At 71.5% G+C, this 57,671-nt stretch carries 35 protein-coding genes (1 of these 35 running past the window's edge); 25 read left to right on the forward strand and 10 right to left on the reverse strand.

Annotation, left to right across the window (positions count from 1 at the left end):
* Positions 1 to 90: 90 nt before the first annotated feature.
* Both ACFYVR_RS19800 and ACFYVR_RS19805 read right to left on the reverse strand, forming a co-directional pair.
* Entirely contained in the window at positions 91 to 1,308 is a 1,218-nt protein-coding gene (locus tag ACFYVR_RS19800; protein ID WP_387476272.1) for an acetyl-CoA C-acetyltransferase, read from the reverse strand.
* Positions 1,309 to 1,405: 97 nt separating this feature from the next.
* Positions 1,406 to 2,416, reverse strand: coding sequence for an SGNH/GDSL hydrolase family protein (locus ACFYVR_RS19805; RefSeq protein ID WP_387476274.1), 1,011 nt, complete (start codon positions 2,414 to 2,416; stop codon positions 1,406 to 1,408).
* A gap of 122 nt (positions 2,417 to 2,538) precedes the next feature.
* Between ACFYVR_RS19805 and ACFYVR_RS19810 the strand changes: the two genes are divergently transcribed.
* From ACFYVR_RS19810 to ACFYVR_RS19830, 5 genes are all read left to right on the forward strand, one after another.
* Positions 2,539 to 3,924 (forward strand): cystathionine beta-synthase, encoded by a 1,386-nt coding sequence (locus tag ACFYVR_RS19810; RefSeq protein WP_387476276.1) that lies wholly within the window; start codon positions 2,539 to 2,541, stop codon positions 3,922 to 3,924.
* Between the two features lie 24 nt (positions 3,925 to 3,948).
* Positions 3,949 to 5,097, forward strand: a complete 1,149-nt coding sequence (locus tag ACFYVR_RS19815) for a cystathionine gamma-synthase (protein WP_387476278.1) — start codon at positions 3,949 to 3,951, stop codon at positions 5,095 to 5,097.
* Positions 5,098 to 5,152: 55 nt separating this feature from the next.
* Positions 5,153 to 6,373 carry a threonine ammonia-lyase gene (gene ilvA, locus ACFYVR_RS19820; RefSeq protein ID WP_387476457.1) on the forward strand — a complete coding sequence of 407 codons (1,221 nt, stop codon included), beginning with the start codon at positions 5,153 to 5,155 and terminating at the stop codon, positions 6,371 to 6,373.
* Between the two features lie 185 nt (positions 6,374 to 6,558).
* A complete protein-coding gene (locus ACFYVR_RS19825; RefSeq protein ID WP_387476280.1) occupies positions 6,559 to 7,881 on the forward strand; it encodes an NlpC/P60 family protein in 1,323 nt (440 codons plus the stop codon).
* 82 nt (positions 7,882 to 7,963) lie between these two features.
* Entirely contained in the window at positions 7,964 to 9,859 is a 1,896-nt protein-coding gene (locus tag ACFYVR_RS19830) for an SEC-C metal-binding domain-containing protein (RefSeq protein WP_387476282.1), read from the forward strand.
* A gap of 221 nt (positions 9,860 to 10,080) precedes the next feature.
* On the opposite strand, the gene greA is transcribed toward ACFYVR_RS19830, so the two are convergent.
* Together greA and ACFYVR_RS19840 are read right to left on the reverse strand one after the other, a co-directional pair.
* Entirely contained in the window at positions 10,081 to 10,575 is a 495-nt protein-coding gene (gene greA / locus ACFYVR_RS19835; protein WP_387476283.1) for a transcription elongation factor GreA, read from the reverse strand.
* Between the two features lie 315 nt (positions 10,576 to 10,890).
* Positions 10,891 to 11,316 (reverse strand): DUF4307 domain-containing protein, encoded by a 426-nt coding sequence (locus ACFYVR_RS19840; RefSeq protein WP_387476285.1) that lies wholly within the window; start codon positions 11,314 to 11,316, stop codon positions 10,891 to 10,893.
* Positions 11,317 to 11,556: 240 nt separating this feature from the next.
* On the opposite strand from ACFYVR_RS19840, the gene mca reads away from it, so the two are divergent.
* From mca to ACFYVR_RS19860, 4 genes are all read left to right on the forward strand, one after another.
* Entirely contained in the window at positions 11,557 to 12,459 is a 903-nt protein-coding gene (gene mca, locus ACFYVR_RS19845; protein WP_387476287.1) for a mycothiol conjugate amidase Mca, read from the forward strand.
* Positions 12,456 to 12,773, forward strand: coding sequence for a hypothetical protein (locus tag ACFYVR_RS19850; protein WP_387476289.1), 318 nt, complete (start codon positions 12,456 to 12,458; stop codon positions 12,771 to 12,773). Before mca ends, ACFYVR_RS19850 begins: the two co-directional genes overlap by 4 nt.
* 3 nt (positions 12,774 to 12,776) lie before the next feature.
* On the forward strand, positions 12,777 to 14,819 hold the full coding sequence (locus tag ACFYVR_RS19855; RefSeq protein WP_387476291.1) for a thioredoxin domain-containing protein: 2,043 nt from the start codon (positions 12,777 to 12,779) through the stop codon (positions 14,817 to 14,819).
* A 113-nt stretch (positions 14,820 to 14,932) separates the two neighbouring features.
* Positions 14,933 to 15,673: an ESX secretion-associated protein EspG gene (locus ACFYVR_RS19860; RefSeq protein ID WP_387476293.1), complete on the forward strand. Its 741-nt coding sequence runs from the start codon at positions 14,933 to 14,935 to the stop codon at positions 15,671 to 15,673.
* Here ACFYVR_RS19860 and ACFYVR_RS19865 read toward each other — a convergent pair.
* The gene (locus ACFYVR_RS19865) at positions 15,640 to 16,305 is read right to left on the reverse strand and encodes a hemolysin III family protein (protein WP_387476295.1); all 666 of its coding nucleotides are present in this window, start codon (positions 16,303 to 16,305) and stop codon (positions 15,640 to 15,642) included. The genes ACFYVR_RS19860 and ACFYVR_RS19865 overlap by 34 nt on opposite strands.
* 130 nt (positions 16,306 to 16,435) lie before the next feature.
* On the opposite strand from ACFYVR_RS19865, the gene ACFYVR_RS19870 reads away from it, so the two are divergent.
* Positions 16,436 to 17,203 carry an isoprenyl transferase gene (locus ACFYVR_RS19870; protein ID WP_387476297.1) on the forward strand — a complete coding sequence of 256 codons (768 nt, stop codon included), beginning with the start codon at positions 16,436 to 16,438 and terminating at the stop codon, positions 17,201 to 17,203.
* A 69-nt stretch (positions 17,204 to 17,272) separates the two neighbouring features.
* On the opposite strand, the gene coaA is transcribed toward ACFYVR_RS19870, so the two are convergent.
* On the reverse strand, positions 17,273 to 18,205 hold the full coding sequence (coaA, locus tag ACFYVR_RS19875; protein ID WP_387476299.1) for a type I pantothenate kinase: 933 nt from the start codon (positions 18,203 to 18,205) through the stop codon (positions 17,273 to 17,275).
* Positions 18,206 to 18,296: 91 nt separating this feature from the next.
* Between coaA and ACFYVR_RS19880 the strand changes: the two genes are divergently transcribed.
* From ACFYVR_RS19880 to ACFYVR_RS19890, 3 genes are all read left to right on the forward strand, one after another.
* Entirely contained in the window at positions 18,297 to 19,499 is a 1,203-nt protein-coding gene (locus ACFYVR_RS19880) for a DUF885 domain-containing protein (protein ID WP_387476301.1), read from the forward strand.
* Between the two features lie 100 nt (positions 19,500 to 19,599).
* Positions 19,600 to 20,913: a serine hydroxymethyltransferase gene (glyA, locus tag ACFYVR_RS19885; RefSeq protein ID WP_387476303.1), complete on the forward strand. Its 1,314-nt coding sequence runs from the start codon at positions 19,600 to 19,602 to the stop codon at positions 20,911 to 20,913.
* A gap of 310 nt (positions 20,914 to 21,223) precedes the next feature.
* Positions 21,224 to 22,531: a PhoH family protein gene (locus ACFYVR_RS19890; protein ID WP_387476305.1), complete on the forward strand. Its 1,308-nt coding sequence runs from the start codon at positions 21,224 to 21,226 to the stop codon at positions 22,529 to 22,531.
* A 60-nt stretch (positions 22,532 to 22,591) separates the two neighbouring features.
* Here ACFYVR_RS19890 and ACFYVR_RS19895 read toward each other — a convergent pair whose 3' ends face one another.
* The gene (locus tag ACFYVR_RS19895; protein ID WP_387476307.1) at positions 22,592 to 23,041 is read right to left on the reverse strand and encodes a limonene-1,2-epoxide hydrolase family protein; all 450 of its coding nucleotides are present in this window, start codon (positions 23,039 to 23,041) and stop codon (positions 22,592 to 22,594) included.
* 114 nt (positions 23,042 to 23,155) lie between these two features.
* Between ACFYVR_RS19895 and ACFYVR_RS19900 the strand changes: the two genes are divergently transcribed.
* On the forward strand, positions 23,156 to 23,797 hold the full coding sequence (locus ACFYVR_RS19900) for a L,D-transpeptidase family protein (protein WP_387476309.1): 642 nt from the start codon (positions 23,156 to 23,158) through the stop codon (positions 23,795 to 23,797).
* A gap of 1 nt (position 23,798) precedes the next feature.
* On the opposite strand, the gene ACFYVR_RS19905 is transcribed toward ACFYVR_RS19900, so the two are convergent.
* Positions 23,799 to 25,439, reverse strand: a complete 1,641-nt coding sequence (locus ACFYVR_RS19905; protein ID WP_387476311.1) for a (2,3-dihydroxybenzoyl)adenylate synthase — start codon at positions 25,437 to 25,439, stop codon at positions 23,799 to 23,801.
* Positions 25,440 to 25,500: 61 nt separating this feature from the next.
* Between ACFYVR_RS19905 and ACFYVR_RS19910 the strand changes: the two genes are divergently transcribed.
* Both ACFYVR_RS19910 and ACFYVR_RS19915 read left to right on the forward strand, forming a co-directional pair.
* Positions 25,501 to 26,280: an SDR family oxidoreductase gene (locus ACFYVR_RS19910; protein WP_387476313.1), complete on the forward strand. Its 780-nt coding sequence runs from the start codon at positions 25,501 to 25,503 to the stop codon at positions 26,278 to 26,280.
* A gap of 37 nt (positions 26,281 to 26,317) precedes the next feature.
* Positions 26,318 to 26,971: an isochorismatase family protein gene (locus tag ACFYVR_RS19915; protein ID WP_387476315.1), complete on the forward strand. Its 654-nt coding sequence runs from the start codon at positions 26,318 to 26,320 to the stop codon at positions 26,969 to 26,971.
* Positions 26,972 to 26,996: 25 nt separating this feature from the next.
* On the opposite strand, the gene ACFYVR_RS19920 is transcribed toward ACFYVR_RS19915, so the two are convergent.
* Positions 26,997 to 28,142: an isochorismate synthase MenF gene (locus tag ACFYVR_RS19920; protein ID WP_387476317.1), complete on the reverse strand. Its 1,146-nt coding sequence runs from the start codon at positions 28,140 to 28,142 to the stop codon at positions 26,997 to 26,999.
* 84 nt (positions 28,143 to 28,226) lie between these two features.
* Between ACFYVR_RS19920 and panD the strand changes: the two genes are divergently transcribed.
* Positions 28,227 to 28,634 carry an aspartate 1-decarboxylase gene (panD, locus tag ACFYVR_RS19925; protein WP_387476319.1) on the forward strand — a complete coding sequence of 136 codons (408 nt, stop codon included), beginning with the start codon at positions 28,227 to 28,229 and terminating at the stop codon, positions 28,632 to 28,634.
* 19 nt (positions 28,635 to 28,653) lie between these two features.
* Here panD and ACFYVR_RS19930 read toward each other — a convergent pair whose 3' ends face one another.
* Positions 28,654 to 29,517, reverse strand: a complete 864-nt coding sequence (locus tag ACFYVR_RS19930) for a siderophore-interacting protein (RefSeq protein ID WP_387476321.1) — start codon at positions 29,515 to 29,517, stop codon at positions 28,654 to 28,656.
* 111 nt (positions 29,518 to 29,628) lie between these two features.
* Between ACFYVR_RS19930 and ACFYVR_RS19935 the strand changes: the two genes are divergently transcribed.
* The 8 genes from ACFYVR_RS19935 to ACFYVR_RS19970 all read left to right on the forward strand — a co-directional run.
* On the forward strand, positions 29,629 to 40,206 hold the full coding sequence (locus tag ACFYVR_RS19935; protein WP_387476323.1) for an amino acid adenylation domain-containing protein: 10,578 nt from the start codon (positions 29,629 to 29,631) through the stop codon (positions 40,204 to 40,206).
* 72 nt (positions 40,207 to 40,278) lie between these two features.
* Entirely contained in the window at positions 40,279 to 52,389 is a 12,111-nt protein-coding gene (locus ACFYVR_RS19940) for an amino acid adenylation domain-containing protein (protein WP_387476325.1), read from the forward strand.
* The gene (locus ACFYVR_RS19945; RefSeq protein WP_387476327.1) at positions 52,386 to 53,459 is read left to right on the forward strand and encodes an ABC transporter substrate-binding protein; all 1,074 of its coding nucleotides are present in this window, start codon (positions 52,386 to 52,388) and stop codon (positions 53,457 to 53,459) included. Before ACFYVR_RS19940 ends, ACFYVR_RS19945 begins: the two co-directional genes overlap by 4 nt.
* Positions 53,460 to 53,461: 2 nt before the next feature.
* On the forward strand, positions 53,462 to 54,724 hold the full coding sequence (gene entS / locus ACFYVR_RS19950; protein ID WP_387476329.1) for an enterobactin transporter EntS: 1,263 nt from the start codon (positions 53,462 to 53,464) through the stop codon (positions 54,722 to 54,724).
* A 33-nt stretch (positions 54,725 to 54,757) separates the two neighbouring features.
* Complete coding sequence (locus ACFYVR_RS19955; protein WP_387476331.1) at positions 54,758 to 54,988, forward strand: phosphopantetheine-binding protein; 231 nt, start codon at positions 54,758 to 54,760, stop codon at positions 54,986 to 54,988.
* A 9-nt stretch (positions 54,989 to 54,997) separates the two neighbouring features.
* The gene (locus tag ACFYVR_RS19960) at positions 54,998 to 56,020 is read left to right on the forward strand and encodes an endonuclease/exonuclease/phosphatase family protein (RefSeq protein WP_387476333.1); all 1,023 of its coding nucleotides are present in this window, start codon (positions 54,998 to 55,000) and stop codon (positions 56,018 to 56,020) included.
* Positions 56,017 to 57,000, forward strand: coding sequence for a glycosyltransferase family 2 protein (locus ACFYVR_RS19965; protein WP_387476335.1), 984 nt, complete (start codon positions 56,017 to 56,019; stop codon positions 56,998 to 57,000). Before ACFYVR_RS19960 ends, ACFYVR_RS19965 begins: the two co-directional genes overlap by 4 nt.
* On the forward strand, positions 56,997 to 57,671 hold the 5' portion of the coding sequence (locus tag ACFYVR_RS19970; protein ID WP_387476337.1) for a glycosyltransferase family 2 protein. Its footprint extends 222 nt past the window's final position; 675 of the gene's 897 nt are visible here — the first part of the coding sequence; the start codon lies at positions 56,997 to 56,999; the stop codon falls past the right edge of the window. The genes ACFYVR_RS19965 and ACFYVR_RS19970 overlap by 4 nt, the downstream gene beginning before the upstream one ends.

Below are 57,671 nucleotides of genomic sequence, written 5' to 3' on the forward strand. Positions count from 1 at the left end.
CAACCCCCGCCCGTACGTCTGGGTGAAGACCGCCGACCAGATTCTCGACTCCATCGCCAGCTACTGCACCCGAATTAAAGACTCAGGACACTAGCTCAGACGCTCCAGCACCATCGCCATGCCCTGGCCGCCGCCGACGCACATGGTCTCGACGCCGAAGGTCTTGTCCTGCTCACGCAAATTGTTGAGCAGCGTGTTGGTGATGCGGGCACCGGTCATGCCGAAGGGGTGGCCGATGGCGATCGCGCCGCCGGAGATGTTGATCCTGTCCTCGTCGAGGTCCAGGGCCCGGGCGGAGCCGAGCACCTGCACGGCGAAGGCCTCGTTGATCTCGAACAGGTCGATGTCCGAGGTGGACATCTTCGCGTAGCCGAGGGCCTTCTTGACGGCCTCGATCGGGCCGAGGCCCATGATCTCCGGGGACAGGCCGGTCGCGGCGGTGGACACGATCCGGGCGAGCGGCGTCAGGCCGAGGGCCTTGGCCTTGGTGTCGGACATGATCACCAGCGCGGCGGCGCCGTCGTTGAGCGGGCAGGCGTTGCCGGCGGTGACGGTGCCGTCGGGCCGGAACACCGGCTTGAGCTGGCTGACCGCCTCGTAGGTGGTGCCGGGGCGCGGGCCGTCGTCGGTGGAGACGACGGAGCCGTCGGCGAGGGTGACCGGGGTGATCTCCTTCTCGAAGAAGCCGCGCTTGATGGCGTCCTCGGCGCGGTTCTGCGAGCGCACCCCCCAGCGGTCCTGGTCCTCCCGGGAGATGCCGGTCAGGGACGCGACGTTCTCGGCGGTCTGGCCCATCGCGATGTAGATGTCGGGGAGCTTGCCGTCCTCGCGCGGGTCGGACCACGCGACGCCGCCCTGGGCGAGGGTGGTGGTGCGGGCCTCGGCGTCGGCGTACAGCTCGTTGTGGGTGTTCGGCCAGCCGTCGGCGTTGCCGGACGGGAAGCTCGAGACGGACTCGACGCCGGCGGAGATGTAGACGTCGCCCTCACCGGCACGGATCGCGTGCATCGCCATGCGGGTGGTCTGCAGCGACGACGAACAGTAGCGGTTGACGGTCACGCCCGGCATGAAGTCGTAGCCGAGGGTGGTCGCGACGACCTTGGCGATGTTGAAGCCGGCCTTGCCGCCGGGCTGGCCGCAGCCGAGCATCAGGTCGTCGACCTCGGCGGGATCGAGCTCGGGCACCTTCGCCAGCGCGGCGGCGACCATCTGCGCGGCGAGGTCGTCCGGTCGGACGTCCTTGAGCGATCCCTTGCCGGCACGGCCGATCGGCGACCGCACGGCGGAGACGATTACTGCCTCGGGCATGAGAACTCCTTCGTTGTGTGCTGTCGTGTCGAACGCGACAGCGATGGCGTCGGGCTGACGTTACGTCGTGGTGCGGCCGTTCCTACCATGCAGTAGCTCACCCACCGGGACGTTCTGTGAGATTCGCCTGCGGGGTACCGGACCGGATCCGTGCGACGGGTTCGGCGGCGCTGGCCTGGTGGCGGCGGAAGCGATTGGCGGCGAATCGGATCCGGTGGCCGAGGTCGTTGGCGTCGGCGGCCTCGGACACGGTGGGCAGGGACGGGAGCGGGCCGCCGTCCCACTCACCGAGAGCGGTCGCGAGGACCGGCAACAACTGCCGGGCCGCCAGTTCGTACCCGGCGGCGGACGGGTGGAACCGGTCGGCGGAGAACATCGTGTCGGGCGCGGCGAGGAACTCGCGGGCCATCAGGTCCGCGAGCGGCACGGGATGTCCGCCCGCCTCCAGCACCGCCGCCCGCTGCAGGCGTGCCAGTACCCGACCCCACCGCCGGACGACGGTGCGCAGCGGCTGCGGGATCGCGGTGACCACGCCGAGATCGGGACAGGTGCCGACGACCACCACGGCGCCACTCGCCCGCAACCGTGCGACGGCGTCGCCGAGTCGTCGGGCGGATGCGGGGATGCTGTTCTTCGCGGTGACGTCGTTGGCGCCGATCAGGATCACTGCGGCGTCGGGAGGCGGGCCCGCGACGAACATCGCGTCCACCTGACTCTCGAGTCCCTTCGAGGTGGCGCCGCCGATCGCCTTGGTGCTCAACCGGATTCGCTTGCCGGTCTCCTCGGCGAGGCCCCGGGCCAGGCGGACGCCGATCACCTCGTCCGGCACCGCGCAGCCCACGCCCGCGGCGGTCGAGTCCCCGAAGACCATCAGGTGCTGGTCGTACGGGACCCCGGGGTGCCAGCGGGTCGGTGCGCCGCAGCCCGCCGTGTAGACGCCGTCGGCCTCGGGTGGTTTGGCGACGTTGCGGCCGATCACGCCGCGGGCCGCGCCGGCCTGCCCCATCAGGTAGGTGTAGACCGCCCACGACGCCGTCCCCGCCGAGGAGCCGGCGACCGCGGCCGCCGCTCCCGCCTTCGCGGCCGTCTTCCATCCGCTGGTGGGCACCGCACGCACCTTCCGGTCGTGATGGCAGCTGACACCACCCGAATCTAGTGCCAACCCGCGTCCGTTGCCGAGGTCCGTGGACCAGATGTTGCCGACACCGCGCACTCTGGGACGATGGAGGCATGCGCATCGCGGATCATGTCGTCGACCTCATCGGAAACACCCCCCTGGTCAAGCTGAACTCGGTCGTCCCGTCCGGCTCCGGCCTGGTCGCGGCGAAGATCGAGTACCTCAACCCGGGTGGCAGCTCCAAGGACCGGATCGCCGTCAAGATGGTCGACGCGGCCGAGGCGTCGGGAGCGTTGAAGCCCGGCGGCACGATCGTCGAGCCGACCTCCGGCAACACCGGAATCGGCCTGGCCCTCGTCGCGCAGCAGCGCGGCTACAAGTGTGTCTTCGTCTGCCCCGACAAGGTCAGCGAGGACAAGCGCAACGTGCTCAAGGCCTACGGTGCCGAGGTCGTGGTGTGCCCGACCGCGGTCGCGCCCGAGCACCCCGACAGCTACTACAACGTCTCCGACCGTCTCGTGCAGGAGATCCCCGGCGCCTGGAAGCCGGACCAGTACTCCAACCCCGGCGGTCCGGACAGCCACTACGAGACCACCGGCCCCGAGATCTGGCGCGACACCGAGGGCAAGATCACGCACTTCGTCGCCGGCGTCGGCACGGGCGGAACCATCACCGGCACCGGGCGCTACCTCAAGGAGGTCTCCGGCGGGAAGGTGAAGGTGATCGGCGCGGACCCGGAGGGCTCGGTCTACTCCGGCGGCACCGGCCGTCCCTACCTGGTCGAGGGCGTCGGCGAGGACTTCTGGCCCAGTGCCTACGACCCGTCGATCCCCGACGAGATCATCGCCGTCTCCGACGCCGACTCGTTCGACATGACCCGTCGCCTGGCCCGTGAGGAGGGTCTGCTCGTCGGCGGCTCCTGCGGCATGGCCGTCGTCGCGGCGATCAAGGTCGCCGAGCGCGACCCGGACGCCGTGGTCGTGGTGCTGCTTCCGGACGGTGGCCGCGGCTACCTGTCGAAGATCTTCAACGACAAGTGGATGGCGTCGTACGGCTTCCTGCGCACCGCGCTCGACGGCAGCAAGGCCGCCGAGCCGACCGTCGGGGACGTGCTGCGCGGCAAGTCCGGCGAACTGCCCGACCTCGTCCACACGCACCCGACCGAGACGCTGCGCGACGCGATCGAGATCCTCCGCGAGTACGGCGTCTCGCAGATGCCGGTGGTCGGCGCGGAACCCCCCGTCATGGCGGGCGAGGTCGCGGGCAGCGTCACCGAGCGCGAGTTGCTCTCCGCGGTCTTCGAAGGTCGCGCGCAGCTGGCGGACCCGGTCTCGAAGCACATGAGTCCGGCGTTCCCGCTGATCGGTTCCGGCGAGCCGGTGAGCGCCGCGACGAAGGCGCTCGGCGACACCGATGCGCTGATGGTCGTCGACGACGGCAAGCCGGTCGGCGTCATCACCCGCCAGGATCTGCTCGGGTTCCTCAGCGCGGGCGCGTAGTCCTCTGCTCGCTAGGCTGTCGCCATGAGCGAGCACCAGCAGGGATTCTCCACCAAGGCCATCCACGCCGGCTACGAGCCGGATCCGCAGACCGGCGCGGTCAACGTGCCGATCTATGCCAGTTCCACGTTCGCCCAGGACGGGGTCGGCGGGATGCGCGACGGATTCGAGTACGCGCGCACCGGCAACCCGACGCGGCGGCCGTTCGAGGCGAACCTCGCCGCGATCGAGGGCGGCACGTTCGGGCGTGCGTTCTCGTCGGGCATGGCCGCCACCGACTGTGTGCTGCGGTCGGTGCTGCGGCCCGGTGATCACCTGGTGATCCCGAACGACGCCTACGGCGGCACGTTCCGGCTGATCGACAAGGTGTTCGCGCAGTGGGGGATCGAGCACACTCCGGCTCCGATCAACGACGTCGACGCCGTGCGTGCGGCGATCCGTCCGAACACCAAGCTGGTGTGGGTCGAGACGCCGACCAATCCGCTGCTCAACATCGGCGACATCGAGGCACTGTCGGCGGTCGCGCACGACGCCGGGGCGAAGATCGTGGTGGACAACACCTTCGCCTCGCCGTACCTGCAGCAGCCGCTGGCGCTCGGCGCCGACATCGCCCTGCACTCGACGACCAAGTACCTCGGCGGGCACTCCGACGTCGTCGGTGGTGCGCTGATCACGAACGACGAGGAACTCGACACCGCGTTCGCGTTCCTGCAGAACGGTGCGGGTGCGGTGCCCGGACCGTTCGACGCCTACCTGACGATGCGCGGCATCAAGACGTTGGCGCTGCGGATGGAGCGGCACAGCGACAACGCGGAGAAGGTCGTGGATTTGCTGTCCGGTCACTCCGCGGTCAAGCAGGTGATCTACCCGGGCCTGGCCTCGCATCCCGGTCACGCCGTCGCGTCGCGCCAGATGCGCCGGTTCGGCGGGATGGTGTCGGTGCGTCTCGAGGGAGGCAGGCAGGCGGCTCTCGACTTCTGCTCGCGCACGCAGCTCTTCACGCTCGCCGAGTCGCTCGGTGGCGTCGAGTCCCTGATCGAGCACCCGGGTGCGATGACGCACGCCTCGACCGCGGGTTCCGAGCTCGAGGTACCCGACGATCTGGTGCGGCTGTCGGTCGGCATCGAGGACGCCGCCGACCTGCTCGCCGACATCGAGCAGGCCCTGAAGTAGGCAGCGTCGCTGCTCGTGCGCGATCGGCGCGCACGAGCAGCGCGGCCGCCTTAGGCTGACGGGTGTGGAGCTCGTGACGCCCGCCCGGATCGCGGCGGCCGAGCGTGCCCTCGCTCCCGTGATCCGCCGGACGCCGATGCTGGAGTCGAGGGTGCTCTCCGAGCGGACCGGTCACGAGGTCCGGCTCAAGTGCGAGAACCTGCAGCACACCGGCTCGTTCAAACCGCGGGGCGCCTACAACCGGATGGTGCAGCTGACCCCGGAGGAGCTCCGTGCCGGTGTGGTCGCGGCCAGTGCGGGCAATCACGCGCAGGGAGTGGCCTGGGCGGCTCGGCAACTCGGGGTGGCCGCCACGGTGTTCATGCCGGTCGGCGCGTCGCTGCCGAAGCTCGTCGCGACCCGTGCCTACGGCGCCACCGTGCACCTGCGGGGCAACACCGTCGACGAGGCGTTGTCGGCGGCGGAGGAGTTCGCGGCCGAGACGGGATCGGTCCTGATCCACCCCTTCGACCACGTCGACGTCGTGGCCGGCCAGGCCACCGTCGGACTCGAGATCCTCGACCAGTTCCCCGACGTGGGGACCGTGCTGGTCCCGACCGGCGGCGGGGGCCTGATCGCGGGTGTCGCCGCCGCGATCCGTGCCGAGCGGCCCGGCGTGCGCGTGGTCGGAGTGCAGGCGGCGCAGGCAGCGGCCTGGCCTGCGTCCCTCGCCGCGGGCGAACCGGCGGCGGCGGAGTCGATGTCGACGATGGCCGACGGTATCGCGGTCGGGTTGCCGGGCCGGGTGCCTTTCGCGCACGTCGTCGAGCAGGTCGACGACATCCTCACCGTCAGCGAGGACGCGCTCTCGCATGCACTGCTGCTGTGCATGGAACGAGCCAAGGTGATCGTCGAGCCTGCCGGGGCTGCCGCGGTGGCCGCGCTCACCGACTCGACGCCGCATCTGGACGGGCCGGTGTGCGCGATTCTGTCCGGCGGCAACATCGATCCGCTCCTGCTCACCCACGTGATCACGCACGGCTTGCGGGCCTCCGGTCGGTACCTTGCGGTGCGGGTCCGGATCCCGGATCGGCCCGGCGGTCTCGCGGGGCTGCTCACGGTGGTCGGAGCAACCGGCGCCAGCGTCGTCGATGTCGTGCACGCGCGTACCGCAGACGACCTCGGTCTCGACGAGGTCGAGGTGCTGTTGACGGTGGAGACGCGGGGCCCTCGGCACCGCGACGAGGTGCTCGGCGCCGTCGACGACGCCGGTTTTCCGGTTCGGGTCCAGCGGTAGGAGTGGGCGCATGTAACACGGCCCCCGATTTTAGCGGTACCCCGAGTACCGCGAATTCTGAAGGCTGTCTGAGAGTTCGCTTGAAACAGACCCGTTATCCCGGGAAGCGTCATACGGTAATGCGAGTCACATACAGGGGGCGGTCGGGGCGCTGAGGCGGCTCGGCCGAAAGAGGGAGGACACGCATGGCGGTTGACCCAGCGGCGGTCATCGTTGCCGTTGCGACGGCACTTGGCGGTCTCGTACAGGGGGCAGACCTACCCGCCCCGGTCAAGGACCAGGCGACACAGGCGATCGAATCCTTCCAGGCCACGGCGCCGGCGACGAACCAGCAGGTCGACGACGTGATCGGGATGCTGCCCGAGCAGCTGCAGGAGCCGGCGAAGCAGGCGGTCGAGGGCGCGTCGAACGCCGCGACGGACGCGATCGACCCCTACCTCCCGCCGCCACCACCCGAACCACCCGCTCCCGTGCCCGCCCCGGCCCCGCCGCCGGTGGTCGAGGCCCCGCCGTTTCGCGACACCTATCAGGACGCCTATGGCGACGACGGCGCCGACATTCCGTTCGGCGGCGATGCCTCCCGCGCCGTGACATCGTTCGACGCGGCGTTCCCGGGCGGCAACATCGCACCGATCGGTTCGATCGCGGTGTTCGTGCCGTGGTTCAACAAGGCAGGCGCCCTCTGCGACGGCATCACGCCGCCGATCATCGCGGCCCTGTACAACGCCGAGAACGGCTTCCGGTACGGCCCCACCGCGCCGGTGTCACGCACCGGCGCGCGCGGCCCGGGGCAGTTCATGCCGGGCACCTGGGAGAAGTACGGCAAGGACGCCGACGGCGACGGGAAGGCCGACATCCTCGGTGTCGCGGACCCGGTCATGGCGTCCGGGCACCTGCTGTGCGACATGTACGGGCAGATCGAGGAGTGGAAGAGGCAGGGTGTCGTCCAGGGCGACACCCTCGATCTGACCCTCGCCGGGTACAACGCGGGTGTCGACGCGGTGCGTCGCGCGGGCGGGATGCCCAGCGGCGCCTACGACTACGAGCACCAGACCCAGCCCTACGTGAAGAAGATCCGTGATTCGGAGGCGGTGTTCGCGGCGATCCTCGCCCCGCTGTCCGGGTCCGACGGAAGCATCGGCAGCAAGGTGGTCGAGGCGGCGCTGCGCTACCTCGGGCTGCCGTACGTCTGGGGCGGCGGCAACATCAACGGTCCGTCCGGTGGCGGCTTCGACTGTTCCGGCCTGACGTCCTACGCCGTCTACTCCGGAACGTCCGACACCCTGGCCCTGCCGAGGACCTCGGAGACGCAGTGGGACATCGGTGTCGAGATCCCGATGTCCGAAGCCCGTCCCGGCGATCTGCTCTTCGGTAACTGGCAGGCCGGCGGCCCCGGGCACGTCGCGATCTACATCGGCAACGGGCAGATGGTGCACGCCCCCCAGACCGGCGACGTCGTGAAGATCGCGCCGGTGTTCGACGGCATGAAGGTTCGTCGGATCGTCTGATGGGGCTCCGCCGCCTGTGCGCGGCGTTGGTAGCCCCCGCTACCAACGCCGCGCACACGCACGAAGTGCCTAGGATCAGGGGGTGAGTGTGAACAACCCGGATACCCATGCCCCGACGGTCGAGGCGGCGGTCGCCGTGCTGCGCGAGAGTGGGCCGTTGACGTCGGAGGACTGGGCGGAGATGCTCGCGGACGCCGGACACGGGACGGTCACGGAGCTGACCGAACTCGTCGAACTGCTCGACGACCCCAGAGTGGGTCGGCTCGTCGACGGCCGCGACGTCGCGCTCGACGTACTGCTCGAGGGGCGGGTGTTCACCCACCGCCTCACCGCAGCCGAGATCGCATCGGGACTGCTCGACGCCGAGCCGGACCTGGCGCCGCTGGTGCTGTCGGCCATGGCCGACGACGACGCGCCGGTGCGCGTGCTGTACTCGGACTTCGACGCCGACGAGTTGGCAGCGCTGGGTCTCGCCGACGAGGACTTCCCCGAGGGCGCGGCCATGCAGTTCGGAACCGAAACGCTGCAACAGTTTTCGGAGGGCGACGTCGTCGCGGTCGCGGTGCGGGGCGGTGCGATCGAACTACAGTCGGTACCAGGCGATCTCGCGGACGCACCCGACCTGACGCAGGCGCTGGACCGCATTGTCGGTGCGGACAACGCCGACAATCTCGAGACCGTGTCCTGGCAGCTGCTCGCCGACGACGCGACGCTGTGCACGGCTCCGACGGTGCCGCTCGGCGAGCTCGTCGAGGCGGCCGGTTACGTTCGCGAGGGCGGCTACGTCGCGGCCCGCGGATTCGACTTCGACGCCCACCACCTCGGTACCCACGTCGCGATGGTCGCGCGGGAGCACGACCTGCACCCCGACGAGGTCGACGGGGTGCTCGCGTTCCTGGAACTGGTCGGGTTCGCCGGTGTCGACGAACCCGACCCTGCCGCCGTCCGGGAGGTCGTCGACCGCGACCCGAGTCGCTATGCGGGACTGGAGGATCCGGCGGCCGCCGCGGCCACCCTCGACATCGTCTACGGGCTCGACGGCGACCACGTCCCGGCGCTGTACGCGGCCTCGCTCGCCGTCGCGGACCGGGGCGCGCGCCGGTCGAAGGCGTCCGCGCACTGGCTGGCGGGGATGGCCGCAGACTCTCTCGGTGACGTGCGGCAGGCCGAACTGCATTTCGGTGACGCGGCCGCGATGGACGAGGAGTGGACGCCCGCGCTGTTCGAACTCGCGCAGATCGCCTCGGACCGCGGCGACGCCGAACGCGGCCTGTCGCTGCTGAGCCGCATCGAGGGCGGCGACAGCGAACGACTCCACGCGGTGCTGCAGCGGTTCGCGCCGGCCGAACACCCCGAGCTCGGGCGGAACGACAAGTGCTGGTGCGGTTCCGGCCGCAAGTACAAGGTCTGTCACCTCGGCAAGTCGGACACCACGCTCGACGACCGTGCGCACTGGCTGTACGAGAAGGCGCGGCTCTACGCGCAGTCGACGTCCCTGTTCGACCTGGTGCTCGGGCTGGCGGAGTTGCGCGCCACGTACTGGGACGACGAGGACGCGGTCGCCCGGGCCTTCGAGGACCCGCTGGTGCTCGACGTGGCGCTCTTCGAGGGCAGGCTGTTCGAGCTGTTCGTCGCCCGCCGTGGCGTGCTGTTGCCCGCCGACGAACTCGACCTCGCCGGGCGGTGGCTGCTGGCGCGGCGATCCGTGCACGAGGTGGTCGCGGTGGACGGCGCCGCGGTGCGGCTGAAGGACCTGCGCACCGGCGAGGAGGTCGACGTCACGGTCGAGGTGCCGCTCGAGGTCGGGGAGCTGATCTGCGCGCGCGTGGTCCCCACCGGCAGCCGGCTGCAGGTCCTCGGCGGTGTCGAGCCGGTGAGCGCCGAACTCCGCGCCGAGGTGCTCGAGTTGCTCGCCGACGACGACGCCGAACCGGAGGATCTCGTCGAACTGCTCAGTGAGAGGTTCGCCGACGCCTGATCCGAGGATCCACTCGGACTCCGGTGGAACCGATCGCGGCATCGCCGCGTCTGACTTGTTGTGGGCCGAAAGTGCGCTCGACCGGGGGAGGGTCGGGTGGGCGTCGGCTCCGCGTTCCGGTGGGGCAGTCCGGCAGGGGGTGGCTGCCTCACCGGGCGAGAAACGGCGAGACCCCGGTCCGAGTTGTTCGCGACCGGGGTCTCGTTCGTCGTCGTGACGACTCAGGAGTGGTACGGCTCCGCGCTGAGCAGGGTGACCTTCATGGTCTTGCCGTTGGGCAGGATGTACTCGCGGGTGTCGCCGACCGCGGCGTTGAGCAGCGCGCCGCCGAGCGGGGAGTTCGGGGAGTAGACCTCGAGCTGGTTGTTGCGCGAGCCCTCCTCGCGGGTGGCGATGAGGAAGGTCTCGGTGTCCGTTTCGTCACCGTCGTAGTAGACCTTGACGACCGAACCGGGCAGCGCGACGCCGGACTGGGTGGGGGCCTCGCCGACCTTCGCGCTGTTGAGCAGCTCCTGGAGCTGGCGGATCCGGGCCTCCTGCTGGCCCTGCTCCTCGCGGGCGGCGTGGTAGCCGCCGTTCTCCTTCAGGTCGCCCTCTTCGCGTCGCTCGTTGATCTCGGCCGCGATGACCGGACGGTTGGCAATGAGCTGGTCGAGTTCGCTCTTGAGCCGGTCGTGTGACTCCTGGGTCAGCCAGGTCACCTGGGTCTCGGTCATGCTCGATCACTCCTCGTAGTCGGAACCCCTGGGGGTCCCCTGGACGGACCACCGATCCGGTGGTCGGCGGCGGTGGAGCACGCGTTCGTCCGGATGAATCTCATCCCCCGGTCGGCTCACCGGGTGGTGAGCACGCGCCCCGCCGCCCTCTGCAGCTGGCCGCCGATGCATCCCGGTGCGTCGGACGCGCACATCAGGATGCAAATGCAGCAATACACGGTTCCAAACCGGAACCGTGTATCGCCGTAGTTTAGCACGAGCTGGGATTTTCCATCGAGAATCGAGGTCTGCGTGGCACGACAGCGGATGGTCCGGTCAGTCGACGTCCAGATACGCGGGGATGTCGGAACCGCAACCGTAGATGTCCGCGACCGCGGGCGGTTGTGACGCGACGATCTCGGTGTCCACCTGGACGGTGCCGTTCTCCGAGGGTTGGATCACGATCTCGCGACGACCGGTTTCGGAGCCGTCCCGGGAGCGGGACCGCACGATGCACAGTGCCGGCTGGGACGGGTCGTCGCGGGTGACGGTGAAGCTGAGAGTGATCGTCGAGTCGTCGACGATCGAGTACTGCTGCATCTCGGACTCGATGTCCTTGGTCCCGAGCCGGTTGTAGGCGTAGAAGGCGAGCGCGAGCCCGAGCAGGACGACACCGATGGTGAGCACGACGGCGGTGATCCGGGACCCTCGCACGCTGCCCTTCGGCGTCGGATAGCGGTCGGAGGGGATCGTCTCGGTCATCAACTCGGCTCTCGTGCAGAGGTCCGGGCGCTGCGCGTCGCCCGGCTGGGCGCCCTCCTGCGTCCGATCCGGACAGGGTCACGGTGACGCTGGAGGTGTCGGGTGGAACTATAGGGGAAGGACATCACGGCTCCGCCCGTGCGGTCGACGTGACGGGTCGGGTGGTGTCCGGAGGCCATTCGTACCCGACGGGCGGCCACCACACGTAGGTTCCAGGCGAAGCTGAGGTGAAGGAAGACTGTGAGCGGATTGCGTCTCATGGCCGTGCACGCCCATCCCGACGACGAGTCGAGCAAGGGTGCTGCGACGATGGCCCGCTACGCCTCCGAAGGCAACGACGTGCTGGTGGTGACCCTGACGGGCGGCGAGCGCGGCGACATCCTCAACCCCGCGATGGACGTGCCGGGGATCCGGGACCGGATCAGCGACGTCCGCAAGGAGGAGATGGCGAACGCCGCCCGCATCCTGGGTGTCGACCAGATGTGGCTGGGGTTCGTCGACTCGGGCCTGCCGGAGGGCGACCCGAAGCCCCCGCTGCCCGACGGGTGCTTCGCGCTGGTTCCGCTCGAGGAGTCGACGGAGGCGCTGGTCCGCGTGGTCCGGAAGTTCCGCCCGCACGTGATGACGACGTACGACGAGAACGGCGGGTACCCGCATCCCGACCACATCCGCTGTCACGAGGTGTCGATGGCCGCGTTCGAGGCGGCGGGCGACCCCGAACGGTTTCCCGACGCGGGTCCGCCGTGGGAGGTCAAGAAGCTGTACTACTCCCACGGTTTCATCCGCAAGCGCCTGCTGCAGTTCCAGGACGAGTACAACCGCCGCGGTGAGGAGTTCCCGATGGCGGAATGGCTGAAGAAGTGGAAGACCGAGCAGGGCGACATCATGGGTCGCGTCACCACCCAGATCACCTGCGGTGACTACTTCCCGCAGCGCGACGACGCCCTGCGGGCCCACGCGACCCAGATCGACCCGAACGGCTCGTTCTTCGTGGTGCCGCTCGAGATCCAGCAGAAGATCTGGCCGACCGAGGAGTTCGAGTTGGCCAAGACCCGAGTCACGACCGCGATTCCGGAGACCGACCTGTTCGCCGGGCTCGACCACGTCGGTGTGACCCCGGGACGGCAAGAGGAGACGAAGTGATTCTGGCAAGTGCGGCAGTCGGTTGGCTGGCGCAGACCCCCGGCACCCCGACCGGTCCCGAGTTCGGCAAGGCGTCCCCGGTCGGCCTTCTCATCATCGTTGCGCTGCTGGTCGGCACCGTGCTGCTGATCCGGTCGATGAACAAGCAGCTGCGGAAACTGCCCGACACCTTCGAGCCGGAGCACCCGGAGGCGGATCAGGCGGCCGACGAGGGCACCGACCGCGGCGGCGCCGGGACCCCCCGCCCGGGCACGCGGACCGACCCGGCGCAGTCCGGGAAGACGGCCGAGCCGCCGACGCAGGCCTCGAGCTAGGGCATGTCCACGCGGTCGCGCAACACTCTGGGCGAGGCCACGAGCCCGTACCTGCGTCAGCACGCCGACAATCCGGTGTACTGGCAGCAGTGGGGGTCCGAGGCGCTGGCCTGGGCCCGGGAACGGGACGTCCCGGTACTGCTGTCCATCGGCTACGCGGCATGTCACTGGTGCCACGTGATGGCGCACGAGTCCTTCGAGGACGAGGCGACCGCCGCGCTGATGAACGAACACTTCGTCTGCATCAAAGTGGACCGTGAGGAGCGGCCGGATCTCGACGCGATCTACATGAACGCGACGGTCGCGACGACGGGGCAGGGCGGGTGGCCGATGACGTGCTTCCTGACGCCCGACGCCGAACCGTTCTACTGCGGCACCTACTACCCGCCCGCCCCGCGCGGCGGCATGCCGTCCTTCACCCAGTTGCTCACCGCGATCACCGACACCTGGCGTTCCCGCCGCGACGAGGTGACGACGGCGTCGGCGGCGATCACCGCCGAACTGCGCGCGGCGGGTGGCGGCCTGCCCTCGGGGGTGGCGCCACTGGACGCCACGCTGCTCGACCGGGCGGTCGCCGCGGCCCGCGCCGACGAGGACGTCGAACGCGGCGGTTTCGGTCGCGCCCCGAAGTTTCCGCCGTCGGCACTGCTCGAGGGAATGCTGCGCAGTCACGAACGCACCGGCTCCGCGCTCGTCCTGGAATCGGTGGTGCGGACGGCGGAGGCGATGGCCCGCGGCGGCATCTACGACCAGCTCGCCGGGGGATTCGCCCGCTACTCGGTCGATGCCGAGTGGGTGGTCCCGCACTTCGAGAAGATGCTCTACGACAACACCCAGCTGCTGCGGTTCTACGCGCACCTCGGCCGGCGGACCGGCTCCGCGCTGGCACTGCGTGTCGCGGAGCAGACCGCCGACTTCCTGCTGCGTGAACTGCGCACCGAAACAGGCTGTTTCGCGTCCGCGCTCGACGCCGACACCGACGGGGTCGAGGGCCTGACGTACGCGTGGACCCCGGAACAACTGATCGACGCCCTCGGATTCGAGGACGGTGTGTGGGCGGCAGGCCTGCTCGGGGTCAGCTCGGCAGGCACCTTCGAGGCGGGGACGTCGGTGCTGCAGTTGCCCGCGGACCCCGACGACGACGCGCGCTGGGACACGGTGCGGCGCAGTCTTTTCGACGTGCGTTCCACCCGACCGCAACCCGCCCGCGACGACAAGGTGGTCACGGCCTGGAACGGTCTGGCCGTCACCGCACTGGCCGAGGCGGGCGCCGGTCTCGGCCGCGCCGACTGGGTGGAGGCGGCCGCGGCGTGCGCGCGTGAACTGCTCGCGTTGCACGTCGTCGACGGTCGCCTGCGTCGCGCCTCGCTCGGCGGCGTCGTCGGGGCGTCCGCGGCGGTCCTCGACGACCACGGAGCGCTCGCGACCGGACTGCTGACCCTGCACCAGGTGACCGGCGACATCGAATGGCTCACGCGCGCACAGGAGACGATCGACCTCGCTCTCGACCATTTCGCCGACCCGGACGAGCCGGGTTGCTGGTTCGACACCGCCGACGACGCCGAGACGTTGATCGCGCGGCCACGCGATCCGTTCGACGGGGCGACCCCGGCGGGGGCGTCGACGATGGCCGAGGCACTGCTGCTCGCGTCGGCGCTGTCGCAGCCCGACCGGGCCGCCCGCTACGCCGAGTCCGCGGCCGCGACTCTCGACCGTGGTGTTCCGTTGCTGCAGAAGGCCGCTCGCTCGGCGGGGCACTGGCTGGCCGTGGCGGAGGCCGCGATCCGCGGGTCGGTCCAGGTCGCCGTCGCCACCGACGGCGGGGACTCCGCGCTGGTCGACACGGCCCGCAGGCACGCGCCCGGTGGGGTCGTGGTGGTCGGCGGGAGGCCGGACTCGGCGCCCCTGCTCGCCGACCGTCCCCGCGTCGACGGGCACGACGCCGCCTACGTGTGCCGCGGATTCGTCTGTGACCGGCCGGTCACCACTGCCGACGAGTTGATCGAGGCACTGGGGCGTCGGCACCCGCCCGCGACGACGGCGTAGCCGGGAGATCCGGCGGAACCGATCGGGACCGGTGTGCGTCCGACTCGGGTATGGAACGTTTTCCCGATGGGAGCGGCGGCCGGCCGGCGCCGGGTACCTGGTGCCTCACGGCCGTGGAGTTCGACGTGCTGTGGCGGTTGCTCGGGCGGGATCGGTTGCCGTACCCGCTGGTGTACCGGGGCGACGCGGCAACGGAGGACGAACATCGCGCCGCGCGCCGTACCGCCGCCCGGCGGATCGCAACGCGTCTCGACGACGCGCTGCACGGGGCGCTGTCCGCGCTGTTCGTGCCCGCGGTGCGCGTCGAGGTGTTCGGCCTCCACGACGCGGGCGTGATCGCCCCGATCCGCCTGCACGCGGGGATCCGCGCCGGTGTCGGTGTGGCGGCCCGGCAACTGCCCGGAGCCGACCCCGACCGCGGAGGGGATGTGCGGATCACGGCCGGACCGGCATCCGGTCTCGCCGCGACGATCGTGGCGGCGCTGCCCGTCGTCGCCAGGGGCGCGGGGCGCGGGGTGGTGGTGCCGCGGCCGGGGGCCGGACCGGGGTCGTTGATGCGGCGGGCGGGGCGGCTCGATCCGGACGAGGCCTCTCGGGTGTTCTTCGGCCGGCCCCGCACCGCGGTCGGGGAGATCGGCGTTCTTCCCGGTCCCGCCGCGGACTGGCGGCCGTCGGAGGGCGGCGAAGTGGTGCACTGGATGGACTTCGCCGACGGTCGGTACCTCGTCCGCGGCGGCGACCGGGTCGTGGCGCAGCCGGTGTCGGGGGAGGAGTTCGCGGCCGAACTCCGCACGCTGATCGCGGCTGTCGGCGCGGCCCGTCAGGCGAACACGACGATCCACACCGCGACGTAGTGGCACAGCGCCGCGACGACGGTGCCCGCGTGGAAGAACTCGTGATGGCCGAACGTCGCGGGCCACGGGTCCGGCCACTTCGTGGCGTAGAGGACGGCCCCGACGCTGTACAGCACACCACCGACGGCGAGCAGGATCAGTGGAGGCCAGCCCACCTGCTGCACCAGGTCGCCGGCCACGGGAACGATCGCCCACCCCAACAGCAGGTACAGCGGCACGCCCACCCAGCGAGGCGCGCTGGGCCACAACATCTTCAACGCCACACCGGCCAGCGCCCCCGCCCACACGACGGCGAGCAGGGCGCGGCCGGTGGCCTCGGGCAGTGCCAGGAGCGCGAACGGTGTGTAACTCCCCGCGATGAACAGGAAGATCATCGAGTGGTCGGCACGCTTCATCCACGTGCGGGCCCGCGCGGTCGGCCAGTGCACCCGGTGGTAGGCGGCACTGACGCCGAACACGCCGCAGACCGTCGTCGCGTAGACCGCGGTCGCGAACGCCGCGGGAACGGACGCCGTCGTGGAGCAGGCGACCAGGGTCGCGCCGGCGAACACCGCCACCGCGAACGCCCACAGGTGGATCCATCCCCGCAGGCGGGGCCGGACCGGTAGGAGCGGATCGGCCAGGACGGTCATGCGGTGCTCCCCGGAGGTCGACGGAACGTAACCTACGCAACCGTAGGTTGCGGTGCTGCGGCCACTGTACCCGGCACCCGCCGCCGCCTCGGACACCCGGCGTAATGTGACGTCCCGTGGTGATGTCCAGGTGAAGGCCTCGAACCTGCTGTACAGCATCTACGAGCGACGCCTGGCCCGGCAGCTCGACGGGATGCAGCGACCCCGGCATGTCGCGGTCATGTGCGACGGCAATCGTCGCTGGGCGCGCGAGAACGGATTCACCGACGTCGCCCACGGGCACCGGATGGGTGCCCTCAAGATCGCCGAGCTGCTGCGCTGGTGTGACGAGACCGGCATCGAGATGGCCACCATCTACCTGCTCTCGACGGAGAACCTGCGCCGCGACCCCGAGGAACTCGACACCCTGATCGAGATCATCACCGACGTCGTCGAGGAGATCTCCGGGCCCGATCAGAACTGGTCCGTCAAGATCGTCGGCACGCTGGACCTGCTGCCCGAGGATTCCGCTCGCCGCCTGCGTGAGGCCGCCGACCGCACCGCGGGTCGGACCGGCACGCACGTCAACGTCGCCGTCGGGTACGGCGGGCGCCAGGAGATCACCGACGCGGTGCGGTCGCTGGTGCGGCAGAAACTGGCCGAGGGGCGCAGCGGCGCCGACCTGGTCGACGCGATCACGATCGAGGGCATCGACGGACACCTGTACACGTCCGGGCAACCGGACCCCGACCTGGTGATCCGCACGTCCGGCGAGCAGCGGCTCTCCGGATTCCTGCTCTGGCAGAGCGCCTATTCCGAGATCTGGTTCACCGAGGCCTACTGGCCCGAGTTCCGCCGCGTCGACTTCCTCCGTGCCCTGCGCGACTACGCCGCGCGGCACCGCCGGTTCGGCACGTAGGCGCGGACGCGCTCGTGCGCGGTGTGCGGGTCCAGGGGCCCCGAACGCGCGTACGAGCGGCGGAGCGCCTCACAGCTTTCGCAGTCGCAGCCGGTTGATGGAATGGTCGGCGTCCTTGCGCAGCACCAGGGTGGCGCGGGGACGCGTCGGCAGGATGTTCTCGACCAGGTTCGGTCGGTTGATCGAGTGCCAGATCTCCTCGGCGGCGATCGTCGCGTGCTCGTCCGACAGCTTCGAGTAGTGGTGGAAGTGGGCGTTGGGATCCGCGAACGCGGTCCGACGCAGCGCCAGGAAACGCTTGATGTACCAGGCTTCGATGTCCTCGATGCGGGCGTCGACGTAGATCGAGAAGTCGAACAGATCCGAGACCATCAGCCGGGGGCCGGTCTGGAGGACGTTGAGGCCCTCGATGATCAGGATGTCGGGCTGCCGGATGAGATGGTACTGACCCGGAACGACGTCGTACGACCGGTGCGAGTAGACCGGCGCTGCAACCTCTTCCGCGCCCGACTTGACCTCCGTGACGAAGCGGAGGAGTTTGCGGCGGTCGTAGCTTTCCGGAAATCCCTTGCGGTGCATGATGCCTCGCCGGGTCAGCTCCGCCGTCGGATACAGGAATCCGTCGGTGGTCACCAGATCCACCCGCGGGTGGTGATCCCAGCGTGCCAGCAGTGCCTGCAGGACTCGGGCGGTGGTCGACTTGCCGACCGCGACGGAGCCGGCGACACCGATCACGAACGGCACCTGGCGGTCCGGGTGCTTTTCGCCGAGGAAGGTCGCGGTCGCGGCGAACAGTCGCTGCCGGGCGGCGACCTGGAGGTGGATCAGTCGGGACAGGGGGAGGTACACCTCGGCGACCTCGTCGAGGTCGATCTGCTCGCCGAGTCCCCGCATGCCCTGGAGCTCTTCCTCCGTGAGCACGAGCGGAGTCGACTTGCGCAGTGTCCGCCACTGCTTCCGGTCGAATTCGACGTACGGGCTGCTTTCGCTCACCCTCGCCATGCGCGCGCCCCGGCCTCGATCTGCATAGGGGAATTGTGCGCGTCGGCACCCTCGGGCGATTCGCCGGGTCCGGGCACTAGGGTTGTCGGGTATGGACGCCGCCACCTTCGTACGCGAGTATCTGCTGCTCGGGCTCGGTTTCGACCGGATCGAGGACGGGTTCGTCGACGCCTTCACCGGTGACCCGGCGTTGCGTCGGCAGGTGGCGGACGCCCCGCCCCCCGAGCCCCGCGAACTGGCCCGCCGAGCCGCCGGGTTGCGCGCCGAACTGCCGAACGTGGAGTTCTCCGCCGACCGCGCCGAATTCCTCGACGTGCACCTGCGCGCCCTGGAGTGCTCCGCCCGCAAGTTCGCCGGTGAGGAAATCGGTTTCGTCGACGAGGTGCACGCCTACTTCGACGTGCGGATCGAGCCGGGATCGGTCGACGACTACCGCGCCGCGCACCGGGCGATGGACGAGGTGCTCGCAGGCGACGGATCGCAGCCGCTCGCCCAACGCCTGCACGCGCACCGGGCGGCCGACGAGATCCCGCCGGAACGTCTGGCCGAATGCGTCGAGGCGTTCTCGTCGGCGCTGCGGGACCTGGTGCGGGCACGGTATCCGCTCCCCGAGACCGAACGGGTCGAGTACGAGGTCGTGGGGGACAAGCCGTGGTCCGGGTTCAACTACTACCTCGGCGACTACCGGTCCAAGGTCGCGATCAACTCGGATCTCAAGCAGCACATGGCGAATCTGCCGCACCTGATCGCGCACGAGGCGTATCCCGGGCATCACACCGAACACTGCCGCAAGGAAGCCGGTCTGGTCGACTCCGGGCAGGTCGAGCACACCCTTTTCCTGGTCAACACCCCGCAGTGCCTGATGGCGGAGGGGCTCGCCGATCTGGCGCTCGGCGCGATCGTCGGTCCGGGCTGGGGGAAGTGGGCGCAGGAGATCTACGCCGACCTCGGGCTGCGGTTCGACGGGGAACGCGCGGAGGCGCTGTCGACGGCGTCGGCGCAACTGCTCGGGGTGCGGCAGGACGCGGCGCTGCTGCTCCACGACCGCGGTCGCTCGCACGACGAGGTCGCGCAGTTCCTGCAGACGTGGACGCTCGCGACGCCGGAACGCGCGCGGCAGTCGCTGCGGTTCCTGTCCTCGCCGCTGTGGCGGGCGTACACCTCGACGTACGTGGAGGGCTACCGCCTGCTGGGGTCGTGGCTGGACCGCGCGCAGGACGCCCAGGAACGGGCCGAGCTGTTCGGCAGGCTCCTGGACGAACCGCTCGTCCCGTCGACGCTACGGGTGGCCTGAGGTCCCGCTCGTGCAGCTGGGGACACCCGTGGCCGGGGGTCGGTGACCTGGCCCTAGAATAAGAGTGCCCCTGCCCGGCCTTCCGCTTGGAGATCCCTCGATGACCGCTGTGCCCAGCACCGACGTCAACAACGCTTCGCTCGCCGAACTCGACCCCGAGGTCGCCGCGGCAATGAACGGTGAGCTGGCCCGTCAGCGCGACACCCTGGAGATGATCGCGTCGGAGAACTTCGTGCCGCGCGCGGTGCTGCAGGCCCAGGGCAGCGTCCTGACCAACAAGTACGCCGAGGGGTACCCCGGTCGCCGCTACTACGGCGGCTGCGAGCACGTCGACGTCGTCGAGAACCTCGCGCGCGAGCGCGCCAAGGCCGTCTTCGGGGCCGAGTTCGCGAACGTGCAGCCGCACGCCGGCGCGCAGGCCAACGCCGCGGTGCTGATGGCGCTGATGAATCCTGGCGAGAAGCTCCTCGGCATGGACCTCGCCCACGGCGGTCACCTCACCCACGGGATGAAGCTGAACTTCTCCGGCAAGCTCTACCAGGTCGCGTCCTACGGCGTCCGCGAGGACACCCACGTCGTCGACATGGACCAGGTGCGTGAGATCGCCCTCGCGGAGCGTCCGCAGGTCCTCATCGCCGGCTGGTCCGCGTACCCCCGCCACCTCGACTTCGCGGCGTTCCGGTCCATCGCGGACGAGGTCGGTGCCAAGCTGTGGGTCGACATGGCGCACTTCGCCGGACTCGTCGCCGCCGGGCTGCACCCGTCGCCGGTCCCGCATGCCGACGTGGTCTCCACCACCGTCCACAAGACCCTCGGCGGGCCGCGCTCCGGCATGATCCTCGCCAAGCAGGAGTGGGCGAAGAAGCTGAACTCGGCGGTGTTCCCCGGCCAGCAGGGCGGACCGCTGATGCACGCGATCGCCGCGAAGGCCGTCGCGATGAAGATCGCGGGCACCGAGGAGTTCAAGAACCGCCAGGAGCGCACCCTCGCCGGCTCCCGGATCCTCGCCGAGCGTCTCACCGGCTCCGACGTTGCGGGCAACGGCATCACGGTGCTCACGGGCGGCACGGACGTGCACCTGGTGCTGGTCGACCTGCGCAACTCCGAGCTCGACGGCCAGCAGGGTGAGGATCTGCTGCACGAGATCGGAATCACCGTGAACCGCAACGCCGTTCCGTTCGACCCGCGTCCGCCGATGAACCCGTCCGGCCTGCGTATCGGCACCCCGGCGCTGGCCACCCGCGGTTTCGGCGAGGCCGAGTTCACCGAGGTCGCCGACATCATCGCCACCGCCCTCGCCGCGGGTGCGGACGCCGACGTGCCCGCGCTGCGTGCGCGGGTGTCCCGGCTGGCGCTGGACTTCCCGCTCTACGACGGCCTCGAGGACTGGGGCCTGCTGTCCAAGAACGTCTGATTCCCAGCGAGATCGGCCCGCACCTGGTAAAGGTGCGGGCCGTTCTGCGTATTCGGGGATGCAGCGTGACGGCAGTCATGGGTTAACGCAACGTTCACCGTGTTGATCGCGCGCTCGGGTGCGTCGCGGACGTAGCGTGCAGTCAACGGGTGACAGGGGACGTCGCCCGTCCGGGAGGTTTCGAGTCGTGACTGACGCAGCTCAGGGCGAGGGGACCGGCGCCCGGTCCCTGTGGGTCGCAGACCCATCCGGACCGACCGGCCCAGCGAACCGCCACTTGCGCGGGCGCCGCGACAGTGTAGGAGCCACCGTGACCGCAACTCGCTCCGTCCGCACCTACGTTCTCGACACCTCCGTCCTGCTCTCGGATCCGTGGGCTGTCACCCGGTTCGCCGAGCACGACGTGGTGCTTCCGCTGGTCGTGATCAGTGAACTCGAGGGCAAGCGCCACCACCACGAACTGGGATGGTTTGCGCGCGAGGCGCTTCGGATGCTCGACGACCTCAGACTCGAGCACGGACGGCTGGATCAACCGGTACCGATCGGCTCCGACAACGGAACCCTGCAGATCGAACTGAACCACACCGATCCGGCGGTCCTGCCCGTGGGATTCCGCACCGACTCGAACGATTCGCGGATCCTCGTGTGCGCGTTGAATCTCGCCGCCGAGGGCCGTGACGTGGTGCTCGTCAGCAAGGACACCCCGCTGCGGGTCAAGGCGGGCGCCGTGGGTCTGCCCGCCGACGAGTACCACGCCCAGGACGTCGTCACCTCCGGGTGGACGGGCATGGCCGAACTCGACGTCGCGTCCGAGCGCATCGACGAGTTGTTCGCCGACGGTGTGATCGATCTGGACGAGGCGCGGGAGATGCCGTGCCACACCGGTATCCGCCTGCTCGGTGGCCGGTCCAGTGCACTCGGCCGGGTCACCCCCGACAAGCGGGTGCAGCTGGTGCGGGGCGAGCGGGAGGCGTTCGGTCTGCACGGCCGGTCGGCGGAACAGCGCGTCGCGCTCGACCTGCTGCTGGACGAGAGCGTCGGCATCGTCTCCCTCGGCGGCAAGGCCGGTACCGGCAAGTCGGCGCTCGCGCTGACCGCCGGTCTCGAGGCGGTCCTCGAACGCCGCACCCACCGCAAGGTCGTGGTGTTCCGGCCGCTCTACGCGGTCGGTGGGCAGGAGCTCGGCTACCTGCCCGGCAGCGAGAGCGAGAAGATGGGGCCGTGGGCGCAGGCCGTCTTCGACACCCTCGACGGCCTCGCCAGCCCGGAGGTGATGGACGAGGTGATCAGCCGCGGGATGCTGGAAGTGTTGCCTCTCACGCATATTCGTGGCCGGTCGCTGCACGACTCGTTCGTCGTCGTCGACGAGGCGCAGTCGCTCGAACGCAACGTGCTGTTGACGGTGCTGTCCCGGCTGGGCAGCGGGTCGCGGGTGGTCCTCACCCACGACGTCGCGCAGCGCGACAACCTGCGGGTGGGCAGACACGACGGTGTCGCCGCGGTGATCGAGAAGCTCAAGGGGCACCCGCTTTTCGCGCACATCACCCTGACCCGCAGCGAGCGGTCGCCGATCGCCGCCCTGGTCACCGAGATGCTCGAGGAGTTCGGCCCGGCGTAGACGGCTCCGCCGCCTGTGCGTGAGTTCGGTAGTCCTGGCTACCGAACTCGTGCACAGGCGCTAGGCGCCCGACAGGTAGCCGGCGGAGCGGCCCCCGCGGCGCCCCAGGACGGCTCGTGCGATGCCGACCGCGGTGCCGCGGAGCAGGTTGCGAATGCTGAAGTAGTCGCGCCACACCGCGATCCGGCCGTCCCGGATCTCGAAGGTGCCGCACACCCAGAACTCGAGGCTCACCGCGCCGATCCGCAGGAGGTCGGTGCGTTCGGTCAGCACCACGTCGCCGTCGGCGGCGATGTTGTGCACGATCACGTCGAACCCGAACCGGGGCGAGTCCAGGGCGCGGATGGACCGTGCCACGCGGGCCTTGCCCCGCAGTGTCGGGAATCCCACGTTGGTCCACACGATGTCGTCGGTGAGCATCGCCACCGTCGCGTCGGCGTGTCCCCGCGCGAGCGAGGCGAGGAAGGACTCGACGATCGTGGCCGAGTCGGTGTCGGCGTGCGTGGTCATGCGGCAGATCCTGTCAGTCCCGGCGTCGCAGGTTCGCCGATTCGGGAAGTCTCGGATTCCTCCAGCGTTTGACGGGGACGCCGGAGCAGGTCAGGATGCAGTGTGCGAAATGTGATGTCAGTCATATTTTCGACCATGGTCGCGACGGTGCTCGCGCTGCTCTGCGTCCCGCACGCGGCCGCGCAGGGCCCCTGGTTCGCCGGCCGCGTCGGCGTCGCCACCCAGGTGGTCGCCGTCAACGGCACCGGCGGCTCGAACGCCACACTCGAGGCCTGGCAGCGGTCACCGGTCGGGTGGCACAGGGTCTCCCCGTCACTGCCGGCCCTGGTCGGTGAGGCCGGGTTCACGGACCGGGCCCGGGACGGGTTCCCGGCGACCCCGACCGGGGTGTTCAGCCTCGACGCCGCGTTCGGCACCGCGCCGAACCCGGGTGGCGGGTTGCCCTACAGCACGGTGGGCCCCGACGACTGGTGGGACGGGGACCCGGACAGCGCCACGTACAACACCCATCAGGTCTGCGCGCCGGGCACGTGCGCGTTCGACGAGGACTCCGCCGAGCAGCTGCAGATCCCGGCCTACACGTACGCGGTGGTGATGGGGGTCAACAAGGAACGGATCCCCGGTGACGGCGGCGCGTTCTTCCTCCACGTCGCCAACGGGGAGCCCACGCTGGGGTGTGTGGCGATCGACGAGACGTCCCTGGCCTGGCTGATCCGTTGGCTGCAGCCCGGAGCTGTGATCGCGATCGAGGCGTGACTCAGCGGACGGTGAGCAGCTGACGCAGGTCCTTGCGGCTCGTCTTCCCGACGCCGGTTTCGGGGAAGGCGTCGAGCACCTGCACCTTGTCGGGGATCTTCCATGCGGCCAGCCCGCGTTCGCGCACGAACGCCCGGATCTGCGCGGTGGTCGGTGGGTTCGCCTCGTCGGCGGCGAGCACGAACGCGCAGGTGCGTTCGCCGAGGTACTCGTCGGCGATCGCGACGACGACGGCGTCCCGGACCGCGGGGTGGGCGAGCAGGTGTTCCTCGACCTCCTCCGCCGAGACCTTCTCGCCGCCCCGGTTGATCCGGTCGACGGCGCGGCCGCAGACGACGATGTTGCCGCCCTCGTCGAAGCGGACGACGTCCCCGGTGCGGTACCAGCCGTCGGCGGTGAACGAGCGGGCATTGGCCTCCGGGTTCCGGTAGTAGCCGCGAATCGTGTACGGGCCCTGGGTCAGCAGTTGTCCCTCGGCACCGGCGGGGACGTCCTCGTCGTTGTCGTCGACGACGCGGATCCGATCGTGCTCGGACATCGGCCGGCCCTGGGTCGTCGTGATCACCCGGGCGGGGTCGTCGAGGCGGGTGTAGCAGACCAGCCCCTCGGCCATGCCGAAGACCTGCTGCAGTTGTGCGCCGAGCGCCGGTTCGATGCGGGCGGCGAGTTCGTCCGGGCATCGGGCGCCGCCGACGAGGACGGTGGTCAGCGAGGAGATGTCGTGGGGGTGGCCCCGTTCGGCGGTCTCCGTCCAGAGCCTGGCCAGCGGGGGCACCAGGCCGGTCATCGTGACACCCGTCCGCTCGATCATCGGGAAAGCGGTCGACGGGGCCGGGGCGAGCGTCAGCACGACGGTGCCGCCCGCGACGACGGCGCCGAGGATGCCCGGCGAACTCATCGGGAAGTTGTGTCCGGCGGGCAGGGTGGCGAGGTAGACGGTGTCCGCGGTGACACCGCAGATCTCGTTGCTGCGGACCACGCTGTAGAGGTAGTCGTCGTGGGTGCGGGGAATGAGTTTGGGGATGCCGGTGCTGCCGCCCGACAACTGCAGGAACGCGACGGCGGCCGGGTCGGACGGGGTGAAGTCGCGTGAGTCGCCGCGGACGGCGCTGAAGTCGACGGTGCCCTCCGGGGCGGGGGAGTCGGTGTCGGGGACACAGATCACGGTCCGCAGGCTCGGTGTGCTCGACGCGACCTCGACCGCGAGTGCGGCGTGGTCGAAGCCCTCGTGGTGGTGTGCGATCACGATCGCGACGGCTTCGGAGGCGGCCGCGAGCGCGGAGAGTTCGGCGCAGCGGTGTGCGGGCAGGCAGAACACCGGCAGTGCGCCGAGGCGGAACAGTGCGAAGACGGTCGCGACGTACTCGGCCCGGTTGGGTAGCTGGACCATCACCCGATCGCGGGGCCGGACGCCGAGGTCGGCGAGTCCGGCGGCCAGTTCGTCGACGCGGGTGTGGAGTTCGGTGTAGGTCCAGGTCGTGTCGGCGTCGACGACGGCGACGGCGTCGCCTCGGGTGGTCACGGTGTCCCGTAGTACGTCGTCGAAAGTCTTTCCGGCCCAGATGCCTTCGCTGCGGTAGTACTTCGCGTCCGCCGCGGGCCAGTGGGTGAACTCGACCGGGCTGCCGGACTCGTCGGACACTGCTGCACACCCCTTCCGGCCGTGCCCGGTCGCACGAACCAATCGTCCATAAGGATAGCCTATGCTCATGAACGTGGATGGAGTGACCGGGCGGACGGTCCTGGTGACCGGCGCGGCCGGAGGTATCGGCGGCGCGGTGGCGAGCCTGTTCGACCGGACCGGGGCCACCGTGGTCCGCTGGGATCTCGACGGCAGCGCGGCGGCCGACGTGCAGGCGGGCGAGGTGCTCGCCGTCGACGTCGCCGTCGCCGACGCCGTCTCCGCCGCATTCGACGCCACCGAAGCGGCGGTCGGACCGATCTCCATTCTGGTGCACGCCGCCGGTGTCCTGCGTACCGGCTCCGGAATGGACCGCGGCGACGACTGGGCGACGTGCATGGCGGTCAACGCGACCGGAACCCGCAACGTCGCGGGCGAAGCCGCCCGCCGCCTCGTGGCGGCCCGCGCCGCAGGCGCGGATCCCGGTGTGATCGTGGGTGTTTCGTCGAACGCGGCACCGACCCCGCGCACCTCGATGGCCGCCTACGGCGCCTCCAAGGCGGCGGCGACCGCCTACCTGCGCAGCCTCGGCCTCGAACTCGCGCCGCACGGCATCCGGTGCAACGTCATCTCGCCCGGGTCCACGGACACCCCGATGCTGCGCGGGATGTGGACCGGCGACGACGAGTCCGCGGACGTGATCGCGGGCGACGCGTCCGCGTTCCGCCTCGGCATCCCGCTCGGCCGGCTGGCGCAGCCGGAGGACATCGCGCAGACCGCGCTGTTCCTGTGCTCGGACGCCGCCCGCCACGTCACGCTGCACGACCTCCGGGTCGACGGCGGCGCGACGCTCGACATGTGACCCGGCACCACCTTTCGACAACGAACAGGAGACCCGCATGGCGATTCCGCCGATCGCTCCCTACGACCTGCCCCGCCGCGACGAGGTGGCCGCCGACCGGGTGGACTGGGTTCTCGACCCGTCGCGCTGCGCGCTGCTGATCCACGACATGCAGAAGTACTTCATCGACGCCTACCAGGCGGATCGCGAACCGATCTCCACGGTGGTCGCGAACATCTCCGCGATCCGGGATGCCTGCACGCAGGCCGGGATTCCCGTCGTCTACACGATGCAGCCGGGCGACCAGCATCCGTCCCGGCGTGGCATTCTCGCCGACTTCTGGGGCGACGGGATGACGTCGGGCCGCGACACCGAGGTGATCGACGAACTGACTCCGCGGCAGTCGGACATCGAGGTCACCAAGTGGCGGTACTCGGCGTTCCAGCGCACCGACCTGCGACAGCTGCTCGGTCACTTCGGCCGTGACCAGCTCATCGTCACCGGCGTCTACGCCCACATGGGCTGCATGATCAGCGCGACGGAGGCGTTCATGAGCGACGTCGCCCCGTTCATGGTGTCGGACGCCACCGCCGACTTCACGCGCGAGGAGCACCTGATGGCCCTGGACTACGTGGCCAAGCGGTCCGGTGTGGTCCCGACGACGGCCGACGTGGTCGCCGCGCTCGGCGCCGCGGAGGCCGTGGCGGTCTGAGCGGTCCGAACCGTCGCCCCGGCGGTCAGCGTCGGACGCCGAGTGCGGCCATGATGGTGCCGAACTTGGTTGTGGTCTCGGCGAGTTCGCTGGACGGGTCCGAGGCCGCGACGATGCCGCCGCCGGCGTGGGCGGTCACGGCGAGCCCGTCGGCGCTGATCTGCGCGCACCGGATGGTCACCATCCATTCCCCGTCGCCGCTCTCGTCGCACCAGCCGACGGCGCCGGCGTAGAAGCCGCGGCTGCCCTCGATCGCGAGGATGGTGCGCATCGCCTCCGCGGTCGGGGTGCCGCACACGGCGGGGGTGGGATGCACGGCGAGAGCCAGTTCGAGGGCGGTGACGGCCGGATCGCGCAGGGTCGCGTGGATCGGGGTGCCCAGGTGCCACAGCTGCGGGGTGCTGGTGAGGATCGGCCGGGCCGGGGCGTCGACGTCGGTGCACAGCGGGTCGAGTGCGGCGCGCAGCGATTCGATGACGTAGGCGTGCTCGGTGAGGTCCTTGGCCGAGTTCGCAAGTGTCCGTCCGAGTTCGCGGTCGGTGTCGGGGTCCGCGTCGCGGGGGGCCGAACCCGCGAGCGGATGACACGTGACCTCGTTGCCGCGCCGCCGGATCAGCACCTCGGGGCTGGACCCGACGAGCCGCACCCCGCGATGGGCCGCGCCGGCGGCACCGAGGTCGACCGAGAAGCCGTTGCCCGTCGGATCGGCCGCCACCAGGCGGTCGAGGATCACCCGATGGTCGAGCGGGGCGTCGGCGTCGAGTTCCACGGCCCTCGCGAGAACGACTTTCCGCAACGAGGATTCGCGCAGCAGGGTGACCGTGTCCGCCACGCGGCGGGCGTGGTCGGCGGGGTCCGGGAGACGACGCCGGATCGCGACGGCGGGCAGTGGCGCGGGGCGGCGGGACACCGGCAGGGGAGATGCGGTGACGTCGAGCCGGTGCGGCACGGTCAGTGCCGCGGGTTCGCGGACGTCGAACGGCAGGGCGCCGACGACGGCGCGGGCCCGGCCGCTGCGCAGCAGCGCGACGGCGGCGTCCGGATCGGTGGTGGTGTCCGCGACGCCGTGGCCGCTGACCGTTCCGTGGGGTCGCGACAGGACGAAATGCGGCTCGGCGGAGCCGATTTCGCCCTGGGATGTCGCCGGATCCGGGGCTGCGACGGTTGTCATCTCTCGCTGTTCCTCGCCGGGGCGGACGGGCCTGCCGTGCCGTCCCCTGTCGCACTTTACTTCGCTTAGGCTAACCTATTGAACGTGAACCGCATCATGCTCTCGGGAAAGATTCACCGGGCCACCGTCACCCAGGCGGACCTGCACTACGTGGGGTCCGTCACCATCGACGAGGACCTGATGGAGGCGGCCGACCTGCTCGAGGGAGAGCAGGTGCACATCGTCGACATCGACAACGGTGCCCGGCTCGAGACCTACGCCATCGCCGGCGCCCGCGGCACCGGGGTGATCGGTATCAACGGTGCTGCGGCGCATCTGATCTCGCCCGGTGACCTGGTCATCATCATGGCCTACCGGCACGTCGACGACCGTGAAGCCGCGCAGTTCGTGCCGCGGGTCGTCCACGTCGACGGCGACAACGCGATCGTCGAGCTCGGGACGGACCCGGCCGAGCCGGTGCCGGGGGCGCCGGACCAGCTGGCCACTCGCTGAGCAGGTCATCTCGCGCCGGCTAGCGCCGCCGCGTCTCGAGCGACTCGACGGCCTGGTCGCGGAGCGCGCGCACGCGGGCGAGTGCTCCGACGACCGGTGCACGCCAGTAGCCGGACGCGTCGAGCTGGTGCTTCGGGATGCCGAGTTCCTTTGCCACCGAGCGCAGTTCCCGCACGATCGCGGCCTCGCCCGCGACCCACATCCAGCCGTCGCCCGACCTGGGGGCCGCGGCGCGGACCGCGTCGGCGAGCAGCGTGGCGTCGCTGACGCCGGGGCGGCGATGGACCCAGGTGACACCGGGCAGCTCGGACTGCTCCTCGGCGGGTCCGTCGACCAGCACGACGGCGTGCAGGGCGGCGGAGTCCTCGTGCGTCTCGACGTAGCGGCCGACGGCGGGCAGCGCGGTCTCGTCGCCGGCCAGGAGCCACCATTCGGCGCCGACCGGCGGAATCGTGGACGCCTTCGGTCCGGCGAGGTGCAGGACGTCGCCCGGCTTCGCGTCGCGAGCCCAGTTCCCGGCGACACCGTGACCGTGGACCACGAAGTCGAGGTCGAGCTCACCGAGATCCGCGTCGAAGCGGCGCACGGTGTAGGCCCGGGCAACCGGTGCGGGCTTGCGCGGCCAGTGCAGGTGACCGTCGTGCTGCTCCGGCAGGACGGGTTCGGATTCGCCCTCCTCGGCCAGGAACACCTTGACGTAGTCGTCGGCGGCCTCGGTGCGGAAGGCCGTGACGTCGAGGTCGCCGGAGCGGAACGCCCGCAGTTGCTCACCGCCGACGGTGATCCGGCGCATTCGCGGCGTGACCTCCGTGGTCCGCAGGACGCGCAGTTCGCGCAACACGATCGGCAGGTCGAGCCGTCGGGACGGGCTGGTCACCGGCATGTTGCTGGTCCTTTCAGGGGGCTGATACCACTTTCTGAAGGGTAGGTTACCCTAACCATTTGGTCGTCCGTCCGTTCGGGCGAACGGTGGAGCCCGAGCGAGGAGTGTCCGGTGGAGTCGACTGACCAGTGCACCCTGTCGGCCGCGCAGGCCGGTGTCTGGTACGCGCAGCAACTCGACCCGGGGAATCCGAACTTCGTCACGGGACAGTGCATCGACATCGTCGGTGAGCTGGATCCCGCACTGCTCGCGCGTGCCGTCGACCTGGTCGCCGCGCAGTCGCCGGAACTGTCCACCCGCGTCGACGTCGTCGACGGCGAGCCCGTCCAGGTCCCCGGCGGCCACCGGATCCCCCCGACGGGGATCGTCCCCGCCGCCGATCGGGAGTCCGCGCTGGCGGACATGCGGTCCCGGCTGCGGGTGCCGGTGGACCTCAGGATCGAGCCCGGCTTCGGCGCCGCCGTCTACGTCCTCGGCCCCGACCGCCACGCGCTGCTGCTGCGCACCCACCACGCGCTGCTCGACGTCTACGGCTACAGCCTGCTCGGTCGTCGGATCGCCGCGGTCCACAACGCACTGAAGGCCGGGACGGAGCCTCCCGCACCCCGATTCGACGCGATCGGTGCGGTCGTGGCGGAGGAGTCGGACTACGCGGCGTCCGCGCGGTTCGCCGCCGACCGCGAGTTCTGGATCGCCGACACCCGTGGTGCACCGGATGCGCCGACGCTCGCGCTCGCGCCGGCACCGCCCGCCGCGGCCCTCGCGCACGACCTGCGTCACGACACCGTCGCGGTGACAGCGCAGATCGCGGACCGGCTTGACGAGCTCGGCCGCGCCGCCGGGGGCGGCTGGGCCGACGCGGTGACGGCCGCCATCGCGGGCTACCTCGCCCGTACCAGCGGCGAGACCGACATCACTCTCGGATTCCCGTCGATGAACCGGATGGGCTCCGCTGCGGCGAGGGTGCTCACCGTCGCGGTGAACATCGCTCCGCTGCGGGTCACCGTCGACCCCGGCGCCGGCGTGGCGGACCTGACGCGGTCGGTGCGCGAGGCCGTCGCCCGCACCCAGCCGTACACGCGGTACCGGTCGGAGGACATGCACCGGGACCTGCGGCTGCCCGCCGCAGCGCCGGGTCCGGTCGGGCCTGCGGTGAACATCAAGCCGTTCGGCGACACACTGCGGTTCGACGGCGCCACCGCGACGGTGCACTCGCTGGCGCGCGGCCCGATCCGCGACATCTCCTTCGTGGTGCGCCGACTCGACGAGACCCGCGCACTCGAGATCCAGATCGACGCGGACGCCGACCGCTACACCGCCGCGGACCTGCAGCGGCACGCGCGGGGCCTGACGCGGTTGCTCGAGTCCGCCGTCGGCGGCGACCCCGCGCTGGCGCGCGTGGACCTGCTCGACGAGGCGCACCGCGTCGGGGCGCGGTGGTCCGGAGCGGTTGCCGTGGACGAGTGTCCCGACGTGCTCGACGCCGTCGACCGACAGGTCGCCGCCCGCCCGGACGCCACCGCGCTGGTCTGCGGCCCCGATCGCTGGACCTACGCCGACCTCGCCCGCCGGGTCGACGCGCTGGCCACGGACCTCGCCGCCCACGGCGCCGGTCCGGAATTGCTTGTCGCACTGGCACTGCCGCGAACCGTGGACGTGGTGGTGGCGCTGCTCGCCGTACTGCGGACCGGTGCGGGCTACATCCCGCTCGACCCGCAGTTCCCCGCCGCCCGGCTCGAGTACATGCTCGCCGATGCGCGGCCGGCGATCCTGCTGACCACCGGCGGCTTCACCGACCGCGTCGCGGTGCCCGCGAACACGGTGACCGGTGTCCTCTCGGACGGTCACCCGACGTGGGCCGTCGAGCCGGGGGTGCCGGTGGCCGGGACCGTCGGTCCGGGCAACACCGCCTACGTGATCTACACGTCCGGTTCCACGGGAAACCCGAAGGGGGTCGTGCTCGACCGCCGCGCCCTCGCCCGGTTCGTGTCCGCCGCCACCGACTCGACCGGGATCGACTCCGACACCCGGCTGCTCGCCGTCACCACCCTGTCGTTCGACATCGCGGTGCTCGAGCTGTTCGTGCCGCTGTGCGCCGGCGGCACCGTGATCCTCGCCGACGACGACGCGGCCCGGGACCCGGCCGCGGTCGCCGCGTTGCTCTCCGCGGAGTCCGTCACCGCCGTGCAGGCGACGCCGTCGCTGTGGGGCGCGGTGCTGGACCAGCCCGGAGCGGACCTGTCCTCGGTCGCGGTCCTGGTCGGAGGTGAGGCGCTGCCCGCACCGGTCGCGGCAGGGCTGGCCGCGCGCGCCCGGTCGGTGACGAACATGTACGGCCCCACCGAGGCGACCGTCTGGTGCACCAGCACCCCGGTCGACGCCGACCGCGCGTGGACCGGCTCGATCGGACGACCCTTTCCCGGTACCGCGGCATTCGTCCTCGACCGGTTCCTGCACCTCGTCCCGGCCGGTGTGGTCGGCGAGTTGTACGTCGCCGGAGCGCAACTCGCGCGCGGCTACCGCGGCCGAGGGGGCCTCACCGCCGCTCGATTCGTCGCGAACCCCTTCGGTCCCGGACGGCTGTACCGCACCGGTGACCTCGTCCGCTGGTCGGCCGACGGCGAGCTCGAGTACCTCGGCCGTGGCGACGACCAGGTCAAGGTGCGGGGCCACCGGATCGAACTGGGCGAGATCGAGACCGTCGCGGCCCGCTTCCCGGCGGTCGCGGCGGCGGTCGCGGTGGCGCGCCCCGATCCGGCGGGGACGGTGCACCTGGTCGGCTACGTCACCGCCGTCGACGGCGACGTCGTCGACACGGCGGCGCTGCGCGACTTCCTCGCCGCGGAGTTGCCGGCGTACATGGTGCCGTCGGCGCTGGTCGTGCTGAGCGAGTTCCCGCTCACCCCGAACCTCAAGGTCGACCGCAAGGCCTTGCCCGCGCCCGACTTCGGCGACGTCGACACCGGTCGTGGCGCCGACAGTGCCACCGAACTCGCGCTGTCCGCGATGTTCGCGGACCTGCTGGCGCTCGACGCGCCGGGAGTGGACGCCGACTTCTTCACCCTCGGCGGCACCTCGCTGTCCGCGACGCGGTTGGTGGCCCGGATCGCCGGCACCCTCGGTGCCGACCTGTCGCTGCGGGACGTCTTCGACCACCCGACGATCTCGGGTCTCGCCGTCCTGGTGGACGCGGCCGTCGATGCGCGGTCTCCGATGACCGTCGTGCCCCGTGGTGAGACGATGGCGTTGTCCGCCGCCCAACAGCGACTGTGGTTCCTGCACAACGTGAACGGGCCGTCCGCGACGTACAACGTGCCCTTCGCCCTGCGGATCCGGGGTCGCGTCGACGAGCACGCCCTGCGTCGGGCGCTCGCAGCGGTCGTCGCCCGCCACGAGGTCCTGCGCACCGTGGTCGTCGACCAGGACGGTCTCGGGGTGGCCCGGATCCTGCCGTCCGACACCGCGGTCGCGTTCCGGTGCGCCGACGTCCCCGCCGACGACCTGGACCGGGCACTCGTCGAGGCCGCCGCCGTCCCGTTCGACCTCGCCACCGAGACCCCGCTGCGAGCCCACCTGCTGCGCACCTCGGCGCTGGAATCGGTGCTGCTGCTGGTGATCCACCACCTCGCCGGCGACGAGTGGTCCGCTGGGCCGCTGCTGTCCGACCTGGCCGCCGCGTACGCGGGCGCCGACCTGCCCGACGATCCCGGGAGGCTGCAGTACGCGGACTTCGCGGCGTGGCAGCACGCGCGGCCGACTTCCCCGGATTCCCTGGACTTCTGGCGTACGGCGCTGGCAGGAGTGCCCGAGGAACTGGCGCTGCCGTACGACCGGCCGCGACCGCCGGTGCCGAGTCAGCGGGGCGCCGAGGTGTGGCTGCACACCGACGCCGCCCTCGCCGCCGGTCTGCGGGCGCTCGCGTCCGAGACGGGCACGACGGTGTTCATGGCGGTCCAGGCGGCCGTGGCGGTGCTGCTGTACCGGGTGGGCGGGGGAGCGGACATCGTCCTCGGCGCCCCCGTCGCGGGCCGTGGGGCGGCCGGGGTCGAGGACCTGGTCGGCCTGTTCGTCGACACCGTCGCCCTGCGCGTCGACCTGTCCGGGGACCCCACCCTGCGGTCGGTGCTCGACCGGGTGCGCCGCACCGACCTCGACGCGTTCGCACACCAGGACACCCAGTTCGAGGACGTCGTGGACGCCGCGGGAGTGACGCGGTCGCTGTCGCGGCACCCGCTGTTCCAGACCCTCGTCCAGCACCGGACCCCGCACGTGGCACCGGTGTTCGCCGGACTGGAGGTCGACCCGTCGTACGTGTCGACCGGGACAGCGAAGTTCGACCTCACCTTCGAGTTCGTGGAGTCGGAGGACGGCCTGAACGTCCGCCTCGAGTACGCGCTGGACCTGTTCGACCGCGGTACGGCCGAGGCGCTGGCGCAGCGGCTGCGGGCGGTGCTCGAGGCCTTCGTGACAGCCCCGGACGGGGCGGCCTCCGACGTGGACGTGCTGCTGCCGGCCGAGCGGGCCGCGTTCGCGCCGGTCGCCGAGACGGAGCCCCGGCATCTGCTACCCGCCCTCCTCGACAACGCGGACCGGGAGTTCGCCGACCGCGTCGCGGTGGTCGCGGGCCCGGACCGCCGCACCTACCGTGAGCTCGCCGACCGCGCGAACCGGTTGGCGCGCACACTGATCGACCGCGGGATCGGACCCGACTCGATCGTCGCGATCGCGGCCGAGCGCTCACTCGACCTGGTCGTCGCGTTGCGCGCGGTCATCGCCGCCGGTGCGGCCTACCTGCCGATCGACCTCGACTACCCGCAGGCGCGGATCGGCTACATGCTCGCCGACGCCGCGCCCGATCTGGTGCTCGTCGACGCCGTCGGTGCCGCGCGGATCGTGACCGAGGCACCGGTGGCGGTGCTCGCCGACCTCGCGGCGGCGTCGCTCGCACGGTCCGCCGGACCGGTCGAGGACTCCGAACGCACCGGCAGGGTCGGCGCGGCGAACCTCGCGTACCTGGTCTACACCTCCGGGTCCACCGGGCAGCCGAAGGGTGTTCCGGGAACCGTTGCCGCACTGACGAACCGGCTGTCCTGGCAGCGTGATCTGCTCGGCGGTGCCGATGCGGACGTGCGGCTGGCGAAGAGTTCGTTCAGCTTCATCGACGGTTCGACCGAACTGCTGGCCGGGCTGCTGTCCGGTGCTCGACTGGTCCTCGCCGACGACGCGGACTCCCGGGACGTCGCGGCCCTCGCCGGTCTGATCGCCGAGCACCGGGTGAACCTGGTGACGGCCGTCCCCAGCCTGGCCGCCGCGCTCGCCGAATCGGGGGCGCACGTGCCGCGCTGGTTCCTCAGCGGTGAACCCCTCGAGATCCGGGTGGTCCGCGCCCTGGGGGACGCCGCCGTCCACAACTCGTACGGCTCCTCCGAGGTCGCGGGGGATGTGAACGTCTGGGCCGCCGCCGGTTCCGGCCGCGTGCTGATCGGTGCGCCGGTGCCCGGGGTGGGCGAGTACGTCCTCGACGCGCGCCTGCGGCCGGTCCCGGACGGCGTCGTCGGCGAACTGTACGTCGGTGGTGTCCAGCTGGCCCGCGGCTATCTCGGCCGTCCCGGCCTGACCGCCGCCCGGTTCGTCGCCGACCCCGCGGGCAGCGGACGGCGCCTGTTCCGGACCGGAGACCTGGTGCGCCGTACCGGGACCGGGGAACTCGCCTTCGTCTCCCGCGCGGACAACCAGCTGAGCCTGCGCGGATTCCGGATCGAGCCGGGCGAGGTGGAGGCCGCGCTGGCCACCCGCGCCGACGTCGAGCGGGCGCTGGTGACGGTCCGGGGGGATCAGCTGGTCGGGTACGTGGTCACCGCCGCCGAGCCCACCGATGCGGATCTGCGCTCGCACCTTCGAAATCTCCTTCCGGACTACATGATTCCGTCGGTGTTCGTGGTCCTGCCGGCGCTGCCGACCCTGCCCAACGGGAAGGTCGACCGCGACGCACTGCCCGCCCCCACGCGCGCCGAGCACCGCCGCGCACCGGCCACCGAGATCGAGGAACACTTCTGTTCCGCGGTGGCCGACCTGCTCGGGCTGCCCTCGGTGGGGCCGGACGAGGACTTCTTCGCGCTCGGCGGCAACTCCCTGCTCGCGACCCGCCTCTGCTCGGCGATCCGGTCGCGGACCGGCCGCGAGGTGAGCATCCGGGAGGTCTTCGACCTGCGCACCCCCGCGCTCCTGGCCGCGGAGACCGCGGCGCTGTCCACCCGCGCGCCGCTGCTGCGGCGCGAGCACCCGGAACTCGTACCGATGTCGGCGGCGCAGCGCCGCCTGTGGTTCCTGCACCAGCTCGAGGGACCGAGCCCGACGTACAACATCCCGTTCACGATGCGGCTGCGCGGGACGGTCGACGTTCCCGCGCTGCGCGCGGCCCTGGCGCACGTGCTGGGCGTGCACGAGAGTCTGCGCACCGTGTTCACCGCGGGCGACACCGACGACGGCCACATCGGCTACCAGAAGGTGCTTCCCGCACCGGATCTCGCTGTCGACGGCGACGTACCGCTGACGGTCGCCGACGTCGATCCGGCCGCACTCGGCGACCGCCTCGTCCGCGAGACCGCGTACCCGTTCGACATCACCACCGAACTCCCGGTGCGGGCGGTGCTGCTGCGGACGTCCCCGGACGACGCGCACCTGCTGCTGCTCGTGCACCACATCGCCGCCGACGAGTGGTCGGCGCGTCCGCTGATCGCGGACCTCGCCGCCGCGTACACCCATGTCGCGACCGGCGCCGGGGAGCTGCCCGGGCCACTCGCGGTGCAGTACCGCGACTTCAGCGCCTGGCAGCCGGAGGTTCTCGGCGACGCCGCGGACCCGGCCTCGGTGGTGTCCGGGCAACTCGACCACTGGGTGTCGGTGCTCACCGGGCAGCCCGAGGAGATCGCCCTGCCCCTGGACCGGACCCGGCCCGCGGTGTCGACCTACCGTGGTTCCGCGGTCGGGTTCGAGATCGGCTCCGAGACCGCCCGGGCGCTGCGTTCGGTCGCCGCCGACTCCGGGGCCACGATGTTCATGCTGACCCACGCCGCCGTCGCGGTGCTGCTCCGCGAGCTCGGCGCCGGCGACGACGTCGTGGTCGGCTCTCCGGTCGCCGGACGGTCCGACGCCGCCCTGGACCGGCTCGTCGGGTTCTTCGTCAACACCCTCGTCCTGCGCACCGATCTGGGTGGGAACCCCACCTTCGCCGAGGTGCTCCGCCGCGTGCGCACCGCGGACCTCGACGCCTATGCGCACCAGGACGTTCCGTTCGAGCAGCTGGTCGAACGGATGGCTCCGGCGCGGTCGCTCTCCCGGCAGCCGCTGTTCCAGGTCCTGGTGCAGTACCGGGACCGCATCGACCCGGTCGTGATGGCCGGTCTGGACGTCACCCCGGTCTTCGTCGAGACGGGGACCTCGAAGTTCGACCTGACCTTCGAGCTGGCCGAGGCCGTCGCCGACCCCCGCGACCCGTCGGCCGTCGGCGGTGTCCGCGGCCGGATCGAGTACGCGAGCGACCTGTTCGACCGGGCGACCGTGGAGTCGTTCGCCGGTCGCCTGGTCCGGCTGCTCGAGCAGATCGCCGAGAACCCGGACACCCGGCTGTCCGAGCACGACCTGCTCACCGAGGGCGACCGCGCGGCGCTCGCCCTCGGCGAGTCCGGGCGGACCGTCGCCGTCGACGAGGCGACGCTGCCCGAGTTGTTCGCGCGTCAGGCGCGGACCACGCCGGGCGCGCTCGCGGTGGTCGTCGACGAGACCGGCGAGCAGCTCACGTATGCCCAACTCGACGCGGCCGTCGATGCACTGGCCGCCCACCTGACCGTCGCATCGGGATCCGTGATCGCGGTGTCCGTGCGCCGCAGCGCCGCACTCGTGGTGGCGCTGTTGGCGATTCACCGGGTGGGTGCCGCGTACCTGCCGCTCGACGACAGCTACCCGCGAGAACGTCTCGAGTACATGGTCGCCGACGCGCGGCCCGCGCTGATGCTGGTCGGTCCGGGGGTGCAGGCCGTCTCGGGAGACGCTCCGGTACTCGAGATCGACGCCGCCGGACGGGTGCCCGGCCCGGCGGCACCGCCCGTGGATCCTCCGCGCGTGCATCCCGATGCGGCCGCCTACCTGCTCTACACGTCCGGATCCACCGGCCGCCCGAAGGGAGTACTGGTCGGCCACCGCGCCATCGCGAACCGGTTGGCGTGGATGCAGGCCGAGTACGGCCTCGCAGCCGCCGACCGGGTGCTGCAGAAGACGCCGTCCGGTTTCGACGTGTCGGTGTGGGAGTTCTTCTGGCCGTTGATCACCGGCGCCGCGCTGGTGATGGCCCGCCCGGACGGGCACCGGGATCCGCAGTACCTGCGCGAGGTGATCGACCGGCGGTCGGTGACCACCGCGCACTTCGTGCCGTCGATGCTGGCCGCCTTCCTCGACGCGGTGGCCGAGACGGGCGGTCCGCGCCCCACCCTGACGCGGGTGCTGTGCAGTGGTGAGGCACTGGCGACCGAGCACCGGGACCGGTTCCACGCACTGGTGGACGCGCAGCTGCACAACCTGTACGGACCGACCGAGGCGGCGGTCGACGTCACCGCCACCCCGATCGAGCCGCACCGCGGCGACGGACCGGGGTGGGTGCCGATCGGACGGCCGGTGTGGAACACCCGCGTCCTGGTCCTCGACGAACGGTTGCGACGGGTGCCGCCCGGTGTCGCGGGCGAGTTGTACCTCGGCGGTGTGCAGTTGGCGCGCGGGTACCACGACCGGCCCGCGCTGACCGCGGACCGTTTCGTCGCCGACCCGTACACGGCGACGGGCGAGCGGCTGTACCGCACCGGCGATCTGGTCCGGCTGCGGCCGGCCACCGGCGGACCGGCGCTCGAGTACCTCGGCCGCACCGACACGCAGGTCAAACTGCGCGGGCTTCGGGTCGAGCTCGGCGAGATCGAGGCGGTGCTGCTCGCGGACGAGTCCGTCGCCCAGAGTGCCGTCGTGGCCCGCTCCGGCCGCCTGTACGGCTACGTGGTGCCCGCCGCCGGTGCGGCCGTGGATGTCCCGACGCTGATCGCCTCGGCGTCGATGTCCCTGCCGGACCACATGGTCCCGGCCGCGGTGGTGGTGCTCGATGCGCTGCCGCTGTCGGCGAACGGCAAACTGGACCGCAGGGCACTGCCGGAACCCGAGACCCCGAGCGCCGAGACCCGGCGGGCGCCCGACGGTCCCGCCGAGACGGCGATGTGCGAGCTCTTCGCGGAGGCGCTGCAACTCGACGAGGTCGGCGCCGACGACGACTTCTTCATGCTCGGCGGCGACAGCATCGTCTCGATCCAGGTCGTCAACGCCGCCGCCCGGCGCGGAGTCACGTTCGGGCCCCGCGAGATCTTCCAGTGGCGTACCCCGGCGGCGCTCGCCCGGGCGGCGGAGTTCGACACCGCCGCAGAGGATGTCGGCTCCGCGTCCGGACCTCGCGACCCGGCGCAGTGGGGTCCCGTTCCGCTGACGCCACTGGTGCACCGAGCCCGCGAGACCGGACGCGAGCCGGCCGGGCTCGGCGCCGCGGTGACGGTCGCGACGCCGGTGGGGGCGAGCGCCGAGGGCGTCCGTGCCGCGCTCGGCGCGCTGATCGACACCCACGACGCGCTGCGGTTGCGGCTGACCCGGGTGGCGTCGGTGCTGTGGTCGCTCGACACCGGTGCGGCCGTCGACGTCGAGTCGATCCTGCACCGCGAGGACGCCACGGACGACGAACCGGCACAGCAGGTCTCGGACGAGGCCGCCGCTCTCGTGGCCGGCCTCGACCCGGAGGCCGGCCGGACGCTCGCCGCCACGTGGATCGACGCGGCCGGGAGGCCGGGTGTGTTGGTGGTCGCGGTGCACGCGTTCGCCGCCGACACCCGCTCGCTCGGTGTGCTGCGCGCCGACCTCGACGCACTGGTGCACGGGCGGACCGTCGCGCGTCCCGCGGCGACCGCCCACGGCCTCGCCCACCGGATCAACGACCGCGCCCAGGATCCGGCGCTGATGGCGGAACTCGCGCACTGGTCGCAGGTCCTGGCACCCGGTGCGGGTCTGCGCGCCGGCGTCCCGGCGTTGCCCTCGGTGGATCCGGCGCGCGCGGCCGTGGACGCCACCGTCGTCCTGGACGCGGTGCCGGGTCCGGACCGTTCGGCGCTCGCGCTGGCCGCCCTCGCCACCGCGGTGGCGCAGTGGCGAGGTGAGCCGGGGGAGTTGGCCGTCGAGGTCGAGCGGGTCGTGGAGCGGGGCGGTGACGAGGATCCGGACGCCACCCGGACCGTCGGTCCGTTCGTGTCGGGCGTCCCCGTCCGTGTCGGCGACCCGTCGGTGGCGGCCGTGCGGTCGGCGCTCGACGCGACACCGAGCGGGTACGGCCTGCTCCGGTACCTGGGCGCCCAGACCGCGCCGGTGTTCGTGACGCTGGCGCGACCCGAGGTGGCGCTGCGTGTCGTTGACGCGAATGCGCCGGTGCAGGCGGTGGTCGATCCACGGCAGCTCGAGGTCACCGTCGCGTTCGCGGCCGACGGATCGAGCGCACACGTCACCGTCGACCACGATCCGGCCCAGGTGACCGCGGCCGACGCCCGGACGATCGTCGACGGCGTGGCCGCCGCAATTCGGACACTCGACCAGGCTGGATTGAGCACCGCTCGGTAGTTTGGATAGGCTAACCACGGTATCGGGACGCTGTGGACGTCCGCAGCGACGTGAGATGGTGGAGAAGCAACAGTGCAGTCGGCGTTTCCGGTGACAGCGGCCCAGCGCAGCATCTACTTCGGTCACCAGCTCGACCCCGTCGGGCACCTCTACAACACGGGCATGTACACCGAGACGGTCGGTGAGGTCGACATCGACCGGATCGTCGCGTCCGCGAAGGCGGTCCTCGACCAGGCCGAGACGTTGCACGTCAACTTCGAGGTCGACGCCGACGGCGCTCTCGTGCAGATCCCACGCGCCGACCGGGACTGGGTGCTCCCGGTTCTCGACTTCCGCGGCGAGGACGACCCGGACGCGGCATCGGCGCGCTGGATGCGCGAGACCATGGCGACTCCCGTCGACCTCGCGACCGACCTGCTGTTCACGTTCGCCGTCCACCTGGTCGGTGACGACCGGATGCGCCTCTACCAGCAGTATCACCACATCGTCAACGACGGCTACGGGATCGCTCTCGTCATCGCGCGCATCCAGCGTGCCTACGTCGAGCAGGTGGTCCCGGACCTCGCAGCCGAGTGGTCCCTCGCCCGGTTCGTCGACACCGACCTCGACTACACCGGGGGCGAGCAGATCGACGCCGACCGCGAGTACTGGCTCGGCGAGATGGCAGACCTCCCCGAGGTGCCGCGGCTGATCGAGGCCGAGCACGCACCGGCGCCCGGTGTCACCCACACCGCGGTCACGCTCGACGTCGAGCAGCGGAGCCGGCTCGAGGCCCACGGCAAGGTGCACGGCCTGCGCCTGGCGACGCTGATGGTCGGACTGCTCAGCGGATACGTCGCCCGGGCGACCGGCCGCTCGGACCTGGTGCTCGCGCTGCCGACCACCGCCCGCGGCACCCGCGAACTGCGGGCCGTGCCCGGCATGGTCGCGAGCGTGCTGCCGATGCGGTTCGACGTCGGTGCCGGGGACCGGATCGCGGACGTGGCCGCCGCCGCGGACCGCAAGATGTGGGCGCTGCTCAAGCACGGGCGGTTCCGCGGCGAGGCGATCGGACAGGCGCTGGCCGCGCGGAACCCGGACTGGCGGCCACCGGCCGTCGGCATCAACATCATGCCCGCGTCCACCTCCCGGTTCCTGATCGGCCGCGAGTCCACCGCGCACATGCTCGCGTCCGGGCCGGTCGGCGAGCTCGAGTTCATCGTGCTGCTGCACAAGTCCGGCCAGCCGATCGAGATCGGACTGCGCAGCCACCCGGACAACGGCGCGCGGTGCGCCGAGATCGCCGCCGAACTCACCGATTTCGTCGACGCCTTCCTCGACGACGCGGACACGTCCGTGTGGCGGCTGCCCGCGGGTGCGCCCGACGCGGCGGGTCACGACGAGGAGGGGACGGGACCGCTCGCGCTCCCGCCGGCGCTGGCCCGCCGCCGCGACGCCCAGGTCGACCTCACCGACCTGCGCAGCCTGCGGGTTCCGGCACCCCTCGGACTGACGCGAGACCTGCTCGTGTCGGCCGTCGACGCCCTGGTGTGTCACCACCACGCGCTGCGCGCCACACTCACCGCTCCGGCGCCGATCCTGTGGCTGCTCGCGATCGCAGATTCGGCGGACGCCGACGCACTCGTCCACGTCGTCGACGCCGAGCCGGGCACCGCGACCGCCGACCTGCTCGCGGACGCTCCCGCACCGGACTCGGCGGCGGGCCGGAACCTCGTCGTCCTCCAGCTGACCGGTGGTGCCGGCGAACTGGTGCTCGTCACCCCCGCGGGGCTGGTCGACGAGCGGTCGCTGGCCGTGGCGGGCGAGGACCTCGCGACCGCCCTGCGCGCCCTGCGCCGCGGCCGGCCCGTGACGCTGCCCGCGGTGCCGGTCTCGCTCGCCGCGCACACCCGGAAGTTCACGGCCGAGGCCGCGCAACCGACGCGACTGGCCGACCTCGTGTCGTGGATGGAGGTGCTCGCACCGGGCGCCGACCTGGTCCCGGCCGAGGCACCCGGGGTCGCCGCGAGCGCCGAACTCACCCTCGATGCAGCCGAGTTCGCGGCCGCGACCACCGCGGTGCCCGCACTCGTCAAGGGGCAGGCCACCGACGTGTGGGCCGCCGCGACCGCGATGGCCGTCGCCCGCTGGGAACACCGCGTCGCGGGCGCCGAGGAGTTGACGGTCGACCTCTGGTCCGACGGGCGCGACGGTGTCGGGCTCGCGCGCACGGTCGGCCCCCTCGGCTGGACCGCACCGGCGCGGCTCGGGCTCGACCGTGACCCGCTCACCGCACTGCGGACCAGCAAGGAGCGGCTCCGCTCGGTGGAACGGGTCGGCTGGCCGATGCTGCGGTACGCCAACGTGCAGGCCGGACCGGCACTGGCCGCACTGCCCGCGCCGCAGGTGTCGATCCGCACCGGTGGGGACCGGATCGGCCGCTACGCCCTCGACATCTGTGTCCGCCCCGACGGAAGCGGCGGGGCCCGAGTGCGATTCGAGTCCGACCACGGTCTCGGCGACGGCGGAGTCGAACGCCTCGCCGCCCTGTGGCGTGAGGCGGTGACCGAGCTGATCGGCATCGCCGACTCCGGCGCGGCCCGTCTGACCCCGTCGGATCTGCGGCACATCGACCTGAGCCAGGACGAGATCGACCGCGTCGTGGCGGTCAGCCCGGTTCTCGTCGAGGACATCTGGCCGCTGTCGCCGCTGCAGCGGGGACTGTACTTCCAGTCGGTCTTCGACGAGTCCGCCGACATCTACACCGCACAGTTCTCGCTCGACTTCGGGCACCGCATCGACGTCGCACGGATGCGCGCCGCCGCTGCGACACTGCTCGCCGAGAACCCCACGGTGCGAGCCGGTTTCACGAACGCCGGACTCGCGGAACCGGTCCAGTTCATCGGGGCCGACCTCGAGGTCCCGTTCGCCGAGGTCGACCTGTCCGCCCTGCCCGCCGCCGAGCAGCAGGGCCGGGTACAGGAGTTGATGGCCGCGGACCGCGCGCAGCCGTTCGACCTCGCCGCGCCGCCGCTGTGGCGGATGCTGCTGATCCACCTGGGCGACGGCGTCGACCGCCTCGTCGTCAACCGCGAATTCATCCTGTGGGACGGCTGGTCCGGCGCCCTGTTCGTCGATCAGCTGCTCGCCCGGTACGCCGGCGAGTTCCCCGCGCCCGCCGAGGCCGGGTTCACCGACTACCTGGCGTGGCTCGCCGACCGGCAGCCCGAGGCCGCCGCGGCGGCGTGGCGTGACGCCTTCACCGGCTTCGACACCCCGACCCTCGTCGCCGGATCCGTCAAGGGCCGGGCCCCGGTGGTGCCGACGCGGATCGAGTCGTACGTCGACGAGAACCTCACCGCGGCGCTGCGCGCCCGGGCCCGTACCAGCGGAGTCACGTTGAACGCGTTGATGAACGCGGTCATGGGCCTGCTGCTGTCCGCCGAGTCGGGTCGCACCGACGTGGTGTTCGGGTCCACCGTCGCCGGACGGCCCACCGAGATCGTCGGTCTGGACCGGGTTCTCGGCATGTTCCTCAACACGGTGCCGGTGCGGGTGACGCTGCGGCCCGACGAGACCGTCGCCGCGCTGCTGCGGCGGATGCAGGACGAGTACGTCGAGCGGATGGAGCACGAGTACCTCGGACTCGGCGAGATCCAACGCGCCACCGGCCACACCGAACTGTTCGACACCCTGTTCGTCCTGCAGAACTTCAAGAACGCCTCCGAGATGGCGGCCCAGTCCGCCAAGCACGACATCGTCGGCGAGGACAGCCTCGACCACACCCACTACCCCCTCGCCGTGGTGGTGTCGCCGGGCGAGCGGCTGCACGTCAAGATCGACTACCGGCCCGACGTCGTCGACCCGGTCCGCGCCCACGGCCTGCACGACCGGTTCGTGGACCTGCTGGACACCGTTGCCCGCGACGGCGACCGGCTCGTCGCCTCGGTGCCGGCGCTCCATGCCGGCGAGACGGCGGCGGCCCGGGTCGCCTGGGCGACGCCGCTGCCCGCGGTCGAGGACACCACGATCGCGGAGATGCTCATCGCCCGGGCCGAGAAGACGCCCGACGAGACCGCTCTGGTGTTCGGCGCCGAGCGCGTCACCTACGGCGAACTCGCCGGGCGCGTCGAGGCGCTGGCCCGGCACCTGGTCGGTCGGCGCGCCGCGCCGGAAGTCGTGATCGCGCTGGGCCTGCCCCGCTCGGTCGACATGGTCGTCGCCCTCTTCGCGGTGCTGCGCACGGGCGCCGCGTACCTGCCGCTCGAACTGGACCAGCCCGACGAGCGGCTGAAGGTGGTGCTCGAGGACGCCCGACCCGCCCTGGTGGTCACCACCACGGCGGTCGCGGAGCGACTGGGCATCGACCCCGGCATCGCGATCCGGCCGGACGAGCCGAACGACCGGGACCGCGCTCGGCTCACCGACGCCGAGCTCGGAGCGTTCGCACCTGGCACCCGGCGCCGGCTCGAGCACCCTGCCTACGTGATCTACACCTCCGGATCGACGGGGCGGCCCAAGGGCGTGGTCACCCCCTACCGCGGTCTGACCAACATGCAGCGCAACCACCAGGAGAAGATCTTCGACCCGGTGGTCGCCGCGCACGGTGGTCGGCGAATGCGAGTGGCGCACACCGTCTCCTTCGCGTTCGACATGTCGTGGGAGGAGCTGCTCTGGCTCGTCGAGGGCCACGAGGTGCACATCTGCGACGAGGACCTGCGACGCGACGCGCAGGCACTGGTCCGGTACTGCGACCGTGAGCGGATCGACGTGGTCAACGTGACCCCGACCTATGCGACCGCCCTGTTCGCGGAGGGCCTGCTCGACCGGGGCGCCCGGCCCGACGGCGGCGCCGCACACCGGCCCCCGCTCGTCCTGCTCGGCGGCGAGGCCGTACCGGACTCGGTGTGGAATCGCCTGCGCGACACCGACGGCACCCTCGGCTACAACCTGTACGGCCCGACCGAGTACACCATCAACACCCTCGGGGCGGGCACCGACGACAGCGTCACGCCGACCGTCGGCACCCCGATCCGGGCCACCCGCGGACACATCCTCGACCCGTGGCTGCGACCGGTCGTCGACGGCGTCGCCGGCGAGCTGTACATCTCCGGAGCCGGTCTCGCCCGCGGCTACCTCGGCCGCGTCGACCTCACCGCCGACCGGTTCGTGGCCGACCCCTTCGAGTCGGGCGGCCGGATGTACCGCACCGGCGACTTCGTGCGCCGCCGTCCCGACGGCAACGTCGACTACCTCGGCCGGATCGACGACCAGGTGAAGATCCGGGGCTACCGGGTCGAACTGCACGAGATCGAGTCGGTGATCGAGTCGCATCCGGCCGCGGCCTCCGCCGCCGTGGTGGCGGTCGACGACCCGCTCGTGGCGGGCATGAAACGGCTTGCCGCGTACGTCGTTCCGGCCACCGCCGGCGACGTCGTCGGCGTCCTCCTCGACCACCTGCGTGCCCAGCTGCCGGACTACATGGTGCCCGCCAGCCTGCAGACCGTCGACGCGATCCCGATGACGGTCAACGGCAAACTCGACGCGAAGGCGTTGCCCGCACCGCAGATGCGCGCCACCGCAGGCGGCAGGGAGCCGGAGACCGACGCGGAACGCGTGCTCTGCGCGGTGTTCGCGGACCTGCTCGGACTGGACACCGTCGGCGCCGACGACGACTTCTTCGAACTCGGCGGCCACTCGATGATCGCCATGCGGATGGTCAGCCGGGTGCGCGCCGAGTTCGACGTGCAGCTGACCATCCGGGACCTGTTCGAGGCCCGCACGCCCGCGCAGATCGCGCGGCTGCTCCCGGACGCCGCGAGCGCGCTGCCCGCGATCACCGCCGGGCCGCGCCCGGAACGGATTCCGCTCTCCGCAGCCCAGGAACGGCTGTGGATGCTCGCCGAACTCTCCGACGACAGCCTCACCTACCACTACGCGCACGTCGCACGCCTGAGCGGCGCCGTCGACGTCGACGCGCTCGCCCAGGCGGTGCGGGACGTGACCGCGCGGCACGAGAGCCTGCGGACCGTGGTCGAGGTGATCGACGGGGTGCCGTACCAGTCGATCCGTCCGGAGGGCGGCGAACTCGACGCCCTCGCCGTCGACCCGGCGACCGTCGACACCCGGGTGATCGAGCGGCTGACCGCGAACTTCGACCTGCGCACCGACGTGCCGCTGCGGGTGAGCCTGCTCAGCACGTCACCGGACGAGCACGTGATCGTGGTGCTGCTGCACCACATCGCCACCGACGAGGGCTCCGACGCCCCGCTCCTCGGTGACCTCACCCGCGCGTACCTCGCCCGCACCGCCGGCCGGGAGCCCGGCTGGGAGCCGCTGCCCGTCCAGTACGCGGACTACGCGCTGTGGCAGCGGGAGGTACTCGGGGACAACGGAATCGAAGCGCAGCTGGACTTCTGGCGCGAGAACCTCGCCGGGCTTCCCGAGGAGATCGCGCTGCCGACCAGCCGACCCCGCCCGGTTCACCCGACCGGTGCCGCTTCGGCGGCGCAGGTGATCATCGGCGCGGCCGCGGCCGGCCGGCTGCGGCGGCTCGCGGACGCGCACGGCGGCACGCTGTTCATGGTGTTGCACGCCGCGATCGCGGCGGTCCTGTCCCGGCTCGGTGCGGGTGACGACGTGGTCGTCGGCAGCCCGGTGTCCGGCCGATCCGACAGCGCGCTCGACGATCTCGTCGGATTCTTCGTCGGGACGGTCGTGCTGCGAACCGACCTCTCCGGCGACCCGACCTTCGCCGATCTCGTCGACCGGATCCGCGACGCCGACCTGGCCGCGATGTCGCGGCAGGACGTGCCGTTCCAGCGCCTCGTGGAGGAGTTCGCCCCGACGCGGGTCGAGGGCCGGAACCCGCTGTTCCAGGTGATGGTCAGCTACCTCCAGCGGCCGGCGGTGCTGCCGGACCTGCTCGGTGTGCCCACCCGGTGGGAGCCGCTGACGAACGTGCGGGCGAAGTTCGACCTGAGCGTCACCTTCGTCGACGCCCCCGACACCGGCGAGGTCACCGTCGTCGCGGAGTACGCGACCGACCTGTTCGACCATCCGGTGATCGAGACGATCCTCGCGGCGCTGCTGCGGGCCGTCGACGGCGTCGGCGCCGACCCGCACGTGCGGCTCGGGGCGCTGAACCTGCTCGGGGTGGGGGAGCGGGAGCGCCTGCTCGCCACCGGCGTCGGCGAGCGGACGCCCGTCCCGCCGGTGACCGTCGCCGAGATGCTCTCGTGCGGAGCGCAACTCGACGCGGGGGCCGCCGCGCTCGTCGCCGGTACCCGGACGCTGACCCACGCGGACCTCGACGCGCGGTCCAACCGGCTGGCCCGGTTGCTGATCGCCGACGGCGCCGGACCCGGCGAGCTGGTCGCGGTCGCGGTGCCCCGTTCGGTCGAGCAGGTGGTCGCGATCCACGCGGTCGTCAAGTCCGGTGCGGCGTACCTGCCGATCGACACCGGCCTGCCCGCGGCGCGGATCGAGTACCTGCTCGCCGACGCGAAGCCGGTGCGCGTGCTCAGCACCACGGCGACCGCGCTGCCCGCGGGGGCGGGTCGCACCGACCTCGACGACGATGCGGTCGCGGCACGGCTCGCGGACATCTCGCCCGCACCGATCACCGACGCCGACCGTCGCACGGCACTGACCCCGGCCCACCCGGTGTACGTGATCTACACGTCCGGTTCCACGGGAAACCCGAAGGGCGTCGTCGTCGCGCACGAGTCCGTCGTCAACCGCCTGGTCTGGGTGCAGGAGCGGCTGCCGCTCGCCCCGTCCGATCGGGTGGTGCTCAAGACGCCCGCGACGTTCGACGTGTCGGTGTGGGAACTGTTCTGGCCCACCGTCAACGGCGCGGTGACGGTGGTCGCGGGTCCCGACGACCACCGCGATCCCGGTGCCCTGCTCGCGCTGCTGCGCGAGCAGGAGGTCACGATCGCGCACTTCGTGCCGTCGATGCTCGAGGAGGTGCTCGCCCTGCCGGAGGTCGCCGCGCCGGCGCTGCGCCGCGTGGTGTGCTCCGGTGAGGCGCTGCAGTACCGCACCGTGGAGCGGTTCGCCGCCGCGGTCCCGGAAGCGACGCTCGACAACCTCTACGGACCCACCGAGGCGGCGGTCGAGGTGACCCTCGCCGCGGACCTGACGGCGCGACTGGACGGCGCGACCGGGGCCACCGAGATCGGCGGTCCCGGCTCGAACGTGGACTTGTACGTGCTCGATCCGGGTCTGCGTCCGACCCTGCCCGGTGTCGCCGGTGAGCTCTACCTCGGCGGTGTCCAGGTGGCCCGCGGCTACCTCGGGCGTCCGGGACTGACGGCTCAGCGCTTCGTCGCCGACCCGTACGGTGCCCCCGGCACCCGGCTCTACCGCACCGGCGACCTGGTGCGGTGGACCGCGGGCGGCGAACTGGACTTCCTCGGCCGGATCGACGACCAGGTCAAGATCCGTGGCCTGCGCATCGAACTCGGCGAGGTGGAGGCCGCGCTCGAGGCGCTGCCGCAGGTCGCTCGGGCCGTCGCCGCGGTCGCCACGAACAACGCCGGTGCACCCGTGCTCGTCGGTTACGTCGTGCCCGCTGCGAGCGTCGACGCCGCCGCGCCCGGCGCCGATCCCGCCGCGCTGCGCGCTGCGCTCGTCGGGACCGTTCCGGACCACCTGGTCCCGGCGCTGATCATCCCTATCGACACCGTCCCGGTCAGCTTCAACGGCAAGCTGGACCGGAAGGCGTTGCCGCGCCCAGATTTCGACGGCGCACCGCAGTCGCGCGCCCCGCGCACGGAACTCGAGGCGGCCATGTGCGCGGCGTTCGCCGACGCGCTCGGCGTGGAGACGGTCGGCGTCGACGACGACTTCTTCGCTCTCGGCGGGCACTCGCTGACGGCGATCCGTCTGGTCAACGCGCTGCGCTCCGAACTCGGCGTCGATCTCGCGATCCGCAGCGTGTTCGACGCACCGACGGTCGCTCAGCTCGCGGAGGTCGCGCAGCGGGCGCGGGGCGTCGCACGTCCCGCGCTGACCGCCGGTGCGCGGCCGGACGTGCTGCCGCTGTCGTTCGCGCAACGCCGGATGTGGGTGCTCGACCGGCTCGGCGCCGGCGGCGGCGCCTACAACGTGCCGATCTCGTGGCGGGTGCCCGGCTCGGTCGACGTCGTCGCGTTCGCGGAGGCGGTGCGGGACCTGATGATCCGGCACGAGGCACTGCGCACCGTCTTCCCCGAGGTCGACGGTGCGCCGCAGCAGGTGATCCTGCCCGTCGACGCGGTGGAGGTGGACCTGGACCGGCGGACCGTGCGCGGGGACGAGGTCGCCGCCCTCGCCGCGGAGGCGGCGCGGTTCCAGTTCGACCTGGAAACGCAGGCACCCGTGCGGGTCTCGGTTTTCGAGACCGGGGACGAGACGGTCGTGGTCCTGGTCGTCCACCACATCGCCACCGACGAGTGGTCGACCCGGGCCCTGCTCACCGACCTGATGACCGCGTACGCGATGCGGCAGTGGGGGTCCGCGCCGCAGTGGACGCCGCTGCCCGTGCAGTACGCCGACTACACCCTGTGGCAGCGCGACATGCTCGGTGACGTCGTCGAGCCGGACAGTGTCGCGGCCCGGCAGGCGGGCTACTGGCGGGACGCGCTCGCGGGACTCCCCGAGGAACTGACGCTGCCCGCCGACCGGACCCGCCCGGCCCGCTTCACCTACCGCGGCGGTGCGGTCTACCTGGCCGTGGACCCGGAGGTCGTGTCCGGGCTGCGCGAGACCGCCCGCACGCACGGGGTGAGCATGTTCATGCTCGTGCAGGCCGCGGTCGCGGTGCTGCTGCACAAGTCCGGTGCGGGAGAGGACATTCCGCTGGGCACCCCGGTCTCCGGCCGGTCCGAGTCCAGCCTCGAGGACCTCGTCGGGTTCTTCCTCAACACCCTGGTGTTGCGGACCGACCTGTCCGGCAACCCGACCGTCGGCGACCTGCTGGCCCGGATCCGGGACACCGATCTGTCCGCGTTCGAGCACCAGGACCTGCCGTTCGAGCAGGTCGTCGACGCGGTCCTCGGCGCGAGCGCCCGATCCCGGTCGACGCATCCGCTGTTCCAGACGATGGTCGTGTACCTGACCGAGCCGAGCCCCGCGGACGGATTCGCGGGGACCGCCGGACTGACGCCGGAACCGATCGAGGTCACGACCGCGAAGTTCGACCTGTCCTTCGACTTCGTCGAGTACGCGGGCACGGACACGATCGTCGGCATGGTCGAGTACAGCGCGGACCTCTTCGACCGGGAGACCGCCGAGCGGCTCGCCGCCGGTCTCGGTCAGGTCCTGCGCGAGCTCGCGACGGGCCCGCACACGCGCCGGCTGGCCGAGATCGACGCGATCCCCGTCGCGGAACGCAACGACATCACCCGGCGCTGGAACACGAACCCGATGGCGGTGCCGGACACGACGGTCGCCGCGCTGTTCGCGTCCGCCGCCGACCGGTACCGGGCGCACCCGGCACTGATCGCCGGGGAGATCACCTGGACGTTCGGTGACCTCGCCTCCCGGGTGAACCGCCTGGCGCGGCTGCTCGTCACCCACGGCGTCGGCCCGGAAGTGCCGGTGGCGCTGATGCTTCCCCGCACCGCGGACGCGGTGACCGCGATGCTGGCGGTGCTGACCGCGGGCGGCGCCTACCTGGCGTGCGATCCGCAGGCCCCCGCCGCGCGGACCGAGGCGATTCTCGCGACCACCCCACCCGCGGTGGTCCTGACCACGTCCCCACTGGCGGACCGGTTGCCGACCACCACGGCGCCGGTGCTCGTGCTCGACGATCCCGATCTCGTGGCGGCGGCCGCCGCGCAGGACCCGGCACCGGTCACCGACCTGGACCGGACCCGGCCGCTTCGGCTGCAGCATCCGGCGTACGTGGTCCACACGTCCGGGTCCACCGGGGTGCCGAAGGCCGTGGTCGCGGTGAACCGTGGCCTGGGAACGCTGTTCCACAGTCACCGGGCCGCGCTGTACCGGCCGACACAGCGGCGGTCCGGCCGGGAGCGGTTGCACGTCGGGCACGCGTGGTCGTTCGCGTTCGACGCGTCGTGGCAGCCCCAGCTGTGGCTGCTCGACGGGCACGCCTTGTGCCTCGTCGACGAGCAGACCCAGCGGGATCCGCGAAAAATGGTGGAACAGGCCCGAAGCCAGCAGTGGGACTTCGTCGAGGTCACCCCGTCCCACCTGGCCCAGCTGATCGACGCCGGCCTGCTCGAGAACGCACCGGCCTCGCTCGGTTTCGGTGGCGAGGCCGTCAACCAGCCCCTGTGGGACCTGCTGCGCAGCCAGGAGGGCACCGAGTCGTACAACCTGTACGGCCCCAGCGAGAGCACCGTCGACGCCCTGGTGGCTCGGGTGTCCGACAGCGACGTGCCCGTCGCCGGGCGGCCGGTCGGCAACACCCGCGCCCACATCCTGGACCGGTGGCTGCGGCCGGTGCCGATCGGCGTCGAGGGCGAGCTGTACCTGTCCGGGGACGGCCTGGCGCGCGGCTACGGCGGCGAATCCGGCCGCACCGCCGAGCGTTTCGTCGCCGACCCGTTCGGACGACCGGGCACCCGGATGTACCGCACCGGCGACCGCGCCCGGTGGACGCGGCACGGCCACATCCAGTACCGCGGCCGCGCGGACGACCAGGTGAAGGTGCGCGGCCATCGCATCGAGCCCGCCGAGGTGGAGGCCGCCCTGCTCGCGGACGCCGCCGTCGGGGAGGCCGTGGTCCTCGCGCGCCGGGACACCGCGAACACGGCGCTGACCGGTTACGTCGTCCCCGCCCCGGGCCGGACGGTCGACGTCGCCGCGCTACGCCGCCGGGTGGGTGCGACGCTGCCGGACTACATGGTGCCGTCGGCTCTCGTCGTCCTGGACGCGATGCCGGCCCTGCCGAACGGCAAGATCGACCGGGCCGCGCTGCCGCGACCGGAGGTCACGCCGTCCGGGGAGTACCGGGCGCCGGTCACGGAAACCGAGGTGCTGCTGTGCGCCGTCGTCGCCGACCAGCTCGGGCTCGACCGGGTCGGCGTCGACGACGACCTCTTCGCGCTGGGCTGCGACAGCATCGGCGTGATGGCGCTGATGGGCCGGCTGCGCGCCGCCGGCGCCCTGGTCGATGCCGCGCAGGTCTTCGCCGCGGCCTCCCTCGGCGACCTCGCGGCCGACATCGACCACAACCGAACGCACGCATGAGCACGAAGAACGAAGGGACGCAGATGAACACTCGATGGACCAGGCGGATCGGCGCCGCGCTGGCGGCGGCGACCGTGATGCTCGGCGTCGCCGCGTGCGGCTCCGACTCCGGCAGCACCGACACCACGTCCTCGGCGACCGCGGACGCCGGGCAGTTCCCGGTGACGGTGTCCGGCAAGTTCGGTGACGCCACCATCGAGGCCGCACCGACCCGTGCGGTGCCACTGTCCCCGCAGGACGCCGACATCCTCCTCTCCCTCGGCGTCACCCCCGTCGCCATTCCGGTCGACGCCCAGAACCGTGCCGCCACCGGCGGAACCGGGATCTGGCCGTGGCAGCATGAGGCGTTCGGTGGCGCGACGCCCGAGACCCTCGACCTGGACACCGGGGCCGACTCCATCGCGGAGAAGCTCGCGGTGCTCCAGCCCGACATCATCGTCTCGACCGGATTCTGGGGTCTGGACCAGGGCACGTACGAGCAGCTGAGCAAGCAGTTCCCGGTGGTGCACTTCGACACCCAGGCGAACGGTGAGCCGTGGCAGGACTCGACCCGCAAGGTCGCGGCCGCACTGGGCATCCCGGAGAAGGCGGACGAGGTGATCGCCGAGGCGCAGACCCGTCTGGAGGACGCGAAGGCGGCGAACCCGACGATCGCGGGCAAGACGTACAACGCGGTGATCGGCGACACTGGCGGGCAGTTGTCGGTGCTGGCCTCGGACGAGCGCGGCATCGGTCAGTTCCTCACCTCCCTCGGCCTGGTGCTCAGCCCGTACGCGACCACGCTGCCCGTCGACGCCGACGGTCGCGGTGTGCTGTCGTACGAGAACATCGGCGAGATGAACGCCGACGTCGAATTCGTCGTCTCCCCGACCGGTGACCTGAGCTACCTCACCAAGTTCCCGACGTGGAACGCACTGCCCGCCGTCCAGAACGGCGCCGTGGTGTCCCTCGCCCGCAACACCGGTCTCCCGAACGCGATCGGCTTCCCGTCCGCGCTCTCGCTGGGCTGGGCGACCGACCAGGTGATGCCGCTGATCAGCGACGCGGTCGCCAAGAGCGACGCGAGCTGACCATGAGCGAACGCGGAGTACTCCTCGATCTGCGGCCGCTGCGCGAGAGCGCGGCGTTCCGCCGGGTGTTCGTCGCCCGGACCATCTCGATCCTCGGGATCGGCATGCTGATGGTCGGCGTCCCGATCCAGGTGTACGACCTGACCGGGTCGTCGTTCCTGGTCGGTGTCGTCGCCGCGGTCGAGGGTGCCGCGTCCATGGGCGGCATGCTGATCGGCGGCACGCTCGCCGACCGCCACGACCGCAAGAAGCTGATCCTGTTCGCCCGCACCGTGTCCGGACTGACGTTCGTCGGGCTGGCCGTCAACGCCATGGTCGACGGGCCGTCCTGGCAGGTGATCATCGCCCTGGCCGTGATCAACGGACTGATCGGATCGATCAGCATCGCAGCCCTGTTCGCGGTGGTACCCACCCTCGTGCCGCGGGAGCAGCTGGTCGGTGTCGGGGCGCTGAACGTGCTCAGTGCCCGCGTCGGTGCCGTGATCTCGCCGGCACTCGGCGGTGTGGTGATCGCGGCGTTCGCGGTGTCCTGGAACTACTGGGTCGCCGCGCTCGGCACGGTCGTCACCATCGTGCTGCTGTCGGGGCTGCCGGCGCTGCCGCCGCCCGCACCGCAACACCACGACGCGGCCGCCGGCGGCCCGCCCGAGTCGATGGCGCAGTTCGTGGCGCGGGAGCGGGTGGTCGGCGGCGTCATGATCGCCGGTGTCGTCGCGATGCTCGGCAGCGGCGTCCTGGTGCTGGTGCCCGGCCTCGTCGACGAGCGGTTCGGTGGCGACTCGTGGGCGGCCGGCCTGCTGTACGCGGCAACCGCCGTCGGCGCGGTGATCGCGACGGTCACCAGCGGGTGGTTGTCCCGGCTCGCCCGTCCCGGGCTGGTGCTGCTCGTGGCGCTGGCGGCCGGGTTCGCGGTCCAGGCGTTCGTCGGCCTGACCGGTGTCCTCGCACTCGCTCTGCTGCTGCTCGTCGTCGTCGGCGCGATCAGTTCCGTGCAGGAAGTGCTGCGGTACGCGCTCATCCAGACCCACACACCGGAGTCGATGCTCGGCCGGGTGAACGGGCTGTGGTCGGCGCAGGAAGTCGCCGGGGTCTCGATCGGCGCCCTGATCGCCGGGGCGTTCGGCGGGGTAGTCTCGGCCTCCTCCGCGGTCGTCACCTACAGCCTGACCATGTGCGCCGTCGCCCTGGTCTCCCTCCTCGTCCTCGGCACGTTGCGCCGGGCCGTCGCCGCGCCGTCGCCTGCGGATTCCGCAGTCGCGGCCTGAATTCCCCCTCACCCGAATCGAAAGGCTTCACCGATGACCTCCACCCTGACCCGCGATCGCATGGTTGCCGACCTGGCCGGCATGCTCGACCTGCCCGCCGCCGAACTCACCGAGGACACCAACCTGCTCGACCTCGGCCTGGACTCGGTGCGCCTGATGTCGCTGGTCGAGCGGTGGCGCGCCGAAGGCGCCGTCGTCGACTTCGTCGATCTCGCGTCGGATCCCCAACTGGGCGCGTGGTTCGAGGTCGTCGGTGCGAGCTGAGACCCGGACATGAGGCCCGTCCCGGGGCCGGTCGTGGCTGCGTCGCCGCGTCAGGCGGCGCGCCGGGTGGCGTACGGGGTCGGCGTCGCGGCCGTCGCGGGGGCCGCTCTCGGGGCCGTGGTGCACTTCGTCGGCCCGGAGAGCAACAAGCTGGCCGTCGCATCCTCGTTCGTCCCGCTCCTGCTGGTGGTCGGGCTGGCGGGTCTGCTCGTGCTCGCCGCGGTGCGGGCCTGGCGGACGCTGGCCGTCGGGACTGTCGTCGTGCTGTCCGGCCTGGCCACACAGGCGCCGCTGTACGTGCGCAACGTCCCGGACGCGGGTGCGTCCGAGGCACCGATCCGGCTGCTGCAGGCCAACATCCGTCTCGGTGAGGCGGAGCCGGATGCCCTGGTCGAGCTGGTGCGGTCCAGGTCGGTGAACGTACTGACCGTGGAGGAACTGACCGACGACGCGGTGGGCCGACTACGGGACGCGGGCCTCGAGGACCTGCTGCCGATGACCTACCTGTCACCCAAGGAGTCGGGTGGCGGCGGCACCGGCATCTACAGCCGATTCGAGCTCCGCGACCCCGAGCCGCTGGGCCGGTTCTCGATGGCCAACCTCGTCACCACACTCGATCTCGGGGATGGCCGCAGCGTGACCCTCGCCGCCGTCCATCCGATGCCGCCGTACCCGTCGCCGGCGTGGATGTGGGCCGCCGAGATGGAGAAGCTCGCGGCGTTGCTGCACGAGCGGGCGGCCGACGGTACCCCGATGATCGTGAGCGGGGACTTCAACTCGACGTACTCGCACAGCCGGTACCGCGACATCCTCACCGACGGTTTCGTCGACGCGGGGGAGCAGGCGGGCGCGGGCCTGGTGCCGACCTACCCGGCAGACCGCTGGTATCCCGCGGTGATCGCGATCGACCGGATCGTCCTGCGCGACACGGTGGTCGGCGAGTACGAACGCGTCGACCTGCCCGGATCGGACCACCACGGACTCTTCGCCACTCTGACACCGGAATTCGACACCACGGAGGTTTCGCAGTGAACCGGGTGAGCGTCGTGGTGCCGGTGTACCGCTGCCTCCCTCACGTCGAGGGCTGCCTGCGGTCGGTACTGGCGCAGACCCGACCCGCCCACGAGATCGTCCTCGTCGACGACCGAGGGGGCGACGAGTCGATGGCGGTCGCGCAGCGGTACCTCACCGCTCGGGGAGCGAACTTCCGCAGTGTCGTGCACGACGAGAACCGCGGTCTCGGCCGGGCCCGCAACTCCGGGCTGGCGGCGTCGACCGGCGACCTGGTGTGGTTCCTCGACAGCGACGACGAGGCCGATCCGCGTTTCCTCGAACTGCTCACCGATGCACTGGAATCCGGATCCGCCGACTTCGCCTGCACCCGGACCCGACGGGTCGACGAGGCGGGCCGGGTGTTGCAGATCGACGAGCCGCCGTTCGGTGCGTTGGTGATCTCCGGCGAGGACTTCGCACGGCATCTGGTGCTGGGAAGCGCGAAGGCGTACGCCTGCACCAAGCTGTTCCGCCGGGAGTTGCTGGGGGAGCGGCCGTGGGACGAGGGCCAGGGATACGAGGACATGGCACCCGCACTGCGGATGGCGTTGGCGTCCGAGCGGGTCGCGCTCGTCGACGAGCCGCTGTACCGGTACCTCTATCGGGAAGGCTCGATCAGCACCTCGCTCGGCCCGCGCACCTTCGACCTGTTCAAGGTCGAGCGCGACGTCCGCGCCACCGTCGCGGGAGCCGGACTCGCCGACCGGTGGCAACGGGCGCTGCTGGGCTTCCGCTACCGGGAGATCTTCCGGTCCGTCGCGCACGTCGCGATGCGCGCCGATCACGCGTCGCCGTCACGGCCCGACCTGTACGACGACGCGATCCGACGGGTCCGGGCCGCGGTGTCGGTGCGGGACGTGACGCCTCTGCTGCGCACCGGGCACCTTCGTGAGGCGGTGTTCGCGGTGCTGCTGAAATTCGCTCCCGCGCTGTACTCGACGATTCTGAGGTACCGATGAACGCTCCACTGGTCACCGTCCTGGTGCCCGTGTACAACGCGGGTCGGTTCGTGCGCGAGGCGCTCGATTCCGTACTGACGCAGGACCTCCGCGACTTCGAGCTCCTGGTGATCGACGACGGGTCGACCGACGACACCCCCACGGTGCTGGCGATGATCGACGATCCCCGGGTGCGGGTGGTCCGGCAGGACAACACCGGACTCGTCGGCGCACTCAACCACGGACTCGACGAGGCGCGCGGGCGGTTCCTGGCGCGGATGGACGCCGACGACGTGATGGCGCCCGGCCGTCTGTCGGCGCAGCTGCGCGCGATGCACGGCGACCCCGACCTCGTCGTGTGCGGCACCGACTACGAACTGTTCGGTGCCGCGACCGGGCGGGTCCGGATGCCGCGCACCGACACCGCGTGCCGGCAACGTCTGCTGCTGTCGAGTCCGCACTGCGGGCCGTCGGTGATGATCCGGGCGTCCGTTCTCGAGCTGAGCGGACTGCGCTTCCGGCCGGAGTTCGCGCACGCAGAGGACTACCGGATGTTCGCCGAACTGTCCCAGTACGGCCGGATGGGCAATCTGCCGCTACCCGGCTACCGGTACCGGATCGACGAATCCCAGGTCAGTGCTGTGCATTCCGTGGAGCAGCGGCAGGCGCACCTGCGGATCGCCCGCGAGCAC

This window comes from Rhodococcus sp. NPDC003318 (genome assembly GCF_042879035.1).
Lineage (GTDB): Bacteria > Actinomycetota > Actinomycetes > Mycobacteriales > Mycobacteriaceae > Rhodococcus_G.

Bases quoted from the DNA above. Each gene is read 5' to 3' on its own strand.
- ACFYVR_RS19800 (WP_387476272.1), bottom strand. From the start codon at position 1,308: ATGCCCGAGGCAGTAATCGTCTCCGCCGTGCGGTCGCCGATCGGCCGT.
- ACFYVR_RS19810 (WP_387476276.1), top strand. From the start codon at position 2,539: ATGCGCATCGCGGATCATGTCGTCGACCTCATCGGAAACACCCCCCTG.
- ACFYVR_RS19815 (WP_387476278.1), top strand. From the start codon at position 3,949: ATGAGCGAGCACCAGCAGGGATTCTCCACCAAGGCCATCCACGCCGGC.
- ACFYVR_RS19825 (WP_387476280.1), top strand. From the start codon at position 6,559: ATGGCGGTTGACCCAGCGGCGGTCATCGTTGCCGTTGCGACGGCACTT.
- greA (WP_387476283.1), bottom strand. From the start codon at position 10,575: ATGACCGAGACCCAGGTGACCTGGCTGACCCAGGAGTCACACGACCGG.
- ACFYVR_RS19840 (WP_387476285.1), bottom strand. From the start codon at position 11,316: ATGACCGAGACGATCCCCTCCGACCGCTATCCGACGCCGAAGGGCAGC.
- ACFYVR_RS19855 (WP_387476291.1), top strand. From the start codon at position 12,777: ATGTCCACGCGGTCGCGCAACACTCTGGGCGAGGCCACGAGCCCGTAC.
- ACFYVR_RS19865 (WP_387476295.1), bottom strand. From the start codon at position 16,305: ATGACCGTCCTGGCCGATCCGCTCCTACCGGTCCGGCCCCGCCTGCGG.
- coaA (WP_387476299.1), bottom strand. From the start codon at position 18,205: ATGGCGAGGGTGAGCGAAAGCAGCCCGTACGTCGAATTCGACCGGAAG.
- ACFYVR_RS19880 (WP_387476301.1), top strand. From the start codon at position 18,297: ATGGACGCCGCCACCTTCGTACGCGAGTATCTGCTGCTCGGGCTCGGT.
- glyA (WP_387476303.1), top strand. From the start codon at position 19,600: ATGACCGCTGTGCCCAGCACCGACGTCAACAACGCTTCGCTCGCCGAA.
- ACFYVR_RS19895 (WP_387476307.1), bottom strand. From the start codon at position 23,041: ATGACCACGCACGCCGACACCGACTCGGCCACGATCGTCGAGTCCTTC.
- ACFYVR_RS19900 (WP_387476309.1), top strand. From the start codon at position 23,156: ATGTCAGTCATATTTTCGACCATGGTCGCGACGGTGCTCGCGCTGCTC.
- ACFYVR_RS19910 (WP_387476313.1), top strand. From the start codon at position 25,501: ATGCTCATGAACGTGGATGGAGTGACCGGGCGGACGGTCCTGGTGACC.
- ACFYVR_RS19915 (WP_387476315.1), top strand. From the start codon at position 26,318: ATGGCGATTCCGCCGATCGCTCCCTACGACCTGCCCCGCCGCGACGAG.
- ACFYVR_RS19920 (WP_387476317.1), bottom strand. From the start codon at position 28,142: ATGACAACCGTCGCAGCCCCGGATCCGGCGACATCCCAGGGCGAAATC.
- ACFYVR_RS19930 (WP_387476321.1), bottom strand. From the start codon at position 29,517: ATGCCGGTGACCAGCCCGTCCCGACGGCTCGACCTGCCGATCGTGTTG.
- ACFYVR_RS19945 (WP_387476327.1), top strand. From the start codon at position 52,386: ATGAGCACGAAGAACGAAGGGACGCAGATGAACACTCGATGGACCAGG.
- entS (WP_387476329.1), top strand. From the start codon at position 53,462: ATGAGCGAACGCGGAGTACTCCTCGATCTGCGGCCGCTGCGCGAGAGC.
- ACFYVR_RS19955 (WP_387476331.1), top strand. From the start codon at position 54,758: ATGACCTCCACCCTGACCCGCGATCGCATGGTTGCCGACCTGGCCGGC.
- ACFYVR_RS19960 (WP_387476333.1), top strand. From the start codon at position 54,998: ATGAGGCCCGTCCCGGGGCCGGTCGTGGCTGCGTCGCCGCGTCAGGCG.